A 57,671-nucleotide genomic window follows, 5' to 3' on the forward strand; every position below is an offset into this window, starting at 1 on the left:
AATCGATTCTATTCCTATGGTGTGGTGGCGCGGTTGGCCTTGCTGGCCAGTTCGCTGGAGCTGGAGCAGACCGAGCATCTGGTCTCGCCGGAAGAGGCGCTGGCATGAAGTTCCTGTTCATCATCGATCCCTTGCCGCAGCTGAAGATCTACAAGGATTCGAGTTACGCCATGATGCGCGAAGCCGCTGCGCGTGGGCACGAGGTCTGGACTGCGCAGGTGCAAACCTTGCATGTCAATACGGGCAGGGTGCAGATGCAGGCAGCGCCGCTATCGTTTACCGAAACCCAATATGGTCACGACTGGTACGAAGAGGGGGATTACGCCAATGTGGTGCTGACGGATTTTTCAGCCGTGATCATGCGCAAGGACCCGCCGTTCGATCAGCAGTATCTGTACGCGACGCATCTGCTCAGTCTGGCGCAGATGCACGGGGCGAAAGTGTTCAACTCCGCACAGGCCCTGCGCGATTTCAACGAGAAATTGTCCGTGCTGCGCTTCCCGGAGTTTGCCGCGCCAACGCTGGTTACGCAGCAGGAAGATGATATTCGCGCGTTTCTGGCCGGGCATGGCGACATCATTCTCAAGCCGCTCGATGGCATGGGCGGGATGGGGATCTTCCGTTTGCGCGGCGATGATCCCAACATCGGCTCGATCATCGAAACGCTGTCGGCCAACGGAACGCGCACCATCATGGCGCAGCGTTTCATTCCGGAAATTGTCGAGGGCGACAAACGGGTGCTGATCATCGACGGCAAGCCGGTTGACTGGTGTCTGGCGCGCATCCCGAAAGCGGGCGAAACACGTGGCAATCTGGCTGCTGGCGGTACCGGCGTGGCAAGGCCACTCTCCGTGCGTGATCGGGAAATCGCGGAGGCACTCGGGCCGCAATTGCTGGCACAAGGTTTGCTGTTGGTAGGCCTGGATATCATTGGCGATTACGTGACCGAGGTGAATGTGACCAGCCCGACCTGTTTCCAGGAAATCAGCGCAGCTTCCGGCATCAATGTGGCCGGTCTGTTCATTGATGCCGTCGAGCGCCAGGCCGCCTGATGCGCAAACTGCTGGCGATCCTGCTGTTGGTGTTGTTGTCCGGCTGCTCCAAGCCCAGGCTGTACCAGCAGGAAAGCTATGTCTTTGGTACACGAGTCGTGCTGTCGATCTGGGGCGTGGACGAGCGTCTGGCGCAGCAGGCCAGCAGCGAGGCACTGGCCGAGCTCGATCGCCTGCACGCCAAGCTGCATGCCTGGCGGCCTTCTGCCGTCACCCGTCTCAATGACGCTTTCGCTCAGGGGCAGTCCGCTCCCGTGGACGAAGAGTTGCGCGGCATGCTGCTGATGGCGGCAGATTATGCGCAACGCGCCGACAATCTCTTTAATCCGGCAGTGGGGCAACTGGTGGCGCTGTGGGGTTTCCACCGCGATACCTTCGAGCCGGTGACGCCTGATCCGGCCGCGTTGCAGCAGCTGTTGCAGGCCAGGCCGTCGATGGCCGATCTGCAAATCGGCAAGGATAGTGTATCCAGTCGCAACAAGGCGGTGTCGCTGGATCTGGGCGGGTTCGCCAAGGGTTGGGCGCTTGATCGTGTGGCGGCCATATTGCGCGCACGTGGTATCCACAATGCCTTGATCAATATCGGCGGCAACGTTATGGCGCTGGGCAGCAAGGATGGCGAGGCATGGAAGGTTGGCCTGCAGCACCCGCGCAAGCCGGCGGCGATGGCGACCATTGCATTGCAGGATGGTGAAGCGATCGGTACTTCCGGCGATTACCAGCGGTTTTTTGAAAAAAATGGCAAGCGCTATGCGCACCTGATTGATCCGCGTAATGGCCAGCCGGCTGAAGTCTTGCAGGCGGCAACCGTGATTGCGCCGCCGGGCGAACATGCCGGTACGCTGTCGGACGTGACGACCAAGCCGATTTTCATCGCCGGCGAGGCGAGCACCCCGCATTTTGCCGCGCGTTTCGGGGTGAAGGATGTGTTGCTGGTCGATGCGCAGGGACGGGTGGCAGTGACGGCATCGATGTCCCGGCGTACCAGCTGGCTGGAAAAGCCCGGCAGGATTGATGTGATTCAGTAATCCGGCAGTTTCCCGCCTTGGTTATTGGCCGTTTCGGTATATCATTACTGCCAATTCAGCTTTTGCAGCGAGCGGGATATTCATGGTAGGCATTGTCATCGTTACTCATGTCATGTTGGGCGACGCCTTGTTGGCGTGTGCCCGGCATATCATGCAGCGTGATGTACCCAATCTGGCGCATCTGGCGGTCAGCAAGGCCGATGATCCGGACGAAGTGCTGGAACGTGCGCGCCAGATTTGTGCCGGCCTGGATGATGGTTCCGGCGTATTGCTGTTGACCGACATTTACGGTGGCACGCCCTCCAATGTGGCCGGTCGCCTGATTCAGCCAGGACGTATCGAAGCGGTGGCTGGCGTCAATCTGCCCATGCTGGTGCGCGCGTTGACCTATTGCCATCAGCCGCTGGAAGTCGTGGTGAGCAAAGCCATTACCGGCGGGCTCGAAGGGGTGCTTTACATGACCCCGGCCAATACAGAACAGTAAAAAACAGACAGGAATGTTGCAATGCCAGTGCAGGAAGTGGAAATCGTCAACAAATTGGGACTGCATGCGCGGGCCTCAAGCAAATTCACCCAATTGGCCACCCAGTATGAGTGTGAGGTCTGGGTATCGCGTGGTCAGCGCAGGGTAAATGCCAAATCCATTATGGGCGTGATGATGCTGGCTGCAGGCAAGGGCAGCAAGATCAGCATCGAAACTTTCGATGGTCCGGATGAGGATGATGCTTTGGCTGCACTGGCTGCGCTGGTGGCAGACAAATTTGGCGAAGGCGAGTAAAGCAGAAACTTGACCGGTGAATTTCTCCGTCAGAGGGAAGCCGGTTGGCTCCGGCAAGGAGCGAAATGAGGAGAGGAAATTGAGTATCACGCTGCAAGGGATCGGTATCGGCGGAGGGATCGCCATTGGGCATGCCCGGGTGATCACGCGGACGAATATCGAGATTGCCCACTACCGGATACCTCAGGAAGAGGTCGCTGCGGAAATCGAACGCTTTGAAAAAGCGATCCACCGCACCCGCAAGGAGCTCGAAGCACTGAGTATCGGGCTGCCCGAGAATTCTCCGGCCGAACTGGGGGCATTCCTGAACTTGCATATCATGCTGCTCAATGACCAGGCGCTCTCGCATGATCCGATTGAACTGATTCGCAGCGAGCACAGTAATGCCGAATGGGCGTTGCAACAGAAGCTGGAAGTGCTGCTGGACCAGTTCGACGAGATCGAGGATGAATACCTGCGCGAGCGACGTGCCGATGTGATTCAGGTGGTCGAACGGGTTCAGAAGACCCTGGCAGGGCAGGATGGCAACGTACACCTGCATGCCGAATGCGGCGGCGATTGCATTCTGGTGGCACATGATCTGTCGCCGGCCGATATCGTGCTGTTCAAGGATTCACGCTATCTGGCCTTCATTACCGATGTTGGCGGCCCGACATCACATACCGCGATTCTGGCGCGCAGTCTCGATTTGCCTTCCGTGCTGGCATTGCGCCATGCCCGGGAGTTGATCCAGGAAGGTGAGCTGATCATCGTCGACGGGGTCAACGGGGTCATTGTCGTTGATCCGGATGAACGTGTCCTGGCTGAATATCGTGCCCGTAGCGAGGAGTGGATCGGCAAGCAGAAGGCGCTGCTCGATATCCGCCTGAGCAAGCCGGTGACGCGTGACGGGATCGAGGTCGAGCTGTTCGGCAATATCGAGCTGCCGGATGATACCGAGGATGCACTGGAGTACGGCGCCACCGGCATTGGTCTGTTCCGCTCGGAATTCCTGTTTTTGAGCAAGGAAGAGTTACCCACCGAGGATGAACAGTTCGAGGCGTACCGCAAGGTAGTGCAGATGCTCGATGGCCGTCCGGTGGTGATTCGTACCCTTGATCTGGGCAAGGACAAGGTGGCCAAGTGGCAGCAGGAAAGCCCATCGCAGAACCCGGCCCTGGGGTTGACCGGGATTCGCCTGTGCCTGGCCGAACCGCAGCTTTTCCGCACGCAGTTGCGCGCGATCCTGCGTGCTTCCGCTTATGGCCAGATCAAGCTGCTGCTGCCGATGCTCTCGCAGCTATCAGAGGTGCGCGCCACACAGCGACATATTGCCGAAGTGAAAGCGCAATTGCGCGAGGAAGGCATTCCGTTCGATGATTTCATCGAACTGGGTGGCATGATCGAAACCCCGGCGGCGGCGGTTTCCGTGGCCAAATTTCTGACTCATCTTGATTACATCTCGATCGGCACCAACGATCTGATCCAGTACACCATGGCGATTGACCGCACCGACGATACGGTTTCGCATCTGTATGATCCGCTGCACCCGGCGGTACTGGCGCTGATCGGACATGTGATTGCTACGGCCGATCGCATGGGCAAGCCGGTGGCGATGTGCGGTGAAATGGCGGGCGATCCGCAACTGTCGCGCCTGTTGCTCGGCCTGGGTTTGCGCCGCTACTCGATGCTGCCGATCCAGTTGCTGAAGGTGAAGCAACAATTGCTCTCTGCGGACATGGGCAAGATCCGGCCGCTGGTGGAACGCATGCTGGCCGCCGAGGATAGCGAACAGATGCGAGATCTGCTGGCAGAGCTCAATAGCTGATCAAGTGATTCTATCTCTCAAAAAACGGCACCGGAGAAATCCGCGTGCCGTTTTTGTTTGCCAGTCACATGCTCAATAAAGCGATGGGCTGCCTTCCGGCCTGGTCTTGAAGCGGCGATGCAACCAGTAGTATTGCGATGGCAGCTCGCGTACGCGTTCTTCGATGAACGCATTCATGCGGGCGGTATCGGCGTGGATATCTTCGGAGGGGAAGTCGTCCCAGGCCGGATAGTAGCGCAGCACGAATCCAGTCGAAGTCATCTCGGTCACCATCGGTACGACCTTGGCGCGCGCCATCTGTGCCAGGCGCGAAAGCGCCGGCGTGGTGGCGGTCGGAATGCCAAAGAACGGCGCGAAGATGGATTCGCGTGGGCCGAGGTCCTGATCAGGCAGGTAATAGAAGCAGCGACCTTCCTTGAGCGCCCGCACGCAGGGGCGGATGCCGTCGCTGCGCTTAATCAGCAGCGGATTTTTGAAGCGACCGCGTGCACGCAGCAGTAGTTGATCGAAGGTCCCCACGCGTTGTGCCGAGTACATGCTGGCGCCGCCGTAGTCGATGGTGTGGCGGATGCCGCCGAAATCAATGCTCAGAAAGTGTGGTGCCAGCATGATCACCGGCGCTTGCGTGGCTGCCGCATCGAAATGCTCGACACCTTCGCGCTGCACCAAGCGCTCAATCCGCTTGGCCGATCCATGCAGCAGGATGCCGTAACCCAGGAGACCTGCCGTCATTTCGCGAAAATGCCGGCGCAGCACGCTACGATGCTTGTCAGCATTCCAGTCCGGGAAGCACAGCTGCAGGTTGCGTAAACCGATATTACGGCGGCGCTTCATCAGCAGAAAAAGCAACTCGCCCAGCAGGGCACCCTTGATGCGCAACAAGGGGAAAGGCAGCCAGTGCAGCAACCAGAACAGGGCGGAAAACAATCGGACTTTCACGGGTTTTCTCCTGGTTCGGGCGCGCCGGCGGGTTGCTTGTAACGGTTATAGCTCCACAGGTACTGGCCCGGGTTCTGCCGGATCAACTCTTCCATGTTCTGGTTCAGCAAGGCCGCATCATGCGCTGGATCACCGTTGAATTCCCCGGTCATAGGCCGTACCGAAAAACGATATTTCCCGCTGAATCCCAGGCGCTCGGTATGGCAGCACAGGATAATGGCATCGGTACTGACTGCTACGCGGGAAATCAGGGTCATGGTAAAGGCAAGCCGGCCGAAGAATGGCGCCCAGACGCCATCACCATTGCCCGGAGTCTGGTCGGGCAGGATAAAGGTGACACCACCCTGCTTGAGATTTCGCAACAGGATGCGTACCCCTGCCGAATTGGCCGGTGCAGGCTCGGCACCACTGCGGCTGCGCGAAGCGACCATCAGCGGTTCGAGGTATGCCTGTTTGGGGGGGCGATAGAGGGGGGCCATCTTGCGGTCCACCCAGCCCGCGACACATACGCCACTCATTTCGAGCGCACCCAGATGCGGCGTGATGAAAATGAGTGGCCGCCTGCTCGCGAGTGCGGCTTCCACATGCTCCCAGCCGTGGCGCTCGGTTACCAATGGCAAAAGATCCGGAATCGGGCGCAGCCAGTGGGCAAACATTTCCAATGCACTGACACCCTGATGGGTAATGCAGGTCGAGAGCGGGGCATTCAAACCGCTCTGCGCCAGATTGGCGGCCAGAAGGCGACGATGACGGGACGAGCAAAGCCAGACCAGCCAGCCAAGGATTGCCCCCAATGCCTGCAGTAGCGGAATCGGAAGTCGGGAGAGCAGTTTGCCTAAGCGCAACATGGCAGGGTCGGAAATTCAAACCGGATATTGTAACGCAAGCGGCAGCAAACACTGTTCTCTGTCTGTAACTGCCGGAAAAACACGTTATAATAATCTCTTGCCAAGGGGCGCTGCGACGGGATTCCCCGCCAGGCTTGGCTTCAAACAACGGCGCTCACGTCTCGGCTTCTTTTTAAGCATTATTGTGAAAAGTGGGACGTGATGCGTGTCATGAATTTCCGGACGCATATCCAGTCCAACTTCTGCTTAAGCTGGCAGTGGCACGCTGTGCCAGATCTCGCACATCTTGTGATGGGCGGGAGTTTGAACAAGGAACAAAGGCAATGAAAGATTTTCTGTTTACGTCTGAATCGGTTTCCGAAGGCCATCCGGACAAAGTGGCAGACCAGATTTCCGATGCGATTCTGGATGCCATTCTCAGTCAGGACAAGCATGCGCGCGTGGCCGCAGAAACGCTGGTCAATACCGGTCTGGTTGTACTGGCAGGCGAGATTACCACCACGGCAAATGTTGATTACATCCAGATCGCACGCGATGCGATCAAGCGCATTGGCTACGATAGCTCCGATATCGGTTTTGATTACAAAACCTGCGCCGTGCTGGTGGCCTACGACAAGCAATCCCCCGATATTGCCCAAGGTGTGACCGAAGGCCAGGGGCTGGATCTCGAGCAGGGTGCCGGTGACCAGGGCTTGATGTTTGGCTATGCCTGTGATGAAACGCCACAGCTGATGCCGGCACCGATCTATTACGCCCACCGTCTGGTACAGCGTCAATCTGAGCTGCGCAAGGATGGGCGCCTGCCATGGCTGCGCCCGGACGCCAAATCGCAAGTTACGCTACGGTACGATGCCGAGACCGGCAAGGTGCTGGAAGTCGATACCGTGGTGCTTTCCACTCAGCACCATCCGGACATCAGCCATGCGCAACTGTCCGAGCTGGTGATCGAGGAGATCATCAAGCCGGTCATGCCCAGAGAATGGATGAAGAACCCGAAATACCTGGTCAACCCGACCGGTCGTTTCGTGATCGGCGGCCCGATGGGCGATTGCGGCCTGACCGGGCGCAAGATCATCGTTGATACCTACGGTGGCGCGGCCCCGCATGGCGGTGGAGCCTTCTCCGGCAAGGATCCATCCAAGGTCGACCGCTCGGCTGCCTATGCTGGCCGCTACGTGGCCAAGAACATCGTCGCCGCCGGTATCGCCAAGCAATGCGAGGTGCAGGTGGCCTACGCAATTGGTGTGGCCAAGCCGGTGTCGATCATGGTCGATACCTGGGGCACCAGCAAATTCAGTAACGAAGAGATTGTCGAACTGATCAAGCGCAACTTTGACCTGCGCCCGAAGGGCATCATCCAGGAACTCGACCTGCTGCGCCCGATCTATACGCGCACCGCAGCATATGGCCACTTCGGCCGTGAAGAGCCGGATTTCAGCTGGGAACGTACTGACAAGGTCGAGCAACTGCGGGCAGATGCTGGATTGTAATTGTCTGTTGGCAAGTCAATAAAGGGAGCTGCGTGCTCCCTTTTTGTTTCGGATGATGGTTACTGAAGCATGAAGGTTTCGTATTCCAGCTTTTCCAGTTTTTCGCTGAGCAGGATCAAGCCGGCACAGACCACGATCAGTAGTGACAAGGCAAAACCATAACCGTACCAATTCGGTCCCATCGCAATGGATGCCCAGGTCAGCACGCCGTTGCCGAGTACAAATAGACCTGTCAAAAGCAGAACCAAGGGACGTTTGTCCAGATAGAAAAAGATATTCAGAATGGCCAGGAACAGTACCTGCAGGCTGGCCGCGATCAGATCGATATACAGCAGCTGTTGATACAGCGGAGAAATTCCCAGCCATTGCAGGAGTTGTTTGCCCAGAACGAATACGATAAGGATGGTAATGCCCTGGATCTTCATGATTTCACCCAGACCTTGCCGGATTGCAAAAACCATCTCGTTGCGGTGGCTTTCAATCAGATCGAGCGATCCGCCTTCGCGTACCGCGTTGTAGAAGCGTTCATAGTATTCGACAAAGTCTGTCTCGATTCGTACCAAAAAAACGGCCATGCCAGGGATGATTGAAAGATAAGCAAGAAAAATGGGTAGGTCGTAGATGGGTGATGCGCGTAACGGGCCGATGACCTGCTGGCTGGTTTCTGGTGCATACCAGAACATCAGTTTGTCCAGCCAGATGGCAAGGTTGTAGAAAAGACCGGTCCAGATCAGAGTTGCATACATGCGGCCGCGCTGCAGGAAATCGAAGGCAACCAGGCAACGGATCGGATAATGGCGCAAGATCAGATACCACAGGCCGCATAGCATCAGGAAATGACCCAGTACAAATCCTGACAGCAGGCCGGTCAGGCCCCACGGGCGCCAAAGTAGTGCGGTGCAAACCGTAGTGCCGTAACCCAGCGCAAAGATCCATACAATCGTGGTGTATTGCTTGAGTCCTGAAAGAAAAATGGTTGAGATCCAGATCAGGCAGAGCAGTACGAAGCCAACCAGCATCAACAGCTGATAACCCAAAGTACGATCTGCAAACAGGCTCAGGCAGATCAGGCTTCCCAGCACGCCTGCTATCAGCGTTGTGATCAGCTGTGCTCCCATGAAGTTGGGAACGATGCTGTCATCCCTACCTTCGAAAAGCCGGTCAGCAACATAGCGTGTAAATGAGAGCTGCAATGGCCCGGTCAGGATCAGACTGAATGCCAGCAGATAGGTCACGGAAACTTGGAACTGTTGAACCGCCGCTTGGGGTATGACCACCGCCAGACTGAAAAGCCCGATCAGTTGTACGCCGATAATTGACAGAATCCATGGGCCAGAGCTAATGACGCCTGCATAAACATAGGCCTGCAGCAGACCCAGATAGCTTTCTTTGCGCAGCAATTTGCGCAGCTCGAATCCGATGCCAGCCATCAGTTGGTTTCCTGTTTTTCGGAGGAGTGTTCCATGGCGTGTCGATATAGTTTGCGGTAGGCGTCAAACATGTGGGGGTGGGTGTAATAGCGCTCCACCCTTGCGATTCCGGCAGCCTGGGCCTTTTGCCATGCCTGTTCGCTGCCGAGCAGTTCAATGGTTGCCGCAGCTAGCGCCTGGGGATCGGCAACGCCCACCACACGACCGGCTGCACCGAGTGCCCGGTCTTCATCGTTCAGCCCGAAAATCAATTGATGGCATGAGCCGACATCAGTGCTGACAGCTGGCACCCCGGCAGCAAAGCCCTCCAGCAGCACCAGCGGTAACGCTTCGGAGATCGAACTCAATACAACGAGTCCGATCTGTGGCATCAGCGCGTCGATTTTCTGGAAGCCAAGAAATTTCACATGATCGGACAGACCCAGGCTCACGGCCAGATTGCGGCATTCTTCAGCGTATTCGGGTGCTTCGTCTTCAGGTCCAGCGATCCATGCTTGTGCATCGGGCATCTGGTTGACAACAGTACGCATCGCCCGGATAAAAGTTTTGATATCCTTGATCGGTACCACGCGTCCAATCAGACAGATAACTTTGGGTGGTGTTGACGGACGTTGCTCGCGCAAGGCTGCGAAGCGTGGCAGGTCGATACCATTCGGGATATTGCAGGTTCTTTCTGCTGGCGCTCCATCGCGGATCTGGCGCTGGCGGTTGGCTTCGTATAAGGCCACGATATGATCGGATGCCTGATAACAGGCATGTCCGAGCATTTCAAAAAAACGTATCCATAGCTGCCGAAAATAGCTGATCTGCGTGGATTCCCGCTGGAAAATGTTGCGGTTGTCCTTGATCCATTCGCTCTGGAATAAGTCGATCTTGCGTTCTTTGGTGTAGATGCCATGCTCGGATAGCAGCAGCGGCCTGCCGGTACGTCTTTTGAGCAAGGCGCCTAGCAGGCCCGCATAACCGGTAGAAACGGTGTGATACATGCGTGCAGCAGGCGCATTGGTGGCGATATCGTTCAATAGCCAGATCGGAGCGTGCATGGCTCGGATCGTCCAGAAATAGTCGACGAATGACGGGTCGGTAGAGCGGCTTCGATACTGTCCGCAGATGTGTTTCCAAGCGCTTTCGCTGTGCAGGAATACCTCGCGTGTCAGTTTGCCTCCTACCAGATGATCCAGCATGGGTTGATATCCATTCGGATTGGCTGGATCGGATATATCGCTCTGGAAGAAGCGATGTGCCGATTTGACCGCGTCCATCACTTCCGGATCGGCATCGCATGCGCGTACCTGTGCCGCCTGTTGCGCATCGTGCAAGTAATGTTCTTCGAAATGCACGAGGTTTTCCGGGAGCGCATATTTCATCTCGCCATAATCCTGGCGACGGCTGCCAAGAAAAATTACACCAAATTGCAACTCGGGAAATCCCCGGATGATCTGGTTTACCCAACTGGATACGCCGCCGCTGACATAGGGAAAGGTGCCCTCAAGCAGAAGGAGAATATCGATGGCAGGCGTATCAGTCTTCATGTTTTGTCCAGAAACGGATGACAGGGTGCATCACGTCGCCAACGGCAAGTGAGTCCATGGATTTGAGCAGGTCTTTGACTTCGTCAAAGTGACGTTGTCGGAAAGCATGCTCCGCGAGATAGGGAGTCAGTCGGGTCGCAGGAAAACCCAAACGCTGACCTTGCAGGAGATCTTCGTGTGCCCCATCCCAGTCGGCCTTCGCGCTGCGGATCTTGCCTCGTAGCACCCAGATTCCCGCATCCTGTGGTGCGGTTGCCAGTGTTTCGTCAGCATAGCGCTGGGCTTCCTGCAGGGCGTAAAGGCGTACGTCTCCGGTGACCAGGTTCTGGTAGACCAACTCCCAATACAGGAAGGCCAGCCTGCGAGCAATTTCCGTTTTTTCGTCCGTCGCTGCACGGTATTCATTCAGTGCCAGATTAATCTGTTCGTTGATGTTTTTCTCTTCGTTATCGAGCATGCCATAGGCCAGTAATCGCAGATCTTCTTCTGGGTCGTCGAGCAATGAACGCAGGATCGAACTGGACAAGCGCTGCGGCATGGCCTTGATCGCAAGCAGAGCCTCCAGCCGGCTTTCCGAGGGGGCCTGTCGATCTGCCAAGCGCGCCCTGACTCCGCCGGCGCCGAAACGCACCTGCAGATGATCGCCTTGCAGAGCAAATTCCGGGGGGACAATGGCACGGAACTCGCCTTGCTCGGCCTCGGCAGGCCAACGCTGGATCGTATGCAGAATCAGCCACAATGCCACACTGCCCGCAACCGGCAAAAAAAATGCCATAGCGAATAAAAGCCCCATCACTGCACGGTGAGGTTCGCGGCAGTTATCCGGCAACATTTTGTGCATGAGTACTGTGCAGAAAAGACAAAGCAGTGTGTGCAGCCCCAGGAGAACCGAAAATGTGATCGTTGCAGGGTGCTGCAATCCAAGGAACAGCAAGGCAGATTCAAGGACGAGCAGGCTGGCTGCCAGCAGGATAACTTTAATCACGGTTGCGCCTCAGTACGTCTTGAAGCAGCAATAGCCCAGCAGGTTGCGCAATATCCACTTGGAACAGTTCGATGCCTGCGCGTTCCAGATCGAGTCCAAGATGACTCTGTAGCAGGTTTTCGATCCGCGACAGGTAGCCCTCCACTGCACTCAGCGGACTGAGTGGCATGAGTGTGACCATCACCCGTTTACTGTCCAGTTGAAGATGCCAGACCATATCCTGACTGCGTTGCTGTTTTCGGACCAGCTCATAGGCTTTCTGCTGATGTGTGCCGGAACGGAATACCAGCACGACAATGGCGCTGGTGATGCCGGTTTCTCGCTGTACCCGCTGCAGTTTGAAGGCTTCGTAGGCAAAGTCGGGTGGGCAATCCGGCATGATTTCCAGAATGGGTTCGGCCACTTCCTGGATGACGATACGCTCGACATAATAGATGCCAAGTGCGGCCAGCATCTGCAGTGCATCTTCCGTGAAAGCAAAAAACGGCATTTGACGCACTGCCAGCACGCCGCGAATCTGCCCTGTACTGGTAACTAATGGCAATGCCAGCAAGAGATGGCTGTCCCCACTTTCCGTATCCAAACTCTGTACATGGCACAGCAATTTGCGTTTGATTGCATAGACTATCAAGGGGTCTTCCAGCGGGTAGTTATCGCTGCTTCCAATAATTGCGACTGGTGCCGGTTGCAGACTCCCTCCCACATGTTCAAAGATGGCGGCCTGCTCGAACTGGCAGATTTGTGACAGAAAAGTCAGAAACTGTTGCGCGACAGGAAGTGGCGTATTGTCCTTGCGTTCCTTCAGCAATGCTGTGAGTTGGGCCAGTGCATCGCGCAAGGTCACGGGGCGGCTGATCAAATTTGTTTCCAGCCGTTCATGGGAAAGTCGCAGTAGATGATGACGTCTTGCCAGCTGCTCGATGCGCTCTTCCAGATAGTGATTGAGCTCGTTCACACGCCGGATGCGAGTGCGCCACTGGCTGCCATATTCCCCTGCAATCATGGTCAGGATGAATCCACCAAGAAAGTAGGTATAGGGAAAACTGCCCTCGCTACCCAGCAGTGGCCAGGCAGGCAGTAATACACCAGCAGAGGCCAAGCCGGTGAATGTGCCATAGCGTAGTGCAATCAATAATGGTGCCAGCCATGGCCAATGGAAGCCATGTCCCAGAAAATAAGGGTTTTCTGGCTGGAAAAGCGCTGCCAAAGTCAGTGCCAGTGTCGGTATCAGCATTGCCTCGATCCATTGCCAATATGTGCTGCCGGGATCAACTGGCGTGGCGAATACCCACTGCAATAATTTATCGGCCTTGTTCACTGTCATTTTTCAGCCAGGGGCACGCGGATGGTCAGATCGCGCATCAGTTTCTGGGCTACTGCAGAGACCGCTTCGCGGCTGTAGCCGGCCTTGCCTCCAACGGCACTCCAGATGATCTGGTCACGTGCCAGATCCCATACCAGCAGGCTCATGCCTACAGCTGGCTCTCCATCGACCCCGACCTTGTAGCGCCATTCATCGATACTGCCTGTGATGGCGTAGTTAAATCCCTGCTCGCGTGCCCAGCGTTTGGCCTCTTCCTGAGTGGCCTGTTCGTTGCCGGCCAGCAGGCTGTCACGATTGAGGCTGGCTGGATAAATTGCCAGATTGCCGATCCCGCGCTGATGCAGCAGCGGAACCAGGATCGTTTCCGCACGCAAGCCGGCTTGTGGTGTTTCCGTATGGTTAAGTACCGGGAGCAAGGCCCAGCGTGCCGTCGGTGATAACTTTTCGCTGCTGGATTCGGAAATATCGACAACAGCGCAGGCGCTCAGCGCGGCACATAGTACGAACACACATATACGTTGCAGCAGTTGGGTCATGAGGTAGGACTCCGTATTGTAGGGATTGCAGAATGACTTCAATAAAACCATTGGTAAAAGATGCCGCCAAAGCTGTTGTTGCCCCCGCTTTTCAGTAAGGATCGGCCACCGTAAATCGCAAGATGGTCATTGCCGAACAGACTGCCGGCAATGCCCAGTTGCCATGCGGTTTCCATCTTGCTGATTGTCTGGTGGCCAAGCGTGGCGCTCCAGAAGGGCCGCCAAGCGCGGGTGTAGCCTTCCTGATAGGCAAGTCCGTGACCCACGGTCAGGCCGATCCTGCCATAGCTTTGGGGAAGCAGGTCATTGGCCCGCGGCAGTTGGTCGGCATCCGGGACAAGGTCTGCATAAGCCGGCAATATTTGGTCCAATTTCGGTTGGTAGTTGGCTCGCTGGCCATACAGCGATAGTGAGTAGCCGCCTTTGTCCCGACTGTTCCAGTTAATGCTGAGATCAAGCTGTTTGCGACCACCCAGGGATTCATTGCCTTGACCCAGTATCCAGGCGCGTGACACTCGCAGGCGGGAGTCAAGGTTTTGCCGAATGTTGTAGGTCGTGGCCAGTGATAGCTCGCGCTGCATGCCGGCCAGGGAAAGCACGGTATTGTCGTTGACCGGGGTGTTCCAGCCTGCTAGCCAGCCGAACTGCCAATTGCCGAAATCATCCTCTCCAGAGAGCGCGAGGCTGCGGTAGGCTTCCTTGCCCCAATGTTGTCCTACAGCCAGCTTTAAGCTGTTGCCGGTTTCTTTTTGCGAAGAAAGGCTAAGTACTGCATTGCGTGAATTTTGCGTGTGGCGAAAGTACTGCTGCTGCGGCGCGGCGGCGATCTCGAGATTCAAGCTGTTGGCGCCAGAAAGCACAAGTTGGTTGGAAACGGTGTGGTGCCACCCCGAAAGCTCTCCTGACTGATATTCGCTATGCAATCCGGTCTGATCGCGTGGACTGGCCAGGATCATATCCTGCATCTGGCTGTGCAGGTTGTCATTTGCAGGCGAGCCTTCCATGGCCTGCCAAGCGCGTGACTGGGCCAGCCTGTGTGCCCCCGTTTCCTCTGCAGCAACAACATGGTCGGCAGGCTGAATTGCCACGGCGCCATCCCCAAGCAGCTTTTGCTGCGTGGCGCGATCTTCCCGCAAACTGGCTGCGCGCAATGCCAGATAGGCTGGGTCTGTCAGTTTTTGTGCATAGCGACGCCAGTACCAGAAACGTGCCCTACTATCATCGTCTTGACCCATGTGCCAGGCATAAGCCAGCTCGTTGATGAGGGTGGCATCTTGCTCCGGTGTGGCTGAGCCGGGTAACACCGATGTGCCGGCGAGCACGGCCTGGAACAAGCGCTTTTCACCAGCGTCGACCGGTTCCATCGCGAGGGAAAGTCGCAATTGCCGCTGCAGGGTATCGATATCGACGGGTTTTTCTCCACGCAATTTCAACCATGCATGTCGACGAATCCGCCATGCCATATCGGCTTGGCCAGATTGTTCGACGAGATCGGCATAGTCAACCAGCCAGGCTGGATCGCTTTCATGACCTGCCAGCAGTTGCCGGGACCAGAAGAGGGCTCGCTCGGTATTGCCCAGTGCCTGCCATCCAGCAGCCACAGCTGTCGCCAACCCCACATCCTGGCCAGCGAATGACTCCCACTGCAGCAAAATATCCTGCAGTGCAGCGGCGTCGCGGCCGTCGATCAGCATCCAGATCAGGCTGGCTTTCAGTTCCGGCTGCGGAGATAGTCTGTGTGCGTGGTTGAGGTCGGCAACTGCCAGTCTGCGATTGCCTGCCAGAATGTGATATCTGGCCCGCAATGCCAGAAACCCACTGTTTTGGCTGGCTTCCTGCTGCTGATTGGCGGTCATGGCGGCCAGCAATTCCCTCGTGGCAGCGGTTTGCTGTCGCTCGAGCAGGATGCCCAATGCTACGGTCAGATAATTGACATTGCCGGTTTTTATCCACGCGGCACGGCTGACCGCCAAGCGCTCTTCGGTTTGTTCCGCCTCAAGCAGACTCAGCAGACGATCCATGTCGATACGCTGCCAATCCTCGGCCTGCTGGCGTTGACGGTAAGCCTTCAGTGCCGTATCGCGCTGATCGAGGTTCCAGGCCAGATCCCCGAGGATACGCCAGAAGTCGGCATCCTTTATCGTGGCTGTCGATTCTGCCGCCTTGAGTGCATTCAGTGCCTCTTGTTGTGCATCCCGTGCGTACAGGATCGACGCTTCGATCAGTGCCCAATTCGGACGAGGGCCATAGGTGTGGGCAAGCAGCTTGTAGTTGGCCAATGTCCCTTCGATATCGCCTATGCTCTGACGCAGATAGGCGGCCTGTTCCAGCAATTGTGGCTGAGGTTGGCTTGCGAACTGCTGTTCGAAAAAGGCAGCTCCCTCCAATGGGCGAGCCAGATGCTCGTAAATGCTCTGAATCTCACGCAGTTCTTTTGAATCCAGGGTGCGATGTGCGGCTTGTCGCCGCCAGATCAGTAGCATGTCTTCGTCGGCCAGCAGGCTTGGCGCCAGCCTCGCCATGCCCTCCCAGCCTTTTTCATCGTGGAACCTCGTGGCTAGTTCACGCCATGCTGCGAGGGCTTCCGCAGGTTGTTGGCCCCACTCTGCCGCTTGGGCCAGTCGCCGTATCCAGTCAGGCCGACTCGGCAATTGCTGCAAGGCAACGATGGCTACAGCCATGGCATCATCGAGTTTCTGATTGCTGACAAATACATCGTAGGCCAGTGTGTAGATTTCGTCGTCGAATGGCGCGGTTGGCAGTCTGGTGGCTTCGGATCGGGTCAACTGGCTTCCGGGCTGCCAGTTCGCCTGTTGCAGTCTGGGGCCAACCTGCTCAAGCAGGGTTAGCTGAAGTAAGCGCCTGACATAACGTTCTGCCGCGACATTGTCTCCTGCTGCTCTTGATAATTTGACCAGATAGAGCATGACATCGCGGTCATTTTCCCATTCAGCTTCCTGCTGCTTGGCTATGGTCAAGGCATCTTGCAGCAGTTGGCCACTTTGCAGCGTTTTGAGGCCTTCCAGGAAGTAATGCTTGCGGTGGGCAGGATCCCGGCTTGCTTTCTGGGCCTGGAAATAGGCAGTAGCAGCCTCGCGATAATGACTCGAGGCCAGTGCGTCTTTCGCCGCCCGCTCCAGCCAGTATGGGGCACGTCCGTTCGCGCTGTCTGCCAGCATTTGATACAGCGCAGGCAGATGGTCGGGCAGGTATCGCCCGGTTTTTGCCAGTAACCATTCTGGGTCGATATCGGCCAGTGTTTCCGCCGTGAGCAATGGTATCAGCGCATTGTGCAGCTCTATTTGGGTGCGAAGATAGTCCGGCGTATCGGTCTGGTTTTGATCAAGCCGACTTTCCAGGATGTCTACCAAGTGCTTCATGGCTCGAGCCCGATACCCATTTCCCGTTTGCATGAGCGGGGACAGCAGTGTTTGCGCAAGAACGGTATCGCCAGCACGCAAGGCGCGTTCAACCAGTTCGCTGCGAACCTCGACATCGTCTGGATGCTGCTTGAGCAGCCCGCGTAGGTAGTCGGTGGCGACAGGATCGTTCTTTTGTTCGAGCGCTTGAACGCGAGTGACCTCTTCGCGCGGAAACAGCCAGAGCATGCCCAGTGCAGCGCATAGTACGACAGGAACGAGCATCCAACGTGCGGCTAGCTTGGCGCGGCGACGCAGTTTAGCGCTGGCAGGTGAGTTTGATCTCGGACGCAACATTCTGTTTGAGCTCGAAATGGGTAAGTTCGCCGTCAGTGCGGCCTGAGATGATTTGATTGCCAATGGTCAGTCTGCATCCATTGGCTTGACCCAATGCAAATCGCAAGGGTTGCCAGCCTTGCAGCGAAAATTGCAAACCATCAGTAAGAATTGACCATTTATCCAGTTTGGCATTGGCATAGGCAAGGTATGGTGTTGTCGGTTTACTCTCCCTGAGTGCCAGATCTGCTTCGCCGGCACTTAGATGGATGTAGCGTACACCTTGTGAATCAAGGAATCCCGCCACATTGCGGCTGCGCTTGAGGTCTGGATAACCGGCAGAAAGCGGCAGACGCACGGTTCTCAAGGCGCCAGCATCACGAATCTGGAATTTACCGTCCGTTCCGCGCGCTAGTTGCATGCTGAAAAAGCCCTGTGCGCGCTTGATATATTCAGATGCAAACATGGGGGTGACAGGCTGGGCGAGTGCCCAGTCGTAAACACGTTTAAGTGCTGTGAGCGAAGCCGTTTTGCTGGCACTGTACATGTGGTAGTAGATATTGATCGGTTTGAGCCGACGTGGACTTTCCGTCATCTGAAACGTTTCTATCACGCGCTGATAACCATAGAACGGGCCTGTCCAGTTGTTCGTATAGACGTTTTCGTTCTGGTTTGGTGCAAAGACCTGTAATTCCTCACCTTTGTACATACCTATTGGCGCAACAGCCGTTACCGTCGGTTCACTTTTTGATATGACGGTGCTGCCAGCGTTCATGTTCAATAATCCGAGCCTGCGCGTCAGAGCAATCGCTTCTTCGGGCGGGTCGCAATCACCGGTCCAGAGGAATACTTGGGTTTTCTTGCCAGGAGGAGCTAGTTTGCTGTCAATGTAGTGTGTGCTTTTTTCGATTTCTCGGATCAAGTCAAAGTCATAACTTGTTATTTTTAAATGATAATCTGAACTGTTGTCACTAAGTGTTGCCTGTTTCCATTTGAAGGGGTGTGAAAAGGAGTGGTTGGCAATTTCCACATTGGATAAGGCAAAAATCCGCCGGGCAATTTTTTCGTGCAAGGCTGATTTTTCTGGGTAGAGCCCCTCTGAGCCAATTTCTCCTTCAATTACCGATACGGTGATCGGCATGGTTGGATATTTTTGCAGGATTTCTTTTAGCATGGCTTCTCCGGAGGGTGGACGGCCAGGAATTTCCGCTTCGCTGACAAAGCCGTCACCGTCGATATGGGAGAGCAAAATGCGCCGACCGTTTTCTGTCGTATTATCTGGCACTGGGACAGGAGCCAGTCGCAGTGCCTTGGCTAAAAAATCATAGGGATTGATTACCCAACGATTGCTATTATCTGGCAGGGTCTTGAATACATATGGGTAAAGTGCGTAACCTCCCCATGATGTAATCGCTACGGGCTGGTAGCGAATATTTTGATTGTTTTGCAGATCCAGTAACGCTCCGCTTTCTTTACTGACCAAATCCCCAAATGACTGTTTAAGTGGAGGTAATGCTGCCTCATAAATTAGATTGGCATCTTGTTTTATTACCGTAACAGCTTGTGTTTGTAGGGATTTTCCGCTCGTTTTTAGTTGTAACTTCTCTTGCCATGCTGGCGACAATTCGACACCAAAGCTGCTGAATGCGGCCCAATGTACCCCTTGGTCGATCTGCAGTTTTAGCCAGGATTGCAATCCAGTCGGCAGGTTTACACTTCCCAGTAAACTTACGATTCCAGCGTACTCTTCGTTTTCTTCTTGATGAGATAGACCTTCCGTTATATCGACTAGACGATGACCATAGCCAAGATGGTTCAGAATGGTAGCGATATGTTGCACTGCGCCTTCGATCGGTAGAGGCATGTCTCGACGGTCATACAGGATAAGCACATTGCGGGGTAATACCTCTTGGTGCCCGATACCCATTGTTTGCAGGCGTGGATCGCTCACCCACGGAATGAAACCGGCAGCTTGCAACTTACGTGCTGTGGCACGTGCCAAATCCTTATCTTTTGGCGGGGCATAATCAATTGCAATAAGTGGCAGGCGGTATTGCTCCCGAATCGGGCGCAATTGGTTGTCAAGCCAGTGCCGATCTTCTTCGGATACGGGCTGGTAGCGCTTTTGTTCTGGATTCCAGCCCTGGAAGTAGGATTCAAATGCCACGGCGTCGAGCCAGGCATGAGTCTGCGGCAGAGTTTCGAATCCGCGATTGGCAATCAGGCGCACTTGCGGATACTTTTTCTTGATGGCTGCGATGGTGCGGATCAATCCATCGATCTGGCGCTGGCGAGCCTGCTCATCCTTGGCGATGATTTGCCAGGAATCGAGCGTGTCAAGGAAGAATCCCCTGTAACCATTCTCCCATAATGGCTTTACCATCTGCTCAACCACAAAATCCGGCCAACCTGGCGCAGATTGATCAATGACCACGCTATTCCAGGCGGTGTTACGCCCCTGTTTCCATGCTGTGGGAATGCTTTGAGCATAGGGGCGGTCCGGAGTGACTTCGCCGAGGCTCAGGTAAGCAAACCAGACGGTTTGGGTGTCTTTGGGTGGTTTGGGTAAGTGGCCAGGTTCAACAACAGCCCACTCGAACAGTTTCAATTGCGCTGTCGGCGGGGTTGCTCCGTAATGGAAGGCCACACTAGGTGCCGCGTGAACATTGGCTGCCAACAGTAGCAAACCATAAACGAATAAGATGAGGCTTCGTGGGAGTGCATGCTGCAGTGTAAGCACGTATTTTTTCATTCGCATGCTTTATTCTTTCTATTTTTGAATGTTTTTTGTAATTTTTAAGCGATTTCCACTGGGTTGTATATTAGTAAGTAATTATTTATTAATGGCCAGAAAAATCAAATGGATATGTCAATTAAATGTTAATGAATCCTAACATGTATCCGTAAACTTCGGAATTGTGAAAGAATGCCAGTAGGGTTTTTTGTGTGATTTCCCCGGCTTTATTGGTCAATGGTATTGACTTTTTATTTTTTGGTGGATTATCGGCCTGGTAATCGCTAGAATTTCCGTGATACCGAGGAGCGCTGCAGGGCAGTTTCATGCCTGAGGCTCGGAAGCAACAACGGCGCTCACCTGACTAATAACCCCGTGCCGGGCACGGTGGATCAGGTGAGTTGAACCGATCCCCTCCCGGCCCTTCGTTCAAGGAGAGTTCAATGAACGCTGTGGTCGAATCCAAATTCACCGATTTCCATGTTGCCGATCTTGCTCTGGCCGATTGGGGCCGCAAGGAAATCCGCATTGCCGAAACCGAAATGCCGGGCCTGATGGCCATTCGCGAAGAGTTCGCGAAAAGCCAGCCTCTCAAGGGTGCGCGCATCATGGGCTCGCTGCACATGACGATCCAGACCGCCGTACTGATCGAAACCCTGGTCGCGCTGGGGGCCGACGTGCGCTGGGTGTCGTGCAACATTTTCTCGACACAAGACCATGCAGCAGCTGCAATCGCGGCCGAGCGCATCCCGGTCTTTGCCTACAAGGGCGAATCGCTCGAAGAATATTGGGATTACACGCACCGTGCGTTTGAATGGGCGGGTGAGCATGCCAACATGATTCTGGATGATGGCGGCGACGCAACGCTGCTCTTGCATCTGGGTGCGCGCGCCGAGCAGGACCTGTCTGTGGTCGCCAATCCGACCTGCGAAGAGGAAACCGTGCTGTTCGCTGCGATCAAGGCGCAAATTGCCAAGGATCCGACCTGGTATTCGGTGCGTCTGGCTGCGATCAAGGGCGTGACCGAAGAAACCACCACCGGCGTGCATCGCCTGTATCAGATGTTCGAACAAGGCAAGCTCGCTTTCCCGGCGATCAACGTCAACGACTCGGTGACCAAGTCCAAGTTCGACAACCTCTACGGCTGCCGCGAATCGCTGGTGGATGGCATCAAGCGCGCCACCGACGTGATGATTGCCGGCAAGATCGCTGTGGTGCTGGGTTATGGCGATGTGGGCAAGGGCTGTGCGCAATCACTGCGCGGGCTGGGCGCCACCGTCTGGGTGACCGAAATTGATCCGATCTGCGCGCTGCAGGCTGCCATGGAAGGCTACCGCGTCGTGACCATGAACGATGTCTGCGACAAGGCCGACATCTTCGTCACTACCACTGGCAACGTTGGCGTGATCACACACGATCATCTGGTGAAGATGCGCAACAATGCCATCGTCTGCAATATCGGCCACTTCGACAGCGAAATCGAAATTGCCAGCCTGCGCCAGTACCAGTGGGAAAATATCAAGCCGCAGGTCGATCATGTGATCTTCCCCTCTGGCCGTCGCATCATCATTCTGGCCGAGGGGCGACTCGTGAACCTCGGTTGCGCCACCGGCCACCCGAGCTTTGTGATGTCCAATTCGTTCACGAATCAGGTACTCGCGCAGATCGAACTTTTCACCAAGACCGCTGAATACCCGATCGGCGTATATGTGCTGCCGAAGAAGCTCGACGAAATGGTCGCGCGTTTGCACCTGAAAAAGATCGGTGCTGAACTGACGGAGCTTTCTGATGTGCAAGCCGCTTATATCGGTGTGCCGAAGGAAGGTCCGTACAAGCCGGCGCACTACCGTTATTAAAAGGCGAGTGAACCCGTGAATCAGTGAACGTGTGAACAAGGGTTCGCGCGTTCACATGTTCACACGTTCACATGTTCACTTTTTCCCGAGTTCATGAACATGTCAGATAAAAAACCCATCAGTTTTGAATTTTTCCCGGCCAAGACCGAGGAGGGGGCGGCCAAGTTGCGCGCAACCCGCCAGCAACTGGCGCAGTTCAGACCAGAGTATTTCTCGGTGACTTACGGTGCGGGCGGTACCACGCAGGATGGCACACTGAATACCGTGCTGGAGATTCATCGCGAAGGCATTGCTGCCGTGCCGCACCTGACCTGCGTCTCTTCGTCGCGCCAGAAGATCAAGGATCTGGTCGATCTCTACAAGGCGGAAGGCATTCGCCAGATTGTCGCGCTACGCGGGGATATCCCCTCCGGCGTGGGCGATCTGGGCGAATTTCGTTATGCGAGCGAGTTGGTCGAATTCCTGCGTGCCGAATATGGCGACTGGTTTGCGATCAAGGTCGGTGCCTATCCGGAGTTCCATCCGCAGGCCATGTCTGCCGAGGCCGATCTCAACAATTTTGTTACCAAGGTCAAGGCCGGTGCCGATACTGCGATCACGCAGTATTTCTTCAACGCCGATGCCTATTTCCGTTTTGTGGATGAAGTAACGGCGCGTGGTGTGGCGATCCCGATCTACCCGGGCATCATGCCAATCCAGAATTTCAGCCAGCTCGCACGGTTCTCGGATATGTGCGGCGCCGAGATTCCGCGTTGGCTGCGCTTGCGTCTGCAGGCGTATGGCGACGATACGGCCTCGATCAAGGCATTCGGGCTGGATGTGATGACGGATCTGTCGGATCGCCTGCTGGCGGGTGGCGCGCCCGGTCTGCATTTTTATACGCTCAATGCTGCCGGTGCTGTTTCGACGATCTGTCAGCGGCTTGGTTATTGATTAACCCGGCAAGCCAATTGCAACGGGGCCCGCGCTGCCCCGTTGTGCTTTTGATATCTGATCAGAGGCTGGTTTTGCTGGGCGCCAGCGGTGGCGAAGAAGGCTGGATGGCTGCCGGCACTACGCGCGCAGTCTTGCCGTCATCGATCACATCTACGGCCTGACCTTGGTAGAGCGCGATGTCGGCATCTTCGACAATGACCAGACGCTCACCATTTTGCATGCGTACGGTGATTTCCAGCGCATCCTTGCGCACCACGCCACGCTCGATCTTGTCGCCGAGAATACCGCCGAGCAGAGCGCCGGCGATACCGGCGATCAGGCTGCCACTACCCTTGCCGATACCGCTGCCGGCAGCAATTCCGCCAATCGCTGCGCCGCTGACCGCACCAATGCCCATGGCATCTTCCATCTTGACCGGACGGATCTGTTCGATGACCCCCGCCCGCACCTTGGCCGGGCGGCGCATTTCACTTTTGCTATAGACATTGGCCGAATCCGGCGTGACACAACCAGTGACCAGAACTGTGGTTGCAATGAGGGCAGCTATTGCAGATTTGAATTCAATCATGAGGATTTCTCCCGTTTGTACTGATATTTAGTATAAAAATAGCGGAACAAGGTTCCATGGTCAGTGGGGCATTTCACTGGCTGGTGTTGCGGCGGCATCACGTGCAGGAATCAGGCAATCAAGCGGATTCTGCCAGATGCGCTGCAAAACCTTGCCTGTCAAAGGCCTGAGCTCGCTCAGGCGCCGCTTGCGGGACCGCAATGCTACCCACAATGCCAGGAAAAAGCTGACATATAGATTGACCAGCCCGATGAGGGCTACACCACCGAACGCCGCCAGCAGGTCTTGCCAGGAAAGTGCGAAATCAAGCGCACCCACGGCATAGACCATATTGGCTGCCGAAAAGGTGATATGGCGAATATCGATTGGCAGGCCAAGCAGAAAGCCCAGTGTACCCAAGCTGCCCAGCATGATGCCGAAATAGAAATTGCCAGCCAATGCGCCAAGATTATGCTCGATATAGTCCGCCAGCCGGCGGCATCCTTCCAGGCCGGCCAGTCGTTGCAGCCAGGGCAGTGCCGCCAGACGCTGTGGAATGCGTTGATAGAGTGCCTTGTTGTCGTAGTAGCCGGAAATCAGGCCTGCCAGGAACAGGCAAACGCCGGCAATGGCCGCGTGGAACAGGCCAAAGCCGGACCAGGGGCGCAGTTCATGCAGCAGATGGTGTGCCTTGTCGGTATTGATCACGGGCTCGCCGCCGAGCAGGCTGAACAGCCAGAAAACAAGCAGTGCCACCGGCATGGCCAGCAAGACATTGCCGACGATGGCGATGTACTGCGTGCGGAATACCTTGATGATCAGCTCGGCCAGTTCATCGTAATTGGCATTTCTTTGCCCCGGTGGCGGCAATGCGGCGGCGATGTGTGCTGCGGTCATGGCCGGCTGCTTGGTTGCAATCGTCATGTGCAGCAGGTGAATGAGGATGAAGCCGGCAGCGTAGTTGAGGCTGAAGGCGGCCGCTGTCATCAGTGGCGGCAGGTGCATCTGGGATAACAGCAGTTTGCACAAAGCCATGACCGCCACGATGACGCCGGCTCCTGCGGCGGAGCGGAACATGCCTTTCCATTCACTGCGTGTCTCGGCGATGTAGTGTTCGCCAGTCAGGCTGGCATGCTCGGTGACCTGCATGGCGAGCAGTTCGGTGTTTTCGCGCATGACATCGCGCAGGTTGTATTTGCGGTTTTCGGCGCGCACCAATGTCAGAAACAGGGTCAGACGTGCCTCGTTACGCGCTTCCGAGGCTGCGGGATCAACCAGCAGCAACAATAGGCGCATGCGTTCGATATGCTGCTCGAGTCGCAACAGATGGTAGGTCAGGCTGATTGAAATGCCGTGCCGTCGCGTGTTGCGGCGTACCTTGCCGATGATTTCCTCGCATTGATCAAGCAGTACGCTGATATGCCGGCTGTCTTCGCCGGTTCTTTGTTTTGCGGTCAGCGCGGTGCGGTAATGCTCGATGAATCGGAGTGTTTCTATCTGCTGATGCACGAAGGGCGATTCGAAATCTTCAATGGCCGGGTAGTTCTGCGCCATTTCCGGTTCCAGCCCAATCGCGGCAATGCGGCAAGTCAGGATCTGGATGGCCTCCAGCACCTGTAGCGTTGAGGTTTCCTGAATGGCAAAGCTGTCGGCCTCTTCCATGTGCAGCGCATGCCACAGCGCCTGCCAAGTCTCGCGCGGGATGGCCGCCAACCATACATGGTCGGTTCTGGCATGAAACAGGGTGCCGAAAATGTCTTTCAGGCTGTCTGGCTGGTGCGCAGGCGGCAGGAATCGATAGCCGATCCGCCGTTTGATGGTGGCGAAAAAGCCTTCATTGGCCAGGATGCCGGTATCGGAGTAGAGCCGCACCTGGGTACAGTTGGCCAGCGTTGTATTCAGTAGCGTACGCAAGGCCGCACGGTATTCCGGCTGGGTTTCCAGCAGCCGGCTTAACTGGGTCAGTTTGTCGATCACCGCTGGATGATCGTTTGGTCGTGCAGGGCGAATCTGGTCGATCAGGGCTGTGAGCTGAATCAGGCTGGTGCCAGCCTGACAATGAATCATTGTCTGCAGTATGGATTCCATGTGTTGTCTTGTTTCTGTCTGAGGGGATTCCTGCCAATAATCTGGGTGCTTTATGAAATCTTTCTACATTCCGGGTAGTGGCACTTGATAATTTTTCTATCTGTGGAATAGTGCGTAGTGACATGCAGTGCTGCGAAATGTTGTCTTGAGCGGTAAGGAGTGCTCGCGCTCAGGGCAGAAAAATTATTCCTGCGTATGGTTCCGAGATGCCATGAAATTTCAAACCCGGCAAATTGCCTTGAAGATCGTCTTGACCTACGGCCTGCTTGCTGCAGCGTGGATACTGCTTTCCGACAAGATCGTGCTGTTTTGGTTCGATGATCCGCAGACCATTGCACAGGTCAGTACCCTGAAGGGCTGGTTCTTTGTGGCGGTTACCGCATCGCTGCTGTATTTCCAGTTGCGCAGTTATCTTGGCCAGCTGGAACTGCAACGCAGCCGGCTGCAGGAAAGCGAAGAGCGTTTTCGCAGTATCTTCGAATCCGTCAAGGATGCCATTTTTGTTCAGTGTGCCAAGACGGGCGCCATTCTGGATGTCAATCAGCGTGCCTGCGAATTCTTCGGTTATGACAAGGCCGCCTTGTTCAAACTGGATTTCACCCGGCTCTGCCTGGATTATCCGCCTTATACCCTGGTCGATTTGCAGCAATGGTGGGCCAAGTCCGCCGAAGCGCCGCAGGTGTTTGATTGGCAGACACGTCACCGGGATGGCCATTTGTTGTGGACCAACGTGACGCTTAACCGGGCCAGACTGGGTGAGCGCGAGGTGATTCTTGCGGTAGTGCGGGATATCCAGGAGCGCAAGCGTACCGAGAGCATGCTGGCACGCAAAAACGCCATCTACGCCGTGCTCAGTGGCACCAACAAAGCTATTGTGACTTGCCAATCGCGCCAGGAATTGTTTGATTCCGTCTGCAAAGTAGCACTGGAAATGGCAGGTTTCAGCTGGGCCTGGATCTTCGATGCCGGCCAGGATCTCTCGGCTCGACCGGCCATGATTGCCAATGCAGGCGCGCCCAACACCGATACCGGCTGGTTCCGCGAGCGCTATGACAATCTGCCTGATGGGGCCATAGACGCTTTGCCAAGCGTGCGCGCACTGCGTGAAGAGCGGCCCTTGGTAATCAATGACATGCGCAGCTGGAGCTGGTCTACCCCTGCCGTAGTGCTGGAAGACATGGGTGTTCGCGCCATGATGAGCATGCCGATTGCAGGTGGCGGATTTCGTGGTGCATTCGCCTTGTCGGCAACAGAACAGGATTACTTCGATGAGGAAGTCTGCACCCTGCTGCTGGAGGTGGCCGGCGATATTTCCTTTGCACTGCAAAAGCTGCATGAGTCAGAAGAACGTGCGCGTGCCGAGGCGCAGGTTCAGCTGCATGCACGCGTATTCGAGGAAAGCCGCGATGGCATGATGATCACCGATGCGGACAACCACATCATCATGGTCAACCATGCTTTTTCTGAGCTGACCGGGTACACGCTGGAGGATGTACACGGCAAAAATCCGAAGCTGTTGCAATCCGGCCGGCATGGCCGGGATTTCTACCTGCAGATGTGGGCGGCACTGGAAAGCGCTGGCAGCTGGCAAGGCGAAATCTGGAATCGGCACAAGAATGGTGAATCTTGCCCGGAATGGTTGGCCATCAGCGCGGTGCGCAACGCGGATGGCCAGATTGGTAATTACTTCAGCGTATATGCCGATCTGTCCGAGCGCCGCGCACAGGAAGAGTTGCAGTGGCTTAAGCGTTATGATCCGCTGACCGGCCTGCCCAATCGCCTGTTGCTGGAAGATCGGGTGGGGGAGGCGATCGTGCATGCACGCCAGCATGAACATGCTGTGGCGGTGTTGTGCGCAAATCTTGATCGTTTCCGCTACGTGAACGAATCGCTGGGTCATGCCGTCGGCGACCGGGTGCTGCGCATCATGGCCGAACGCTTCTCGACGGTGCTGGGAGAGGCGGCCACAGTGTCGCGCTTGTCCGGTGATGTGTATGTGATCCTGCTGCCGGAAATCCAGGGTGAAGGCGAGGCCGTGGCCGTGGCGGACCAATTGCTGGCTGCCGCCGCGCAGATCATGGATGTTGATGGCACCGAGATCAGCCTGACCGCGAGCCTGGGCATCGCACTTTATCCGGAGGATGGTGACAGCTTCGAGGCCCTGCTCAAGCATTCCGATTCGGCCCTGATTCATGCCAGGGAAGAGGGCAGCAACAGTTATCGTTTCTATACCAATGATCTGAATTCGCGCGCGCGGCGCCTGCTGGGCCTGTCGAGCGAGTTGCATCAGGCGCTGGAAAACGACTGGTTCGTGCTGCACTACCAGCCGCAAGTCTGTGCGAAGAAAGGCAGCATCGTCGGGGTTGAGGCGCTGGTTCGGCTTAACCACCCGGTGCGAGGCTTGATTCCGCCGGGCGATTTCATCTCGGTTGCGGAGGAAACCGGCCTGATTGTGCCGATTGGCGCCTGGGTGATGCGCGAAGCCTGCCTGCAGCTGCGCAACTGGCAGGAGGCTGGCCATGCCAACCTGATCATGGCAGTCAATCTTTCGCCCAAGCAATTGCGTGATGCCGCGCTGCAATCAACGATTCTCAGCGCGATCAGCCAGGCCGGCCTGGATCCGCGTCTGCTGGAGCTTGAATTTACCGAGAGTGCGATCATGCACAACCTCGATTCGACACTGGCCTTGATGCACGATCTCAACAGGCTGGGGGTGCGCCTGTCGATCGATGATTTCGGTACGGGTTATTCCAGTCTGAATTACCTGAAACAGTTTCCGATTGACCGGATCAAGATCGACCAATCATTCGTGCGCAACATCGTGCGGGATGCCAACGATGCCACGATTGTCCGCGCCATTATCGGCTTGTCGCGCGCGATGGGGCTCTCGACCATTGCAGAGGGCGTGGAAACCTCGGAACAGGCCAATATCCTGCGTGCCTTGCAGTGTGATGAGCTGCAAGGCTACTTCTTTGCCCGTCCGGCACCGGCACCGGAAACCGGGAAGCTGCTGCGGCAAGGGTTTTCTTCCGTATTGCTGTGATCAGGGCGTGGTGGCGATCTCAAGCCGGGTTAGCCAATGCATGGCCTGATCGCGGTCGTGGCCGCACATTTCCAGCGAAGGCTGCAGCCCTGCGCAAACCGCAGGGCGTTCGGGTTGCCCGAACAGCTTGCAGCGCAAGGATTCGTCCAGCTGGATACACGCAACGCCGGCCGGCTTGCCTTGCGGCATCCCCGGAATGGGGCTGCTGATGGAAGGTGCAATGCAGCAGGCAGCACAGCCGGCGCGGCAGGAAAACGAGGGTGGATTCATCCCGGCATTGAAACGGATTGCCGCTTGCCAGGCAAGTCCTCGTATCAACCCGCCCCCACAGGATCACTCAGTTGATGGTCTTGGTCTTGAGTACTTCCATGGCCGTATCCAGCATATTGCTGGCGGCGGGCCATTCTCCTTTCGCAACCAACTCATCGATATAGCGCGGGACATTAGCGGCCAAACGATCAACCGCTTCGGCTGGTGCTATACCCAGTTGGCTGGCATATTCGTCCAGAAATGCCTTGCCGAAAGTGTTTTCGATATCTTCCTGTGATCCGGAGCCTGCGCTGGCTTGCCAAGGCTGGATGTTGGCATCGCGTTCGTGTTTGAGGAAGATGTCGACCAGGCCGGCCAGCCCTTCCTGTTTCTCGATAATGGTGATCAGGGGCGCGATGAATTCGCTGCGCGGATCATCTTTGCCGCGGTTTTCAAGCAAGGTATCGGTCAATCTGTCAAAGAGTCCCATCATGCACCTCCTTTGTGAAATGCTGTTTCAATTTCACTATAGTGGCGCGTTTCCGAATCAACCAGTCCGGCTTGTCCAATCCAACAATTGCCGGGGATGAACGGACTGGATCGCGGCGAAGAGCGGGCAGGAATCCGTTAAAATCCATGATCAAATATTTTGTTCTGTCTGGTCATGATCAAGAAAATCCCGGTTTCCCGGCTCAAGCCCGGCATGTATCTGCATGATCTGAATGTGGACTGGATGAGCCATCCCTTCGTTCGCAGCCAGTTTCTGATCAGCTCCGAGGCCGAGATCGCCAAAATTGTGAGCCTGGGTGTGCATGAGCTGTATATCGACACCGATCTCGGTGCCGATGTCGGCAGCGATGCGCCGACCGAAGCTGAAGTCCAGGCGGAAATCGATTCCGAGATCAATCGGCTGGCACAAGCGTCGACGCCGGAGCGCTTCTCGCTCATGGACGAAATCGGCCGCGCGAAAAAGATTCATCAGCATGCCCATCGCGTGGTGCGCACTGTGATGAACGATGTGCGTCTGGGCAAGGCCGTGCCGATCGACCAGGTGGAAGAGGTGGTCGAGACCATTACCGAATCCATTCTGCGCAACAGCGGTGCGCTGATCGGGCTTTCCGGCATCAAGGACAAGGACGAGTACACGTTTCTGCATTCGGTCAGTGTCTGCGCGCTGATGGTGACCTTTGCGCGCAGCCTGGGGCTGGATGCTGATACCGTGCGCCTGGCCGGGATCGGTGGCTTGCTACACGATACCGGCAAGATCAAGGTGCCCAACGCCATTTTGAACAAACCGGGCCGGCTGACTGACGAAGAATTCGCGATCATGAAATCGCACCCGGAGGAAGGGTGGAAGATAATTCGTGAAATACCGGGTATCCATGACATCCCGCTGGCGATTACCTTGAGCCACCACGAGCGTATGGATGGCAGCGGTTATCCGCACAAGATGCCGGGCGAGAAAATTCCGCAGCTGGTACGCATGGCTGCTATTGTCGATGTCTATGATGCGATTACTTCCGATCGCTGTTACCACAAGGGCATGCCGGCGCCGGAAGGGCTGCGCAAGCTGTGGGAGTGGAGCAAGTTCCACTTCGATCCCAAGCTGGTGCAGTTGTTCATGCGCACCGTGGGCATCTATCCGGTGGGATCGCTGGTGCGGCTGGAATCCGGCCGGCTGGCCATCGTGATCGATCAGAACGAAGGCAATCTGCTGCAGCCCTGCGTGAAGGTCATTTTCAGTACGCGATCCAATACCTATATCACACCGCAGATGGTCGATCTGGCTCGCCCCATGGGCGCGGGCGGTGCCGATCGCATCGTCGGACATGAAGATCCGGCCAAATGGCAGATCGATATTGCGCGCCATCTGGGCATGTAGCGGCAGCGCCAATGCTGTCCATCTGTGCCCATCCAGATTGACATGATGCTGCCTTTCATCGGTTGATCGCGGCTGATGACATCCGTTTTCCCAAAAATGCCGCCTACGGTGAAAGAACAGTGATGCTTAAACCCTGATTATCCATCAGGCGGCTCTTCGAGCCTGCACGAGCGCTAGCGGACGGTTTGCGATCCCTTTTGCCCCTTGTTCGGCGTCCATGGGATAACCATGGACTTCTCTCAAGTGACAAAATTGCTTCACAATCCGTCTCGCCATCATCTCGCGCCCTAACGGATAATCAGGGTTGAACAAAAGTGTGCACTGTCTTCTCCATTTTTCCAGGAGGTCGATATGTCACGCAAAATGCTTGTCAGAATGATCGCTACCACTGTCATTGCAGGGGCGAGTTCGTTTGCAGTTGCCGGTATCGAGGCCTATGTGCAAGGTGCCACTGCCGAGCCGGTTTGGAAAAACAGCTTTGGCGAATGCTGGCGCACGGGTACCTGGACGCCGGAGGCTGCAACAGTTGAAGGGTGCGATGGCTATGTCAAGCCGGTACCGCCCGCACCGGTAGCTGCGCCGCCCGTGCCGGCACCCGAGCCACCCAAGCCCATGCCGCCGGCACCCCCTCCGCCACCCAAGGTCTATACGCTGAAGGCGGATGTGCTGTTCGACTTTGACAGGTACGTGTTGAAGCCGGAAGGCAAGAAGGCGCTCGATGATCTGTACGACGAGGCCAAGGCGATGGATCCGCAGAACGGGTTCGTCAGTGTTACCGGCCACGCCGACCGGATTGGTTCGGAAAAGTACAATCAGCGATTGTCCGAGCAGCGGGCCCAAACCGTGGCTGATTACCTGATGGCCAAGGGCAAGCAGTCCGAGAAGATCAAGGTTGTTGGCATGGGTGAATCACAACCGGTCACGGCTGGCAGTTGTGACAAGGTTCGCCCGTTTGGCAAGCTGGTCGAATGCCTGGCACCGGATCGTCGTGTCGAGATCGAAGTGCAGGGACAGAAGTAAGCGTTATTTACGCCCTATCCCCGCGGGTATGTATTACCGGCGGGGATTTTATTTTGTCCGTATTGCTTGTCCGGTTTGCGCCGGATTTGCCGGTCCGGATGGGGTGCAACGCTGCAATTGGTATTCTGCCAAGGCGGTATAAATGGGTTTGCCAAACAGGCGTGCCACCAACGAGGACAGCATGGAAACGGCCATCAGGCTGATGACCATTTCGTGCCCGTCTATCATCTCCATCACAATGATGAACGATGTCAGAGGGGTCTGGGTGACTGCTGCCAGAAAGCCGGCCATGCACAATGCGTGGATCGCCAGGGGGCTGGCATCTGGCAAGAAATGATGCAAGTCTGCACCGATACCCGCGCCGACGGCCAGGCTTGGCGCAAATATGCCGCCAGGAATGCCGCTCAGGAACGAGAATACCGTGGCAGCAAACTTGACTGGGGCATAGTACCAAGCCATGTCCGAACTCCCTTCCAGTGCACCTTGCGTGATGAAATAGCCAGAACCGTGCGCAGTGCCTTGGCTGGCATATCCAAGCATGGCCACCATCAGTCCGCAAAAACCTGCCCAGAGATACGGGTGTGCCTTGCGCCAGTTACCCATTCTGCCCTGGCCAGGACGTGCACCGCGAACCAGTAGCTGACTGAAAAGCCCACCGGCAATGCCGCAGACAAGCGCTGCGAGCAAGACGGGCCAAATGATGCGGTAGTCGACACTGGAGACGGTCAGTCTCCCGAAGTAGATGTAATTGCCTTGCAGTGAAATCGAAATCAAACCTGCCAGGACAATGGCCGAGATCAGCACGCCGTTGGTTTTTTCTTCGAAACGCTTGCCCAGCTCCTCGATGGCAAACACGATGCCGGCCAAGGGGGTGTTGAATGCGGCAGCGATGCCTGCAGCACCACCGGCCAGCATCAGGTGTTTGGTATTGCGTTGTGAGTGTTTGGGCAGGAAGTGGCGAAAGGCATGCATGGTGCATGCACCTACCTGAACCGATGGGCCTTCCCGCCCCATGGAAAATCCGGCTGCCAGGCCGGCCACCCCCAGAACAACCTTGCCCAGGGCAATTTTCATCGAGATGAAAAAACCGATTTTTTCATTGGGTACCTCATCGCGCAGGGCTGCGATGACCTGGGGGATGCCACTGCCTTCACTGCCGGCAAAATAATTGCGCGTCAGCCAGGCAATCAGCATTCCGGCAACCGGGCAGATCAGCAAGGGGAACCAGTTATGTGCTTGTGAGGTATCGGTAAAGAATGCGATCGCATGCTCGGTCAGGATCGAAAACAGCACCACCAGCAAACCCGCTGCGGCGGCCGCCAGCCAGATGATTGCACGCTCTTTCCATGCGGTGCGGTCAGTCAGCCGGTGACGATAAATGGAACGGTAGAAGTGGCGCATTGCTTTCTCGGGTTTTCGACATCAGATGTCGGCCAAGGGTGTATCGCTGGCATTGGCTTCCAGTGCTTGCATCTGTTCAAGCAGGATCTGCAAATTCTGATTCAGGTCACACAGGGTACGGTAGGGCAATTTGCCCAAAGCATCTGGCAGCAAGCCTCGCACCGGGCCAGGTGCCAACTGCAGCTGGGCATTGCCGTGCTCGGTGATAAAAAGCCCCGTAATGCGGTTGTCGCTGCTTTGGCGGGCCTTGCAGACAAGATTCAGATCGACCAGCTTGGCGATGATATTGCTGGCGGTAGATTGGTGAACTGACATCGCGCGTGCCAGCGCAGTCACGTTGATGCCGGGTTGCTCGGCAATGACGGAAATGGCCCATAACAGGGAGCCGCTGATGCCTAGCTTGTCTTCTATCGCCTGAAAGTGTTTGCGTACCGATTTGAAAATCACGCGGAACTGGCGCAATACCTCCATATCAAGTGGTTTGTCGGCAGCAGACCTGTTTGCAGCAGTTTTCATGATGGGCTCGGTACGCAAGATGGCGGCAGGAAATTGTAATGGTGATGTGAGGCAGTGCCGCGTAACCATGTTTATGCTGGCAGGGTGGCGATGTGCAAGGTCTGCGTGGGGAAGGCGAATTCGATGCCTTCACTGTGCATCCGTTCGATCAATGCAAGATTGATGTTTTGCTGGATATCCATGTAACGGGTCATGTCAGGGTCGAGCACATAGAAAACCACCTCGAAATCCAGACTGCTGGTGCCGATGGTCTTGAAGTGGCAGCGATCGAAGCGAACATCCGGTTGCGATTCAATGACCTCTCGGATGATCTGGTTGGTGCGCCGCAGTTTTTCCGGGGATGTACCAAAAACCACGCCGATCTGGAAGGTCGCGCGGCGTTCGGCCATGCGCTTGAAGTTGCGGATGCGGCTTTTGAGCAGGTCGGCATTGGAAAAGATCAGTTCTTCGCCGGACAGGCTCTGGATTCGCGTGGTTTTCAGCCCGACATGCTTGACCGTGCCCATCAGGTTGTCGATGACAACGAAATCACCAGCAACAAAAGGCTTGTCCAGCGCAATGGAAAGCGAGGCGAACAAGTCGCCCAGGATGTTCTGCACGGCCAGTGCGACGGCAATGCCGCCGATCCCGAGGCTGGCGACCAGCGTGGTGATGTTGAAGCCAAGGTTATCCAGGACCATCAGCACCAGGATGATCCAGAGAATCAGCTCGGCCAGAAAGGTGATGATGCCGTAATTGATCGCGGCGGCACCATTTTCTGTCTCACGCGAGAGCCTGATCTGGATCTGGTGCCAGCCGCGAATTGCGCGGTGTCCCCACATGCCCACCTGTGACAGCAGTACCAGGGTAAAACCGTTGTCGACGATGTTCTCGATGCCGGCGGAGAGTTCAAGGTTATTCAGCCCTACCAGCAGCGCGAGCGCCAGCAGCATCAGGGTGTGGGTGGCGGCCACGATTTCCGCGAGCAGGTCATCCCAGTGCGTCGTGCTGCGTTGCGACCATTGAAACAGCTTGCGGATCAGCAATGCCCGCACGGTATACAGGATGGTGAAGGCCAATATGGCCATGCCGGTAGCGAGCAGAAGCTCTTCGGGTGTGTTCTTGTCGAGGAAGCGCTGGAAAATATTGAAACTCATGCCTGGGTTTCCTTTTTGATCGTGCGGATCAAGCGGTCTATTCGCTGGATAAGTCCCGCCATTTCGCTTTGTGTATTCAGGTAATAACTGGCAGCCGAGTCCTGCTTGCGCCCGACCCGGATCGTCAGCCATTGCGGCAGTGCCTGGCGAAACACGCTCTCATCGGTTTCATCATCGCCGATGAAGAGTGCATGCGGGGCGGCTTCTGTACGTTGCAGTGCCAGCAATGCATCAAATTTGTCTGCTGCATTGCGCGGCAGCAGGTTGATCACACATTTTCCGCCGATGCGCCGCGCAGCAGGTACGAGCTGCTGGATTTTCTGCTCAAGTGATTGCCGGGCCGCTTCGCGATCAGTTGCCATGCGGTAATGCAGGCTCAGCGAGTGTCCCTTGTTTTCCAGATGGATGCCGGCCGGCAAGCCCTGCCAGGTTGCGCGTAATTGACTTTCCCATTCTGCGATTTCCGGCAGGGTGCCCGGAGGGCTGGATGTCCCGGGCAAGCCTTCGGCACCATGGTTGCCGACGATGTACTTGGGCTGAAACCCAAGACGTGCCCGGACATCCTTGATTGAACGTCCGGTGATGATGGCAACCGTGGCGATCTCGCACAGCTTGCTCATGGCCTGGTTGATACTGGTCGGCGCGCTGGCCGTTTCGGGTTGCAGGACGATCGGTGCCAGCGTGCCGTCGAAATCGAAAGCCAACAGCGTGTCGTGAGCGATGAAGCTGCGCAGGGCCAATTCACCGTGTGGGGAAAAAATATAGCGCATCAGTTTTTCTCCGTATGCAATAACAATCTGGCTTCGATGCGCTCGCGCCGGCGGATGCGTGCGGCATCCATCAGCATGATGCCTGCCCAGCGATAGACATTGCGCTCACGCACTGTGGCGCGCAGGCTGCGCATGCGCTCACGCTGTTCAGCCTGGGGCATGGTGATGGCCCGATACAGGGCGTCGGCGGTTTCCTCGACATGATACGGGTTGACGATCAGCGCTTCGGGCAGTTCCCCGGCGGCACCGGCAAACTGGCTCAGGATCAGTACGCCCTGCAGATCGTTGCGGCTGGCGATGAATTCCTTGCTGACCAGATTCATGCCATCGTGCAGGCTGGTGACGACACAGACATCCGCGCCACGATAATAGCGAGTCAGGATCTCGCTACCTTGATGTTCGGCCAGCAGGATGAACGGGGTGTAATCGGCGTTGCCAAAATGCTGGTTGATTTCTTCCACGCGGCGGGTCAAGCGTTCCTGGAAATAGCGATATTCATCGAGCGAGCTCCGCGAAGGGGCTGCCACCTGGACCAGCGTGAACTTGCCGATCATTTCCGGATGTTTCTCCAGCAGGCGCTCCACCGCATTGGCGCGCTCCAGAATACCCTTGGTGTAATCGAAACGGTCCACGCCCACCGCAATCAGCCGATCTTGCGGCAGGCCGAAGCGATCGCGCAATTCCTGGCGGCAATCGGCAATGGTGGGCCAGCTCAGTGTTTCCTGTTCGTCCGGCCAATGGATCGAGATCGGGTAGCTCTTGACCAATGTTTCCTGGCCGTCGAGCGTGATGACAGAATGTTCGTGCTCGATGCGAGTTTCCAGGTAACGGTCAACGGTTTCAATGAAGTTCTTGCAGTGAAAACGGGTATGAAAACCCAGAATGCTGCTGCCGAGCATGCCGCGCAATAATTCGCTGCGCCACGGACAGATACCGAATGATTCAGGATTGGGCCACGGAATATGCCAGAAGGTGATGATGGTGGCGCGCGGCAGGCGCTCGCGGATCATCTGCGGCAACAGGGCAAAGTGGTAATCCTGCACCAGAATCACCGGGTCTTCGGTGCGGGCCGAAGCGATGACCTTATCGGCAAAACGCTGGTTGACCGCCTTGTAGTGTTCCCAGTCCGAGACGCGAAATACCGGTCGAACATGCGCGATGTGACATAGCGGCCATAATCCTTCATTGGCAAAGCCATAGTAGTAGCCTTCCTCTTCTTCCTTGCTCAGCCAGACACGCTTGAGCGAGTAGGATGGGTTGTCCGGCGGCACTGCCACCACATCATTCTGGTCGACGACCAGGCGGTCGGCCGAGCCGCTGCCGTGTGCAATCCAGGTGCCGGAGCAGGCGCGCATCACCGGTTCCACGGCGGTGACCAGACCGCTGGCCGGTCGCTTGACGACGATGCCCTGCGGAGTTTCTTCATGGATGTACGGTTCGCGGTTGGATACCACCAGTACCTCGTCACCGCGCAAATCACCATGCAACAGGTCGCGTAATCGGTCGGGCGCCCAGATATCGGGTGGAATTTCTCTTGCACGGCGTTCGTCCTCCAGTTCGCGCAGCATTGCGCGCAACTCTTGCGCCAGCGGCTGCAGCTCCGGTGCCGGTGCTTCGAACGGTTTGAGCAGGCTTTCTCCGTGCAGCAAGGCACGTACGCCCGTGACCCAGCCACGCAGGCTCAGGTGGGCGGTGACGACGGTAATCAGGGCAATGACGCTGCCCAGAATCACGAAGAACAGAATCAGATAACGGCGGGTGTCTTCGCCGCGCGTTTCGGCATAGCTCAGATCATGCACCAGGATCAACTCGCCCAGACTCAGCGCACCGCGATTGAGCGGCTCGACGGCGATATGGACTGAACCACGCGTCAGTTTCAGTGTGGGCGAGCTTTTGTTGGCCACTTCATCGGCTACGCTGCAAGTGATGCTATCCGGAAATCCGGCGGTTTTTTCCGAAAGCTGATGCTCATGGTCGCAGATGCCGACACCCAGTACACGCTCATCCATGATCAGTCGGCTGAAGATGGCATCCAGCCGCGGCTTGTCCAGACTGGTGACGGCATCAAAGACGTTCTCGCTGATCGTGTTGGTGATCAGTTGCGAGCGGCTGTTGAGATCACGCACGGTCCAGCGCAGCGAGAGCTTGTCGACCAGGGGGACGGTGAGATAGGCCGTCAGCGCAATAACCAGAAACAGCGGGGCTAAAAAACGAAACTGCAGGCGAAAAGTGTTCATGGCGGTGACTCCGTTGCGAACATGGCAGGACGCGGTGGCCCTGAAAAATTGCGGCCCGGAATTCGTGCCGAGGGGTGTACAAAATACTTTTACTTCGCCATATTGTATTTGTACAAATTTAATTTGTCATCGAAACGACACATTGCCGGCAGAGCTTGCGGGTATTTGTAGCGGAATGCGAAAGGAGAGGCGGATGAGTAATCTGAATCTGGGGCTGATCGGCAATGGTGCCATCAGCGCATTGATCGACGAACGCGGCCATATTGTCTGGAGTTGCTTTCCGCGTTTTGATGGCGATCCCGTGTTCTGCCATCTGTTGCAGCCGCAGGCACATGAAACCGGACGAGGCGCATTTGGCATCGAGCTGGTGAATTTCTCGCATGCGGAACAGTGCTACGAGACCAATACCGCCGTACTGGTGACACGTTTGCATGATGCGCAGGGTGGTTGTCTGGAAGTGACTGATTTTGCACCGAGATTCAGGCTTTTTGGCCGGATGTTCCATCCGGTGATGCTGGTGCGCCGGGTGCGGCGTGTATCCGGTACGCCGCGCATGATTGCCAATATCCAGCCACTGTTTCGTTATGGCGAGCATAGTCCGGAAGTGACGTTCGGCAGCCATCATATCCGCTATGTCGGGCCTGATCTGACGCTGCGGTTGACCACCGATGCTTCGATCAGCGCCATACAGGAACGGCGCCCGGTGTTCGTGGACGATACGCTGACCTTTGTCCTCGGCGCGGACGAAACCCTGCATGAGGCGGTCGAGGTGGTGGGGCGTCGCTTTCTGGAAGAAACGAAAATATATTGGCACGAATGGGTACGCAGCCTGTTTGTGCCGGTCGAGTGGCAGGATGAAGTGATTCGTGCCGCGATCACATTGCAGCTTAACGCCAGCGAAGATACCGGTGCGATCGTGGCGGCGATGACGACCTCGATTCCCGAGCATGCCGATTCCGGACGTAACTGGGATTACCGCTATTGCTGGCTGCGCGATGGCTATTTCGTGGTCAACGCGCTCAACCGGCTGGGTGCGACCAGCACCATGGAAAAGTACCTCGGTTACATCCTGAATGTTGCCGCTGGCGAGGAGCACGGCTTGCTGCAGCCGGTATATGGCATCAGTGGCGAGGAGCATCTGCATGAGAATGCTGCGCCGGCACTGGCGGGTTACCGTGGCATGGGGCCGGTGCGCGTGGGCAATCTGGCCTATGAACAGGTGCAACATGATGTGTATGGCTCCGCCATTCTGTCGGCCACGCACATGTTCTTCGATCATCGGCTGTTCCGGCGTGGTGATGCCGATCTGTTCCGCCGACTGGAACCCCTGGGTGTGCAGGCGCTTGCACATTTCGACCAGCCTGATGCCGGAATCTGGGAATTGCGCGGCAAGAAGCGCGTGCATACCTATTCAAGCGTGATCTGCTGGGCGGCTTGTGATCGTCTGGCGCGCATCGCGCAGCAATTGGGGCTGTCCGAACGCGAGAGCTACTGGCGGGAGGCCGCAGACCGGATGCATCGCGTGATCTGCAAGGAGGCGTGGAACGAAAGAAAGCAGGCGTTTGTTGCTGCCTGGGGCGATGATGCGCTCGATGCCAGCATGCTGCTGTTGCACGAGTTCGGTTTCCTGACTGCCTGCGATCCGCGCTTTATTTCGACGGTGGCTGCAATCGAGGCCGAACTCAAGCATGGTGATTTCATCTACCGCTATGTCGAGCAGGATGATTTCGGTACCCCCGACAATGCCTTTCTCGTCTGCACGTTCTGGTATGTGTATGCCCTGCAGGCGCTGGGGCGCCGGGAGGAGGCGCGTCATATCTTCGAGACGCTGCTGCGCTGCTGCAACCCGCAAGGTTTGCTGGCCGAGGATTACTGCAGCAGGACAGGCGAGCTGTGGGGCAATTTCGTGCAGACCTACAGCATGGTGGGGCTGATCAACTGCGCATTGCGTTTATCCAAGCGCTGGGATCAGGCTTACTGAAGATTTCATTGAAAAGCACCTCGAAAAATACAGTGGTTTTTTCGAGGTGCTGTGAAATCAGATGGCGATCTGCTTGATGAAAACCTTGGAGCGGCGCTGGTAGTTGTAAAGCCGCTTGCGCTCGATCGGCAGATCCTCGACCGTGGCCGGGGCGAAGCCGCGTTCGATGAACCAGTGCGCGGTGCGCGTGGTCAGCACGAACAGCTTGCGCACCCCCAGGCTGCGCGCCTGCTGCTCGATATGCTTGAGCAGCTTTTCGCCACGATCTTCCTCGCGGTAGGCCGGGTCGACCACCAGGCAGGCCATCTCGGCCATGCGGTTTTCCAGGAACGGATGCATGGCCACGCAGCCGATGATGCGGCCGTCGTATTCCAGCACCGAATAGCGATGGATTTCCCGCTCGATCAGCTCGCGCCCGCGCTTGACCAGTACCCCCTGGTCTTCCAGTGGCTCGATCAGTGCCAGCATGCCACCGACATCGTCGATGGTGGCTTCGCGCAGCGTTTCCAGCGATTCGTGCGAGACCATGGTGCCGATACCGTCACGCGTGAACAGTTCCATCATCAGCGCGCCATCGGTATGGTGGCTGACCAGGTGCGCCCGCTTGACGCCCTGACGCACGGCGCGAATGGCGCACGGCAGATAGAGCTTGATGTCTTCATGGGCAAAGGTGTTGCTGGCCAGCCATTGCTCGGCTTCCAGTGCGGTCAAGTCGGTCAGCAGCTCTCCGCTTTCCGTTACCACGCCGGGTTGGTCGAGCAGGAACAGCAGCTTGTCGGCTTTCAGTGCGACGGCTGTGCTGGTGGCGATGTCTTCGAGCGGGACATTGAAAACTTCACCGGTGGGCGAGTAACCGATGGTGGAAAGTAGCACCATCTCGCCATCGTCGAGCCGATAACGGATTGCGGTGGTGTCGACCTTGCGCACTTCGCCGGTGTACATCATGTCCACGCCATCGCACACACCCATGGGCTGGGCGGTGATGAAGTTGCCGGCGGAAACGCGGATATCGGCGTTGGCCATCGGCGAGTTGGGCATGCCCATCGACAGCAGGGATTCGATTTCGACCCGCACTGCTCCCACGGCCTGGATCACGCATTCCAGCGCGGCGGCGTCGGTTACGCGCATGCCCTGGTTGTAGCTGGTTTCCAGTCCGCGCTCGGCCAGTCGTGCTTCGATCTGTGGGCGGGCACCATGTACCACCACCAGGCGTACACCCAGGCTGGTCAGCAGGTTGATATCGTAGGTGAGCTGGAAGAACTTGCCATCGCGCACAACATCGCCGCCGAGGGCGATGACAAAGGTGCGGCCCCGAAAGGCATGGATATAGGGGGCTACCTGGCGGAACCAATCGACGAAATCGGTGGTGGGCATGTCGGAATCAGTGTGTCAGGTGGGTAACGAACTGTATTCTAGCGCCGCAGGCTCGATGGTGTGGCCGAAAATGTGCGCGGGAAGCGTCACGGCATGTACAAGTATTGCTTGTGCTGCTGCACAGCCTACAGGTGTTGTAGGAAATTGCGAAATGTCATGTTTCGGCGGGCGATGCAGGTCTGGTCATGCCACTTTGGCTGGTCCTGAGCGGCAATATGTAGTTAAAATACAAGTTTTGTTTCTTCATTTTGTTTTGCCGCGTCAAGTTGGGGGTTTTACTCACCCGGCCTTGCAAGGTATTCACCGGATTATTCAACCATGGACAAAACGATTCGCAAGATTGACTTCAAGAAGGACTGGGTTTCACTCGGTTTGCCTGCACACGTGATTGAAGTGCTCAGTGCTGCCCCGGCTTTGTATGTCGCAGAACACCGCGAGGATCTGTTTAACTGGGCGCTCGGTCGCGAAGCTGGTGCTACTGACTGGAACCACAGCAATCGCGAGGACAAGGGCGAATATGAGTCCGCCTTCGACGTGCCTGGCGTGGGGCGTGTGGTCGAAGCCGTAGTCACCAAGGCGCGCAATGGCCTGGCGGTCAACTTTGTTGATCCGCGCATGCGTCGCCGCGATCCGGATGCCATGGTGATTGGCGATAATCTGCCGACCGACAAGCCGACTTATCAGGAGCGTTTTGGCGAAAAATTCGACAAGATGCGCCAGAAAACGCTCGACTGGCTCAAGACACAGGAGCTGGTGGTGGTGCCGTTCTATGCCGGTCCTGATGAGCTGGGCTATGGTGCTTTGCTGATTTGCCCGAAGAACGCCGCTTTCTTTGCCGGTGCCCTGGCGGATCTGCAGGGCATGATTCCCAACAGCGAAGTGCCGGCCAACTTCAAGTTGTCGGGTGGCGTACTGTTCATCGCCCCGCCGTTCCGTCATACCCATTACGATGGCAAGCAGATCGTGGTGCATTCGCGCTACAGCTCACACCAGGAAATCTATGCCTACAACCTCTATCCGGGCCCGTCGGCCAAGAAGGGGGTTTACTCGATGCTGCTCGACATCGGCGAGCGCGAAGGCTGGACGACCAACCACTGCTCGGCTGTCGGCGTGGTGACCCCGTACGACAACCAGATCGTGATCATGCACGAAGGCGCATCCGGTGGCGGCAAGAGCGAAATGACCGAGCATATCCATCGCATGGAAGATGGCCGACTGCTGCTGGGCAAGAATGTGGTGACTGGCGAGGAGCGCACGCTGTCCCTGCCGGAAGCCTGCCATCTGAATCCGATGGCCGATGACATGGGCTGTGCGCATCCGCGTTACAACGAAGGCCAATCCAAGCTCAATATTGCCGATGCTGAAAATGGCTGGTTCGTGCGTGTTGACCATATCAAGGGTTACGGCACGGATCCGCACCTGGAAAAGCTGTGCATGAATCCGGGCCGTCCGCTGGTTTTCCTCAATCATTACATCGTGCCGGGTGGCCAGGCGCTGCTGTGGGAGCATATTGAAGATGCACCGGGCAAGCCGTGTACCAATCCGCGCGTGATCATTCCGCGTGACATGATCGACGGTATTCAAGAGGGAACCACATCGATTAATGTCCGCAGCTTTGGCGTGCGTTGCCCGCCAACCCACAAGGAAAGCCAGCAGTACGGCATTCTCGGTATGCTGCACATTCTGCCGCCGGCACTCGCCTGGCTGTGGCGTCTGGTCGCTCCGCGTGGTCATGCCAACCCGAGCATCCAGGATTCCAAGGGCATGCATTCGGAAGGGGTAGGCTCTTACTGGGCATTCTGTACCGGCCGCCGTGTGGATCAGGCAAACCTGCTGTTGCAGCAGATCGTTGAGAATACTGATACCCGCCATGTGCTGATTCCGAACCAGTATGTCGGCGCCTGGAAGGTGGGCTTCATGTCGGAATGGATTGCGCGCGAATACCTGGCCCGTCGCGGTAGTGCACGTTTCAGTCGCGATCAGCTGGTTCAGACTGCATGCCCGCTGCTTGGCTATATTCCGAAGCAGGTCAAGATCGAAGGCACCCTGATTCCGCCGGTGCTGCTGCATGTCGACATGCAGCGCGAAGTCGGTCCGGAAGCCTATGCCGAAGCCGGCCGTCAGTGGAAGGAATTCTTCAAGCGTGAACTGGCAGCTTACCTGACGGATGATCTGGATCCGCTGGGTCGCAAGATCATCGAGGCATGCATGAACGATGCCACGCAGGAAGACTACTGGAAGCTGATTCCGCACCAGATGTTCAAGGATTGATCAGTTAGCCAGACAAAAAACGGGGAGGCCAGTGGCCTCCCCGTTTTGTTTGTAATGTTGCCAGTACCCGTTATGCCAGCAGAGATTCCGGCAGCAGGATCTTGTTGTCGGTACTGAACTGGTAATCCTTGAAAATGTGCTCGGCGCTCAGGATCTGGTAGGAGCCGTCAGCCAGCTTGCGAGTGGTGTCTTTCAGGCGGTAGACATAGGCGCCGCAGGTCCAGCAATCGAAATTGCGCATGTGCGTGCACAGGCAAGTTTTTTCCATTACGGAAATCTTCTTGGCATCCGGATGCAGTTCGATCTGCTTGTTGTAGGCATTGATGTAGGAGCAGTTGCCATTGCCGTCGAGCAGATAGCCATAGGCTTCGCAGTTCGGACGAATGCCCGAGCCAATGGCAGGGCTGGATTTCAGCATGCGCATCGGATAGCCGGTCGGCGAAACCGTGTTGACCTCGACGTCGGCTTCGGTGGCTTTGAGATACTCCTGCATCACTTTTTCCGGCAAGCCGCATTCGCGTGCCACGGTAAAACGCGTGGCGACCTGTACTGCAGCGGCACCGGCTTCCAGGAAATTGGTAGCGTCTGAGCCGGTGAAAATACCGCCGGCCGGAATCACCGGAATATCCAGATGTTCATCACGCAGGTATTGCAGTACTTCCAGCACGATGGTGCGCAGGTCGTACTTCGCCCAGTCCTTGATGTCGAAGCCGAGGTGGCCACCCGCGAGCGGGCCTTCTACCACGATGAAATCGGGCAGACGGTTGAGCTTGGCATTCTTGCGCAGGAACAATTGCAGCGCGCGCACTGAAGAGATGATGATGCCGAGCTTGGCATCGCGAAAACGCGGGTGGTCTTCCATCAGCGTAAACGAACCCAGGTGCAGGCCCGCGCTGAGTGTAATACCATCAATGCCGCCATCCAGTGCTGCGTGCAGGCGTGTGCGCAGCGTTTCGCGCGGCGCGTTCATCGTCAGCTTTTCCATGCAGTTGATGAATACCATGCCAGAGCCGCGCTTGGCTTCCATGGTTTTGCTCACATGCATGCGCGTGGCTTCGGCCAGCAGTCCCAGATCAAACTGGACTTCGGATTTGTCGGTATTGGCGACGTTGTACTTATACTTTTGCAGCTTGTCTTTCACATACCGGGTGTTGAAACGCCGGTCGGAGACGGTGGGAGACATGGCGTCCGAAATATGGCCGACACCGCCCAATCTGGCAGCTTCCAGTGCCAGTTCGGCTGTGGAAATATCTACGCCCATGCCGCCGATCATGATCGGTACCAGCTCCTGCTTGCCAAATCGAAGCCGGAAATCATCCACTCGTTTCATTGCATTCCTTCCATAACCATCAAGATTGGCAAGCGCACCGCAGATCCCGTTGCCAGGGATAAGACACGTACTCAACGCGGGTGAGGGCTAGCAGGCCAGTAAACCGTGTAGTTTACCAAATGAAAACCGTTATCAGGCCGCGCCTCAACGCGAAAAGGCCACTCGCATGAGTGGCCCCTTCTTGCCGGGTGGCGCAATTGTATTACAGGATCAGGCGCAATCGGGGATGATGCGCACGTTGATCACGCCATCAACCGCTTTCAGTTTGCCAGCGAGGTCTTCACTGACGTCGCCTGAAACGTCGATGATATTGTAGGCTACATCACCCTTATTCTTGTTGATCATGTCGTCGATGTTCAGGCCTGCAGCGCCGATGGCGGCAGTCAGGTTGCTGATCACGTTCGGCACGTTCTTGTTGCTGATGGTGATGCGTGTCTTGCCGGACGGTGCCATTTCGCAGGCCGGGAAGTTCACCGAGTTCTTGATGTTGCCGCGCTCGAGGAATTCGCGCATCTGGTCGGCAGCCATCACCGCACAGTTGTCTTCCGATTCCGGGGTCGAGGCACCCAGGTGCGGTACGCACAGCACCTTGTCCACGCCAATCAGTTCATCTTCCGGCAGGTCGATCACGTAGCCGGCGACATGGCCGGATGCAATGGCTGCCTTGATGGCAGCGTTGTCGACCAGGCCGTTGCGGCTGAAGTTGATCAGGCGCGCGCCCTTCTTCATGCGGGCAATGCGCTCTTCGTTGAACAGGTTCTTGGTGTCCTTGGTGGCTGGCACATGGATGGTGATGTAGTCGGATTCGGCAATCAGCGCATCCAGGCTGGCAGCCTTCTTCACTTCATGCGACAGCTTCCATGCGGCATCGATGCTGACGAACGGATCGTAGCCGATCACATTCATGCCCAGCGCATTGGCAGCATTGGCCACCATTACGCCGATGGCGCCCAGGCCGATCACGCCCAAAGTCTTGCCCTGGATTTCCGGGCCAACGAACTGTGCCTTGCCCTTTTCGACCAGCGGCGGTACATCGGCGCCCTTGCCCTTGAGGGTGTTGACCCAGTTGACGCCTTCAACGATGTTGCGGCTTGACATCAGCAGCGCCGCGATCACGATTTCCTTCACGCCATTGGCGTTCGCACCCGGGGTGTTGAACACCACGATGCCGTGCTCGGTGCACTTGTCTAGCGGAATGTTGTTTACGCCAGCGCCGGCGCGGGCAATGGCCTTCACGGAAGCCGGGATGTCCATGCTGTGCATGTCGGCCGAACGCAGCAGGATGCCGTCCGGGTTCACGATTTCGGTGGCGGATTCGTAGTTGTCGCGCGGCAGGCGATCAAGGCCGCAGGCAGCGATCTTGTTCAGAGTCTGGATTTTGAACATTGTGTGTCCTTTAAAAACCGAAGGTCGCCCGAAGGCGACCTGAAAATGTATCAATACTGCTTAGGCGTTCTTCGCCTCGAATTCCTTCATGAATTCAACCAATGCCTTGACCCCTTCAACCGGCATCGCGTTGTAGATCGACGCGCGCATGCCACCGACCGAGCGGTGACCGGCCAGGTTTACCAGGCCCTTGGCTTCGGCTTCCTTCACAAACTTCTTGTTGATGGCTTCCGCTGCTTCGGCATCGGCCACGCGGGTGATGAACGGTACGTTCATCAGCGAACGCACGCTCTTTTCCACCGGGCTGTAGAAGTAGCTCGAGCTGTCGAGGAAGTCATACAGCATGGCAGCTTTTTCTGCGTTCTGGGCGAACAGGTTTTCGCGGCCCTTTTCCTTCACCCATTCCAGCACCAGCTTCATGATGTAGATCGCGTAGCACGGCGGGGTGTTGTACATCGACTTGGCTTCGATGTGGGTGCGGAAGTCGAGCATGGTCGGCAGACCGGCCGGGATGCGGTCAACCATGTCCTTGCGGATGATCACGAGCGTCACGCCGGACGGGCCGAGGTTCTTCTGTGCGCCAGCGTACAGTACGGCGAACTTGTTCACATCCATCGGCTCGGACAGGATGCCGGACGAGGCATCGCCGATCAGCGGTACATTGCCGACATCCGGGATCGCGTGGTACTGGGTACCTTCGATGGTGTTGTTGTTGCAGATGTGGAAGTAATCCGCATCCTTGTCCGCACCTGCGATTTCCGGCAGGTAGGACCACTTCTTGTCCTTCGAGGAACCGACGATATTCACGGTGCCGAGCTTGGAAGCTGCTTCAACAGCCTTCTGCGCCCATTGGCCGGTCAGGGTGAAATCGGCCTTTTTGTTGATGGTCATGAAGTTCAGCGGCAGCATGTGGAACTGGAAGCTGGCGCCGCCCTGCAGGAACAGCACATGGTAATCGTCGGAAACACCGAGTACTTCACGCACCAGCGCTTCGCAGCCGTTGATGATGGCTTCGTACGGCTTGGAGCGGTGCGACATTTCCATCACGGACTGGCCAGTGCCCTGGTAGTCGAGCATCTCGGCGGCAGCTTTTTGCAGAACGGCTTCCGGCAACATCGAAGGGCCGGCGGAGAAGTTATAAACACGAGACATTTGGTTGTGGCTCCTTACTTGTAAAATCTGGTTGCGACCAGCAGGGCAGGCTTGCCAGTGCCGGTTGAATATCAGGGTAAACCCGGATATTCGCGCTCAAGGCAGAAAGATACCAGATTGAAAGATTTTTGGCCGCTGACCCATGTCATAAAAATCACAAAACACGAAGTCTTTGCACGAAATCGCGCATGCTTTTGTGCATTGCACCGATTGCGGCTGGATTCGGCCTGTGTTTGCGCTTTTTTCAGTGATCCATGCACTTCATGGGTAGCTGAATGACCTGATCAGCGTGAGCTCACCCGGATTGCGCAGCGGCACCTGCACGACCTGGCGTTTTTCCGATAGCGTGCCTTCCTGCGATACCACGGCCACTTGCGCCAGCGTGATTGCGCCCGGATCGCTTTCATCGCCCCCGTTGCCGTAATAGTTCACATAGACGTGATACACGCCGGGGAGGGGAGCCGGGCTCGCGTAGATTTCCGGGCCGTAGCCGGTGGTGACATCGACATCGAGTGCGCCACCGTTATTGGCCACGCGATGACCATAGAACACGTGCTGGCCATCGGGCGAGATGACATGCAGGTCGAGATCGGTGCCGGGCGTATCCCAGGACAGCAGCACACGTAGCCGTGCCTGCGGTTTGCCTGCATTGGCTTCATAAAACTGCACACGCCGCACTTGCCTGCCGTCGCGTACTTCCACGCTGTTCGAGCCCGAACCAAAGGCATAAGGGCGCGCATAGTGACCGGATTCATCCGCCAGCAGCGGCATCGCTGCCCCGTTGACTACCAGCGTGGCCGGCGTCTTGCGTTTGGCGGCTACGCGTCCCTGGATCAGCGCCAGCGCATTATCCTGCCCTTCTGCCGTGACGGATGCTGCGGGGTAATTCACCGGTTGCACGAAACCGGTCTCGGCCTTGTGGTCATGGCGCCAGCCGCCGTGCGGCGTTTCGGCCCAGGCCATACCGGTTGCCAACAGTAATGCAATGCCTGACTTACCCATGTCAACCCTCGATCAGTCGGCGCGCGAGCCGTTCGATATATTCCTCGTCGGCGCCATTCGGATGAAAACGAAACACCAGATGCAGATATTCGTGCGCGAGCGTGATGCGCTCATCGAGCGTACGCCAGCCACGCGCGTGGATGCGCAAACGACGCTGGTCGGCATAAGGCTGACCAGCACGCAGTGAACAGATTTGTGGCGGTGTTTTTAGCAGCTCAAAGCCAGGTTCGCGTGCAAGTTGCTTCTGCCAGCGAGCGGTCATGGCATTCAACCAGGTTTCCGCAGCCGTCAGCCGGCGACATTCGCGCGAGCCATCAAGCGCGATCAGGCTGGCGCGCGGATAGGCCGCGCGCAAGATGTGCTCGAAGTGCCAGCCCGCTTGTGCCTGCACACGCGCATCCTGCCAGGAAAGACGGTTTTCACCGGCGCTGTCCCGGTGGTATTGCACCGGTACGCCATCGAGCACCAGCGCATCGGTAAACCAGGCTGCTGCCAGTGCCGTGCGATCCGGAGGATTCGGGCTGACGCGCTGGCTGCGGGTCGAATCGTCGATGCGCCAGCAACCGCCGGCGTATGCCGCGTTCTGTGTCAGGTAAGTCCGTGCGGCGATGGCGAGCGCGCTGGCCGCTTGTGGCATGGACGTGTCGCCTTCGCGTGCGATCACGCGGGCAATATATTCGTTCAGGCCAAAGCGGCCGGCGATGGTTGGCGAATCGCCTGTCTGCAAAAACAACTCCCCGCGCGGGTGGATGGTCAGATTGTTGCCATTGGCAAATTCCAGCCGGTAGGTACCCGTCATCCGACCGGCTCGTGCCGCTTCCTTGCCGTGCCAGACCGCACGCAATGGGTAACGCGCAAAGAAATCGACATCGACGCAGGTGGATTCCTGCGGCAACGCATCCGCCCGTGTTTCGGGCAAAGCAGATGCGATCTGGCCAGCCCACTGGCCTAATGCACTGCGGCTGGAGCCGGTTGCACCAAACCAGAACGGTGTGCCATCGACCAGCCAGCCCGCTGCGCCACCCAGCGCGCGCCCCGTTGCATCGTGCCAGGAGTAAGTCTTGTAGCGGATTCCCGTTCCCAGTGCCGGCCAGGCTTCGCGCCCATTGCCTTCCACCGCAGCGTGCAGGAGTGCGGTGCGTGCAGCCTCCCGCATGGCCGGGCTAAAAGCGCGCAGGCTTTGCAACAGCTCCGGCAACGGGATGGTGGTAGCCGGCTGCATCCTGCCAAGATCGCCCAGCCAGTCGGGCATCGCATGCCGCTGCCAGAACGTGCGCCAGTCGGTAGCGGAAACGCCTAGGCGCTGCGGAGAGAAATAGGGCGAACAAGAACGCGCCAGCGCCAGATCGCGCCCGACCGTTTCACCGGGCGCGCAACAATGCAAGTTTTCATCACCGGCCTTCATTGGGCGGGCAGGGCAGGTATATGCGTGCTCGCTGGCCTGTGTTTCCACCAGATAAGCGTAGGCATACAGCTTCCACAGGCTGCCGAGCGGTACGGTTTCCGGTTGGGGGGCGCTGGAGAGTGTGCGGGTCTGTACCTGGCCATCTGTCAGCCAGGCCAGTGTTGCAGCATGGCTGGCCAAGCTGCCCGCGAGCACCAGACTAGCGAACGATAAGCGCAGCACGCGGCTTGCTTTCATAGGCTTTGCGTTCGGGTTGATACATGCGGTAGTAGCGTGCCGGCGGCAAGGTGTAGCGGCCGGGCTGTGCCACGCGCAACAGGTGGCGATGAATCACGGTATCGCCGAGCAGTTCAACCGGTATCGCATAGCCGGTTGGTGTTTCTTCGGCTGTGGCGCGGGCCAGCGCTTCGTATTCACCGCGGCCCTCACGTACCAGCACACCCCAGGTGGTTGGCTCGACTGCCGCACCCGGCGGCAGGGGGATTTCGACGATGCCAAACCGCATCGGTGATTCGCCGGTCCGTTTCAGGGATACCTCGTCCAGATACAGTTCGTCGGTTTTGAGCGGGGTGCCGGGGTCAGCCTTCTGCAGACGGAAACGCATGCTACCCTGCGCGGCGGATGATTCTTCCTCGCCCTTCGGGGCGGTTTCTTTTACCAGCCGATACAGCGTGCGCTGCAAGGCAACCGGCAGTTTGCCTTCTTCGGCTTCCCGGCTTTCGTAGTGCAACACGGCATTCAGGCCCGGCTTGGGCGTACCTGCGAGCTTGAGCGAGCTTGGCAGGCTGCCGGCAGGCCAGCGATATACCGGCTGGCCCGTGCTGCTGAAGCGCGGGAACCACGGTGCGGCCAGTGCAGGCTGTGCGGCCTGACGCTGCAGGGCCGGGCTGCCGCCCAGCGCGCGATGGCTCCAGAGCAAAACCAGCGATCGGTCGATGGTCGGCGCGTCGGCGCGAATTTTTTCCAGGATGGCAGCCGTGTCGGTATTCGGACGGTGACCGGCGAGCATCAGCAATGCATCGGCCAGCGGTGTGCCTGCCTGCGCGACGATCGGCGTTGCGGCCTGTACTGCCTGTGTTACCCGTGGAGCGAGTTTGCCGCCGGACTGTTGCACCACGTAGGCCCCCAGCAGCAGGCCCATCACGGGCTGTAGTCCGGAGTCGTCCGGCGCCATGACCAGGCTGCTGGCATGGCTGGTCCGCGCCGGTTTGCCGCCAGGCTTGAATCCGACAGCCTGTTCGGTCAGTGCTTCAGCCAGCGAGCGTACCGGCAAGCCCATTTCATGCATCCAGTACAACATCAGCGCGCGTTGCCAGACCAGGCGTTTCTGACCGTCCTGACGATAAATCTCCAGCAGACGATCGAAGTGGCCGGCCGGCATTTTCATGCCCAACGCACGGCTGGCATGCCAGTCGGCATAGTAGGCATAAGCCGTCACAAAGGCATCGCCATCTTCTTCCGGTACGGACCACCAACCGAAGGTGGCATTGGGCCCGGCCATTTGCGCCAGCCGGAAGCGGTAGCCATTGAGCTTCTGGCGCAGCGGTGCAGCCAAGCGTTCATCGGCCGGCTGCAAGGCGCTCAGCGCCAGACTGTAGGGAATCAGCCGGCTCGCGGTCTGCTCGGCGCAGCCATAGGGATACTCGATCAGATCGTCGATCAGCCGGCGCAATTGCAGATTGGCGCTATCCGAGAGTTGTACGCGTATCTGGCGGGCATCGGCCGGCAATTTGATCGGCGTCTCGGCAGCGCTCAGCGCGATATTCTGCACAAACAGGCCAAACCAGCCATTGGGAGCCAGCGTCAATGGTACGGCGAGTGCATCAACCTGCTTGCCGCCAACGGCCAGCGCAATTCCCAATCGTGGCTGCTTGGCGCCACCATCGAAAGGTAGTGCGACAAAGTTGGCACCTGGCTTGAGCAGAATATTGTCGATCTTTTTTTCGATGGCGCCGGTCACGGTCAGCTCGGCCTGCGCATCCTTGCCGGTCTGGTTGAAAATCGCCACGCTGGCCACCGGCTGGTCTGCCGAGCGCAACCAGTTCGGGCTGGTCCACTTGGCGTAAAAATCCTTGTCCGAGCGCACATAAGCGAGCGATTGGCCAACTTCCCCGCCTGGCGCGGCCGCACGCACGGTCACACGCCAGCGCGTCAGCGAATCGGGCATGGTGAAGGACACGCTCGCACGTCCCTGTGCGTCGGTGCGTACTTCCGGTTGCCAGAAAGCGGTGTCTTTTTCTTCACGGCGCGGGCGCTCCAGCAGCTTGATCGCGCGTTGCGGCGTTTGTCCGCGTGCCGGTATTGCCGCTTGCAGGGGCGGTGCGGCCAGATCGTAGCCGATGAAATTCAGACTGGCCGACGTGCGCACATTGTTGCGACGCGGGTGGTAGAAGAAATCGAAAATATCCGGCGCAATTTCGGGTTGCAGCACATACACCATCTCGTCGACCACCCCGACTGCCAAGGTCGCACCGGCTGCGGGCTTGCCGCCGAGCATCGCGCTCAGATCAAGCGTGACTTTCTCGCCGGGCGCATACACCGCCTTGTCGGCGCGCACGCCGACCTCCACGCGCGGCAAGGCGACTTTCAGCCCCAGATTCTGGAAGGCATATTCGCCGCCCCGCACGAAGGTGGTCGAGAGCGTCACATTCGGTGCGTAAGTGGTTTCAACCGGCATTTCGATGCGCCATTGCTGCGGCGAAATCCGTTTCGATCTGATCCAGCCGCTGGCGCTACCCAGCAGCGCTGTTTTTTCGACACGATCGCGTTCCAGCGTCAGCAAGGCTTCGTCGACCGGCTGCGGGAAAGTGATCAGCGCGCTCGCGGTTTCCCCGGGGCGGTATTCGGTCTTGTCGAACACCATCAGGATCGAGCCTTCCGGCGCTTTGACGCCCGCGCCGCTGACATGGTGCGAAGCTGCGCCGACCAGATTGCCGGCGGTATCGCGCAGATTGATCGTGTAAGTGCCCGGCTCGGCAAAGCTCAATTCCAAACGGTCGGTAGCAGCCAGCTTGCCGCTGGCGCGCTGGCGGCTTTCGAGTTTCACCCAGTCCCAGCTCGCCGGTGCTTCGCCTGTGCCTTGTGCGCCAATCGCAAAAACCACGCGCTCACCGATTGCCGAGAATGCTTTGGGTGCGCGCAGGCTATAAGTGCTTGCCCCGCGTTCGATCAGTATTTCCCTGGTGGCACGCACGCGGTAGGCCGCGCCGTCGGTGGCGAGCACCGACACCACATAGCGGCTGGGTTCGCTTGCCGCCGGCAGCTTGAATTGCACCAGCCCCTTGGCGTCGGTGGTGAATTCCTCGGTATCGAGCTTGACCGGGAACTGGCCGGCATAAGTCAGATCGCCGCCGACCATGGACAGTTGCTGGGCGCGTACGGTCATTTCCACGCGGGCATTGGCTACCGGCTTGCCGTCCGGATAAGTCAGCTGCAGACGGCCTGTCACTGCTTCGCGCGTCTTGAAATCCTTTTTGGCAGGCTGTATACCGATTTCAAAATGCGGCTTCTGGTACTGTGCGACGCGGAACGCCGCGCCATAGCTTTCGCCCTTGTAGGCAAAGCGCAATTCGTAGCCGCCGGCCACGGCGTTGTCGGGCAGGGTGAAACTGGCGGCGCCGCCCGTTTGCGGCTGGACCGGTACGGTCTGTTTGGCTACCGGGAATCCGCCGGCATCAAAGACTTCCAGTTCGAGCGTGCCGGCTTCGATGGCTTTTGAATCACGCGCATTCAGAAACGTGCGGCCATGGAATTTCACGAAGACGGTGTCGCCCGGGCGATAGAGCGGCCGATCGGTTATGGCGTAGAACTTGGTGTTGTAGATTTCGCTGTCGTAGTAGAAGTTTTCTGCCACAAAAACACCGCCGCGCGCATCTTCCCCGTAGACATAGGATTTTTCCGGTGTACCGCGCTTGAAGGTGGCTATGCCGCTGCCATCGGTGGTGGCGTTGCCGAGCACGCCCACGCCATCGCTCCAGACCACACGCGCATCGGCCACCGGCTTGCCGTTTTCCCGGTGAGCAAGCCATACCAGCATCTGCTCGCCCGATACCTTGGTCACGGCAATCGAATCGGAAACAAAAACCGGGATGACGGCGCGATAGTCACCAGACATGGCCTCGACCAGGTACAGACCCGGTTCGAGTTTGCCGAGCGGAATCTGCACATTGCCTGTACGCGCTTCGATGAAATTGCTGCTGCTGCCGTCCAGTTTCACGCCTTTGGGCGGCTGGATCGGTTTGGCGATCTCAACCGGATACCGGAAGCTGTCGACCAGTGTGTGATTTTTTAGCGGCTGATAGCGCGGATTGAGCGCCACCGGCGGCGCGATGTGTTGCAAAGGATGCGTGCGTACTTCGGCGGATTGTGCAGTGACCGCATTGCGTGCCTCGCTGGAAAAAACCGTGCGCCAGTAGCGTCGTGACATGATCCACCAGTGATCCCATGTGTCCGCCAGCACATTGGCCAGGCCCTCGCCGGTGTAGTTGCCGCGCACCGTGACCCGGTGCAGATTTTTCTGCGCCTTCAGGAATTCGAGTGGCATTCTCACGCGATAGACATAGACATCAACGCCGCCGTATTCGGCAATTGCCCCGAGATTCCCGGCTTCCAGCCGCACCTGCGCCGGTTCTGCGGAGCCATGTGTCGTATCGCTCAGCAAAAAGAAGGCTGATCCCTGGAGGGGTTGATCGGCATGGGCCGGAAGGATCAGGCACAGGCACAACAGAAATATCCGGAAAATTGTTTTCATCGGCATGCTCAGGCAGAAAGAAAGTTCAGGCGATAGATGCCCGCAAAATTGGGATTGGCCATATCCGGCCGCCAGCGCGTATCGCGCCAGCTCATGAGATCGCGCAGCGCCACCGCGCGCAGGCCATGGTCGGTGGGTGTGCTGCTGCCACTGTGGTAGGCGATGTAGCTGCCCATCCAGACCATCAGGTGCTGAGCATCCCCTTGGTCGAAAAAGAGCAGGTCGCCGGGCTGGGCCAGATTGCAGTCCTGACCGCGAAACGCGGTGTTTTCCTGCACCATCTCCAGCGCGCTGACATAGCTGCCGCGTGAGCCGTCGGCGCGCCGCCAGTTATGCCGCAGGCTTTGTTGCGCGGGGGAGAGATCCAGCTCGGGTGGCACCGCTTGCGCCAACAGGCCGTTGGCTTTTTTCCAGGCAGCATCGTGTTCGCGCAGCGCTTCTGCTGCGGCAAAACGCACCAGACCCACGCAATCGCGTTGCGCCCAGCGTGGTGTGGGGCCAGATTGGAATTGGGCGGTGACGATACGGGTAAACCAGGCCCGGAAAATGCGCGATTGCGTTGGCGTCAGCCGCACGGGTTCGCTGGCGGGCAAACCGGGCGCGATGCCGAGCGCCAGCGCCCCCAGTATGAATTCACGCCGCTTCATTGCGCTTGCCATGCCAGAGCCTGCCAGCCCCGTCCTTGCGCTGGGAGCAGCAGTCGCTGTGGCGGATAACTGGCCAGCGAGCGCAGCTTGGGTGGCAAATGCGTTTGCACCACGGCAAGCCGGTCGGCATCGCGCTTGAAAATGTCGGTGATTTCGCGACCGGCCATGGTCGAGATTGCGCGCGGTGTCATCAATGCCAGCAGGGCATCCGAAGCAGGCAACTGATCGGTAACATTCGGATGCGTGCGCGCCATGGTGTCGAGCGTTTTTTTCACCAGTTCGCCATCAGGTGAAAACACCACTGCATCACCGCGCGCTGCCAGCATCGCGTTGTCGTGTTGCCAGATTCTGGCCGGGCCGCGCGTACCGCCCTTTTTCGCCTTGATGGCCCAGGTCGCCAAGACTTGCAGTGCCTCATCCCGGCGCGGGGTGCTTTGGGGCAGGCGCGCAATAAAGAGCGGTGAATACAGGCGTGATTCGGCATACCAGCAGGCCAGCCCGGCGCCTTCGAGCGCAGCCAGAACGCTGGTGTCGGGCAATTTCGGTCCAGACTCGGCCTCGCGAATCACCCGTGCCACACCCGCCCAATCCACGGGTACCGCCATGCAGGCGGCCGGATTGGCCGGTGCGTTTTGCCACAGTGCCAGATTGCCGGCCGGCAGCGTCTTGCCCTCGTCCAGCCACAGCGAAGTCGACCAGGTTTGCGTGTAATCGAAACGCAACCCCTTGAAGCCTTTGACAAAATCACCATAACCCAGTGCCAGCGCACGCTTGCCGATCGCCAGCGTATGCGTGGCCTTGCCATCGAGTGCAAACGTGCTGGAGAGCGCGCCATCCTGTTCCAGCCAGCGCCGTACGGCGGTGACCGCAGTCGGATCGGGCTTGTTCCCGGCATCGAAAAGCAAACCGGGATCGGACAGCAGCACCAGCCTTTCGCCCTGGCCCAGCAAGAGGAAGGTGCGGCGCGGATTGATTTCGAGCGCAAACACCTTGAGCGGCTCCCCGCCCGCATTGATTTCCCCGGCGAGCTTGAGCTGCTTGTCCTTGAGTGCGATCAGCGCGGCCTGTTGCAGGAGCCGGTTGATGAAATTGCGGCGAATCACGACAGCGTAATGGCGCAGGGCGCCGCGACCATCGCGCCAGAATGCCAGTTCGGCCGGCTCATCAAGTACGCTTGCCAGCAGGCGATCGCCCAGTTCCGGATCATGCTCATAGGCCATGCGCTTGAGCGCGCCCTGGATGCCCAGCCGGTCTTCGTGCTGTTCGTAATAGAAGGCGAGGTCTTCGGTCAGTACATCGCGCGCCATGGGCGCCTTGAGCACATCGCGTGGCAGGCGCGCCAGACTGGCCGTGCGGATCACGGCATCGGGCCGGCCTGGATCAACTTTCAGCCGGGTGCCGGCGAAGTGGAATTCCTTCCAGTTGCCGGCACGCTGATAGCCGACTGCGCCAAACGCCATCGAAATGCAGAAAAGACCCAAGACCCACAAAGGAATGCGCCGCATAGGAGCTCGCGAAAAAAATTTCGCAGATGATACGCATTGCTTTTGATGTTTGAAAGAAATTGTTATGAAAACAATTTATCAAACAACAGAGCCTAGCATTTGCGAGATTTTCTGGGTCGTGCACGCATCCTTCGTGTGGTTTATCTGGCGAAGCCGGAAATCCGGCAGATTGCCATCAGGGCATGAACTGGCCACCGTTGATATCGAGAATCTGGCCGGTGATATAGCCGCTGCAGGCATGCGAGGCAAAGAACAGGAAGGCCGGCGCCATTTCCTCGGCCGTACCGAAACGCCCCATCGGAATGCCGCTGCTGATGCGTGCGCGCACGTCATCATTTTTGTCGGCGTGGAAGGCGGTATCGACCGTGCCGGGCGAGACCACGTTGAAGCGGATGCCATCTTGCGTGTGATAGCTGACCCAGTTTTTCTGGATGTTGTGCAGCGCGGCCTTGCCCACGCCGTAAAGCCCGGCACCCGGCCCGCCGCCGGTATGGCCGGCGATCGAGCCGACACTGATCACGGAACTGGTTTGCCCGCTGGCCTGTGCCGATGCCTTCAGATGCGGCAGCGCATACTTGGTCAGCATCACGGCCGAGCGCACGTTGAGATCCATCACTGCGGCGAAGAATTCGTCGTCAATCTCGGCGAGCGGTTTGCGCGCAACCAGGCCCCCGGCATTGTTGATCAGCACGTCGATGCCGCCAAAGCGGGCAACGAAATCATTCACCAGTTTTTCGCATTCCGCCGTGACTGACAGATCGGCGGGGAAAAATTCCGCCTCCGCACCGGATGCGCGCATGTCGGCGAGCAGGGCGTCGAGACTATCCGGCGCCCGACGGCCATTGATACCTACTTTGGCCCCGCAACGGGCAAAAGCCTGCGCCGCAGCCAGGCCGATTCCCATGGTGGAGCCGGTAATCAGTACGCGCTTGCCTTGCAAATCGTTGAACATGTGTGTTTTCCTCATCGGATGGATCGACAGGGCACAAGCATAGCCTGAAATACCGTT

The 57,671-nt window shown here is 57.4% G+C and carries 42 protein-coding genes and 2 riboswitches (1 of these 44 only partly in view); of the genes, 14 read left to right on the top strand and 28 right to left on the bottom strand.

Annotation, left to right across the window (positions count from 1 at the left end; genetic code table 11):
• The 6 genes from gshA to ptsP form a co-directional block, all read left to right on the top strand.
• Nucleotides 1–108, top strand: partial view of a glutamate--cysteine ligase gene (gene gshA, locus AC0KVQ_RS03840; protein ID WP_473419801.1) — the end only. Its footprint begins 1,194 nt before the window's first position; only the last 108 of its 1,302 coding nucleotides appear in the window; the start codon falls outside the window, past its left edge; the stop codon is at nt 106–108.
• Entirely contained in the window at nt 105–1,052 is a 948-nt protein-coding gene (gshB, locus tag AC0KVQ_RS03845; RefSeq protein WP_473419802.1) for a glutathione synthase, read from the top strand. The genes gshA and gshB overlap by 4 nt, the downstream gene beginning before the upstream one ends.
• Nucleotides 1,052–2,080, top strand: coding sequence for an FAD:protein FMN transferase (locus AC0KVQ_RS03850; RefSeq protein ID WP_473419803.1), 1,029 nt, complete (start codon nt 1,052–1,054; stop codon nt 2,078–2,080). The genes gshB and AC0KVQ_RS03850 overlap by 1 nt, the downstream gene beginning before the upstream one ends.
• A gap of 82 nt (nt 2,081–2,162) precedes the next feature.
• Complete coding sequence (locus AC0KVQ_RS03855; RefSeq protein WP_473419804.1) at nt 2,163–2,564, top strand: PTS sugar transporter subunit IIA; 402 nt, start codon at nt 2,163–2,165, stop codon at nt 2,562–2,564.
• 21 nt (nt 2,565–2,585) lie between these two features.
• Nucleotides 2,586–2,858, top strand: a complete 273-nt coding sequence (locus AC0KVQ_RS03860; protein WP_473419805.1) for an HPr family phosphocarrier protein — start codon at nt 2,586–2,588, stop codon at nt 2,856–2,858.
• Nucleotides 2,859–2,937: 79 nt separating this feature from the next.
• Nucleotides 2,938–4,665, top strand: a complete 1,728-nt coding sequence (ptsP, locus tag AC0KVQ_RS03865) for a phosphoenolpyruvate--protein phosphotransferase (RefSeq protein ID WP_473419806.1) — start codon at nt 2,938–2,940, stop codon at nt 4,663–4,665.
• Between the two features lie 72 nt (nt 4,666–4,737).
• On the opposite strand, the gene AC0KVQ_RS03870 is transcribed toward ptsP, so the two are convergent.
• Nucleotides 4,738–5,604 (bottom strand): LpxL/LpxP family acyltransferase, encoded by an 867-nt coding sequence (locus AC0KVQ_RS03870; RefSeq protein WP_473419807.1) that lies wholly within the window; start codon nt 5,602–5,604, stop codon nt 4,738–4,740.
• On the bottom strand, nt 5,601–6,452 hold the full coding sequence (locus AC0KVQ_RS03875) for a lysophospholipid acyltransferase family protein (protein WP_473419808.1): 852 nt from the start codon (nt 6,450–6,452) through the stop codon (nt 5,601–5,603). Before AC0KVQ_RS03875 ends, AC0KVQ_RS03870 begins: the two co-directional genes overlap by 4 nt.
• Before the next feature lie 96 nt (nt 6,453–6,548).
• Nucleotides 6,549–6,615, top strand: a riboswitch (S-adenosyl-L-homocysteine riboswitch).
• Nucleotides 6,616–6,775: 160 nt separating this feature from the next.
• Here AC0KVQ_RS03875 and metK point away from each other — a divergent pair.
• Entirely contained in the window at nt 6,776–7,942 is a 1,167-nt protein-coding gene (gene metK, locus AC0KVQ_RS03880) for a methionine adenosyltransferase (protein WP_473419809.1), read from the top strand.
• A gap of 59 nt (nt 7,943–8,001) precedes the next feature.
• On the opposite strand, the gene pelG is transcribed toward metK, so the two are convergent.
• The 7 genes from pelG to AC0KVQ_RS03915 form a co-directional block, all read right to left on the bottom strand.
• Nucleotides 8,002–9,372 (bottom strand): exopolysaccharide Pel transporter PelG, encoded by a 1,371-nt coding sequence (gene pelG / locus AC0KVQ_RS03885; RefSeq protein ID WP_473419810.1) that lies wholly within the window; start codon nt 9,370–9,372, stop codon nt 8,002–8,004.
• A complete protein-coding gene (gene pelF / locus AC0KVQ_RS03890; protein ID WP_473419811.1) occupies nt 9,372–10,904 on the bottom strand; it encodes a GT4 family glycosyltransferase PelF in 1,533 nt (510 codons plus the stop codon). Before pelF ends, pelG begins: the two co-directional genes overlap by 1 nt.
• The gene (locus AC0KVQ_RS03895; protein ID WP_473419812.1) at nt 10,894–11,745 is read right to left on the bottom strand and encodes a hypothetical protein; all 852 of its coding nucleotides are present in this window, start codon (nt 11,743–11,745) and stop codon (nt 10,894–10,896) included. The genes pelF and AC0KVQ_RS03895 overlap by 11 nt, the downstream gene beginning before the upstream one ends.
• Nucleotides 11,746–11,881: 136 nt before the next feature.
• A complete protein-coding gene (locus AC0KVQ_RS03900) occupies nt 11,882–13,213 on the bottom strand; it encodes a PelD GGDEF domain-containing protein (RefSeq protein WP_473419813.1) in 1,332 nt (443 codons plus the stop codon).
• The gene (locus AC0KVQ_RS03905) at nt 13,210–13,749 is read right to left on the bottom strand and encodes a hypothetical protein (RefSeq protein ID WP_473419814.1); all 540 of its coding nucleotides are present in this window, start codon (nt 13,747–13,749) and stop codon (nt 13,210–13,212) included. Before AC0KVQ_RS03905 ends, AC0KVQ_RS03900 begins: the two co-directional genes overlap by 4 nt.
• A 38-nt stretch (nt 13,750–13,787) precedes the next feature.
• Nucleotides 13,788–17,393 (bottom strand): tetratricopeptide repeat protein, encoded by a 3,606-nt coding sequence (locus AC0KVQ_RS03910; protein ID WP_473419815.1) that lies wholly within the window; start codon nt 17,391–17,393, stop codon nt 13,788–13,790.
• Between the two features lie 34 nt (nt 17,394–17,427).
• The gene (locus AC0KVQ_RS03915; RefSeq protein ID WP_473419817.1) at nt 17,428–20,202 is read right to left on the bottom strand and encodes a bifunctional glycoside hydrolase/polysaccharide deacetylase family protein; all 2,775 of its coding nucleotides are present in this window, start codon (nt 20,200–20,202) and stop codon (nt 17,428–17,430) included.
• A gap of 273 nt (nt 20,203–20,475) precedes the next feature.
• A riboswitch (S-adenosyl-L-homocysteine riboswitch) is annotated at nt 20,476–20,543 on the top strand.
• A 78-nt stretch (nt 20,544–20,621) separates the two neighbouring features.
• Here AC0KVQ_RS03915 and ahcY point away from each other — a divergent pair.
• Together ahcY and metF are read left to right on the top strand one after the other, a co-directional pair.
• On the top strand, nt 20,622–22,034 hold the full coding sequence (ahcY, locus tag AC0KVQ_RS03920) for an adenosylhomocysteinase (protein WP_473419818.1): 1,413 nt from the start codon (nt 20,622–20,624) through the stop codon (nt 22,032–22,034).
• Between the two features lie 99 nt (nt 22,035–22,133).
• Nucleotides 22,134–22,967, top strand: a complete 834-nt coding sequence (gene metF, locus AC0KVQ_RS03925) for a methylenetetrahydrofolate reductase [NAD(P)H] (protein ID WP_473419819.1) — start codon at nt 22,134–22,136, stop codon at nt 22,965–22,967.
• 61 nt (nt 22,968–23,028) lie between these two features.
• Here metF and AC0KVQ_RS03930 read toward each other — a convergent pair whose 3' ends face one another.
• Complete coding sequence (locus AC0KVQ_RS03930; RefSeq protein WP_473419820.1) at nt 23,029–23,538, bottom strand: outer membrane lipoprotein; 510 nt, start codon at nt 23,536–23,538, stop codon at nt 23,029–23,031.
• Between the two features lie 60 nt (nt 23,539–23,598).
• A complete protein-coding gene (locus AC0KVQ_RS03935) occupies nt 23,599–25,605 on the bottom strand; it encodes a site-specific recombinase (protein WP_473419821.1) in 2,007 nt (668 codons plus the stop codon).
• A 211-nt stretch (nt 25,606–25,816) separates the two neighbouring features.
• On the opposite strand from AC0KVQ_RS03935, the gene AC0KVQ_RS03940 reads away from it, so the two are divergent.
• The gene (locus AC0KVQ_RS03940; RefSeq protein ID WP_473419822.1) at nt 25,817–28,648 is read left to right on the top strand and encodes a sensor domain-containing protein; all 2,832 of its coding nucleotides are present in this window, start codon (nt 25,817–25,819) and stop codon (nt 28,646–28,648) included.
• On the opposite strand, the gene AC0KVQ_RS03945 is transcribed toward AC0KVQ_RS03940, so the two are convergent.
• Nucleotides 28,649–28,918 (bottom strand): YkgJ family cysteine cluster protein, encoded by a 270-nt coding sequence (locus AC0KVQ_RS03945; RefSeq protein ID WP_473419823.1) that lies wholly within the window; start codon nt 28,916–28,918, stop codon nt 28,649–28,651.
• Nucleotides 28,919–28,985: 67 nt separating this feature from the next.
• On the bottom strand, nt 28,986–29,390 hold the full coding sequence (locus AC0KVQ_RS03950) for a hypothetical protein (protein ID WP_473419824.1): 405 nt from the start codon (nt 29,388–29,390) through the stop codon (nt 28,986–28,988).
• Between the two features lie 171 nt (nt 29,391–29,561).
• Here AC0KVQ_RS03950 and AC0KVQ_RS03955 point away from each other — a divergent pair, with 171 nt between their 5' ends.
• Nucleotides 29,562–30,779: an HD-GYP domain-containing protein gene (locus tag AC0KVQ_RS03955; RefSeq protein WP_473419825.1), complete on the top strand. Its 1,218-nt coding sequence runs from the start codon at nt 29,562–29,564 to the stop codon at nt 30,777–30,779.
• A 351-nt stretch (nt 30,780–31,130) separates the two neighbouring features.
• Entirely contained in the window at nt 31,131–31,799 is a 669-nt protein-coding gene (locus AC0KVQ_RS03960; protein WP_473419826.1) for an OmpA family protein, read from the top strand.
• Nucleotides 31,800–31,847: 48 nt separating this feature from the next.
• Here AC0KVQ_RS03960 and AC0KVQ_RS03965 read toward each other — a convergent pair whose 3' ends face one another.
• The 5 genes from AC0KVQ_RS03965 to AC0KVQ_RS03985 form a co-directional block, all read right to left on the bottom strand.
• Complete coding sequence (locus AC0KVQ_RS03965) at nt 31,848–33,200, bottom strand: chloride channel protein (protein WP_473419827.1); 1,353 nt, start codon at nt 33,198–33,200, stop codon at nt 31,848–31,850.
• Between the two features lie 21 nt (nt 33,201–33,221).
• Nucleotides 33,222–33,716: a MarR family winged helix-turn-helix transcriptional regulator gene (locus AC0KVQ_RS03970; RefSeq protein WP_473419828.1), complete on the bottom strand. Its 495-nt coding sequence runs from the start codon at nt 33,714–33,716 to the stop codon at nt 33,222–33,224.
• A 71-nt stretch (nt 33,717–33,787) separates the two neighbouring features.
• Nucleotides 33,788–34,852, bottom strand: a complete 1,065-nt coding sequence (locus AC0KVQ_RS03975; RefSeq protein ID WP_473419829.1) for a mechanosensitive ion channel family protein — start codon at nt 34,850–34,852, stop codon at nt 33,788–33,790.
• The gene (otsB, locus tag AC0KVQ_RS03980; protein WP_473419830.1) at nt 34,849–35,622 is read right to left on the bottom strand and encodes a trehalose-phosphatase; all 774 of its coding nucleotides are present in this window, start codon (nt 35,620–35,622) and stop codon (nt 34,849–34,851) included. The genes AC0KVQ_RS03975 and otsB overlap by 4 nt, the downstream gene beginning before the upstream one ends.
• On the bottom strand, nt 35,622–37,859 hold the full coding sequence (locus tag AC0KVQ_RS03985; protein WP_473419831.1) for an alpha,alpha-trehalose-phosphate synthase (UDP-forming): 2,238 nt from the start codon (nt 37,857–37,859) through the stop codon (nt 35,622–35,624). Before AC0KVQ_RS03985 ends, otsB begins: the two co-directional genes overlap by 1 nt.
• Nucleotides 37,860–38,052: 193 nt before the next feature.
• Here AC0KVQ_RS03985 and AC0KVQ_RS03990 point away from each other — a divergent pair, with 193 nt between their 5' ends.
• The gene (locus AC0KVQ_RS03990) at nt 38,053–39,840 is read left to right on the top strand and encodes a glycoside hydrolase family 15 protein (protein ID WP_473419832.1); all 1,788 of its coding nucleotides are present in this window, start codon (nt 38,053–38,055) and stop codon (nt 39,838–39,840) included.
• Nucleotides 39,841–39,897: 57 nt separating this feature from the next.
• On the opposite strand, the gene argA is transcribed toward AC0KVQ_RS03990, so the two are convergent.
• Nucleotides 39,898–41,214: an amino-acid N-acetyltransferase gene (argA, locus tag AC0KVQ_RS03995; protein WP_473419833.1), complete on the bottom strand. Its 1,317-nt coding sequence runs from the start codon at nt 41,212–41,214 to the stop codon at nt 39,898–39,900.
• Nucleotides 41,215–41,532: 318 nt separating this feature from the next.
• On the opposite strand from argA, the gene AC0KVQ_RS04000 reads away from it, so the two are divergent.
• Entirely contained in the window at nt 41,533–43,485 is a 1,953-nt protein-coding gene (locus AC0KVQ_RS04000; RefSeq protein WP_473419834.1) for a DUF4914 family protein, read from the top strand.
• A gap of 70 nt (nt 43,486–43,555) precedes the next feature.
• Here the strand turns inward: AC0KVQ_RS04000 and AC0KVQ_RS04005 are convergent, their stop codons facing one another.
• From AC0KVQ_RS04005 to AC0KVQ_RS04045, 9 genes are all read right to left on the bottom strand, one after another.
• Complete coding sequence (locus tag AC0KVQ_RS04005) at nt 43,556–44,815, bottom strand: nitronate monooxygenase (protein ID WP_473419835.1); 1,260 nt, start codon at nt 44,813–44,815, stop codon at nt 43,556–43,558.
• 210 nt (nt 44,816–45,025) lie between these two features.
• The gene (locus AC0KVQ_RS04010) at nt 45,026–46,201 is read right to left on the bottom strand and encodes a phosphoglycerate dehydrogenase (protein WP_473419836.1); all 1,176 of its coding nucleotides are present in this window, start codon (nt 46,199–46,201) and stop codon (nt 45,026–45,028) included.
• Nucleotides 46,202–46,261: 60 nt separating this feature from the next.
• Nucleotides 46,262–47,353 (bottom strand): 3-phosphoserine/phosphohydroxythreonine transaminase, encoded by a 1,092-nt coding sequence (serC, locus tag AC0KVQ_RS04015; RefSeq protein ID WP_473419837.1) that lies wholly within the window; start codon nt 47,351–47,353, stop codon nt 46,262–46,264.
• Between the two features lie 261 nt (nt 47,354–47,614).
• Nucleotides 47,615–48,355: a YfaP family protein gene (locus tag AC0KVQ_RS04020; RefSeq protein ID WP_473419838.1), complete on the bottom strand. Its 741-nt coding sequence runs from the start codon at nt 48,353–48,355 to the stop codon at nt 47,615–47,617.
• A 1-nt stretch (nt 48,356) separates the two neighbouring features.
• The gene (locus AC0KVQ_RS04025) at nt 48,357–49,997 is read right to left on the bottom strand and encodes a DUF2300 domain-containing protein (protein ID WP_473419839.1); all 1,641 of its coding nucleotides are present in this window, start codon (nt 49,995–49,997) and stop codon (nt 48,357–48,359) included.
• A complete protein-coding gene (locus tag AC0KVQ_RS04030) occupies nt 49,960–54,510 on the bottom strand; it encodes an alpha-2-macroglobulin family protein (protein ID WP_473419840.1) in 4,551 nt (1,516 codons plus the stop codon). Before AC0KVQ_RS04030 ends, AC0KVQ_RS04025 begins: the two co-directional genes overlap by 38 nt.
• 8 nt (nt 54,511–54,518) lie before the next feature.
• A complete protein-coding gene (locus tag AC0KVQ_RS04035) occupies nt 54,519–55,169 on the bottom strand; it encodes a DUF1175 family protein (RefSeq protein WP_473419841.1) in 651 nt (216 codons plus the stop codon).
• Nucleotides 55,154–56,662, bottom strand: a complete 1,509-nt coding sequence (locus tag AC0KVQ_RS04040; RefSeq protein WP_473419842.1) for a DUF2138 family protein — start codon at nt 56,660–56,662, stop codon at nt 55,154–55,156. Before AC0KVQ_RS04040 ends, AC0KVQ_RS04035 begins: the two co-directional genes overlap by 16 nt.
• A 175-nt stretch (nt 56,663–56,837) precedes the next feature.
• Entirely contained in the window at nt 56,838–57,614 is a 777-nt protein-coding gene (locus AC0KVQ_RS04045) for an SDR family NAD(P)-dependent oxidoreductase (RefSeq protein WP_473419843.1), read from the bottom strand.
• Between the last annotated feature and the right edge of the window lie 57 nt (nt 57,615–57,671).

This window comes from Formivibrio sp. oc-25, assembly GCF_055810895.1.

What these genes read in the sequence shown, in the direction of transcription:
- gshB (WP_473419802.1), top strand. Translation starts at nt 105, where the DNA reads ATGAAGTTCCTGTTCATCATCGATCCCTTGCCGCAGCTGAAGATCTAC.
- AC0KVQ_RS03850 (WP_473419803.1), top strand. Translation starts at nt 1,052, where the DNA reads ATGCGCAAACTGCTGGCGATCCTGCTGTTGGTGTTGTTGTCCGGCTGC.
- AC0KVQ_RS03855 (WP_473419804.1), top strand. Translation starts at nt 2,163, where the DNA reads ATGGTAGGCATTGTCATCGTTACTCATGTCATGTTGGGCGACGCCTTG.
- AC0KVQ_RS03860 (WP_473419805.1), top strand. Translation starts at nt 2,586, where the DNA reads ATGCCAGTGCAGGAAGTGGAAATCGTCAACAAATTGGGACTGCATGCG.
- AC0KVQ_RS03875 (WP_473419808.1), bottom strand. Translation starts at nt 6,452, where the DNA reads ATGTTGCGCTTAGGCAAACTGCTCTCCCGACTTCCGATTCCGCTACTG.
- metK (WP_473419809.1), top strand. Translation starts at nt 6,776, where the DNA reads ATGAAAGATTTTCTGTTTACGTCTGAATCGGTTTCCGAAGGCCATCCG.
- pelG (WP_473419810.1), bottom strand. Translation starts at nt 9,372, where the DNA reads ATGGCTGGCATCGGATTCGAGCTGCGCAAATTGCTGCGCAAAGAAAGC.
- pelF (WP_473419811.1), bottom strand. Translation starts at nt 10,904, where the DNA reads ATGAAGACTGATACGCCTGCCATCGATATTCTCCTTCTGCTTGAGGGC.
- AC0KVQ_RS03895 (WP_473419812.1), bottom strand. Translation starts at nt 11,745, where the DNA reads ATGCACAAAATGTTGCCGGATAACTGCCGCGAACCTCACCGTGCAGTG.
- AC0KVQ_RS03900 (WP_473419813.1), bottom strand. Translation starts at nt 13,213, where the DNA reads ATGACAGTGAACAAGGCCGATAAATTATTGCAGTGGGTATTCGCCACG.
- AC0KVQ_RS03905 (WP_473419814.1), bottom strand. Translation starts at nt 13,749, where the DNA reads ATGACCCAACTGCTGCAACGTATATGTGTGTTCGTACTATGTGCCGCG.
- AC0KVQ_RS03910 (WP_473419815.1), bottom strand. Translation starts at nt 17,393, where the DNA reads ATGCTCGTTCCTGTCGTACTATGCGCTGCACTGGGCATGCTCTGGCTG.
- AC0KVQ_RS03915 (WP_473419817.1), bottom strand. Translation starts at nt 20,202, where the DNA reads ATGCGAATGAAAAAATACGTGCTTACACTGCAGCATGCACTCCCACGA.
- ahcY (WP_473419818.1), top strand. Translation starts at nt 20,622, where the DNA reads ATGAACGCTGTGGTCGAATCCAAATTCACCGATTTCCATGTTGCCGAT.
- metF (WP_473419819.1), top strand. Translation starts at nt 22,134, where the DNA reads ATGTCAGATAAAAAACCCATCAGTTTTGAATTTTTCCCGGCCAAGACC.
- AC0KVQ_RS03930 (WP_473419820.1), bottom strand. Translation starts at nt 23,538, where the DNA reads ATGATTGAATTCAAATCTGCAATAGCTGCCCTCATTGCAACCACAGTT.
- AC0KVQ_RS03935 (WP_473419821.1), bottom strand. Translation starts at nt 25,605, where the DNA reads ATGGAATCCATACTGCAGACAATGATTCATTGTCAGGCTGGCACCAGC.
- AC0KVQ_RS03940 (WP_473419822.1), top strand. Translation starts at nt 25,817, where the DNA reads ATGAAATTTCAAACCCGGCAAATTGCCTTGAAGATCGTCTTGACCTAC.
- AC0KVQ_RS03945 (WP_473419823.1), bottom strand. Translation starts at nt 28,918, where the DNA reads ATGAATCCACCCTCGTTTTCCTGCCGCGCCGGCTGTGCTGCCTGCTGC.
- AC0KVQ_RS03950 (WP_473419824.1), bottom strand. Translation starts at nt 29,390, where the DNA reads ATGATGGGACTCTTTGACAGATTGACCGATACCTTGCTTGAAAACCGC.
- AC0KVQ_RS03955 (WP_473419825.1), top strand. Translation starts at nt 29,562, where the DNA reads ATGATCAAGAAAATCCCGGTTTCCCGGCTCAAGCCCGGCATGTATCTG.
- AC0KVQ_RS03960 (WP_473419826.1), top strand. Translation starts at nt 31,131, where the DNA reads ATGTCACGCAAAATGCTTGTCAGAATGATCGCTACCACTGTCATTGCA.
- AC0KVQ_RS03965 (WP_473419827.1), bottom strand. Translation starts at nt 33,200, where the DNA reads ATGCGCCACTTCTACCGTTCCATTTATCGTCACCGGCTGACTGACCGC.
- AC0KVQ_RS03970 (WP_473419828.1), bottom strand. Translation starts at nt 33,716, where the DNA reads ATGAAAACTGCTGCAAACAGGTCTGCTGCCGACAAACCACTTGATATG.
- AC0KVQ_RS03975 (WP_473419829.1), bottom strand. Translation starts at nt 34,852, where the DNA reads ATGAGTTTCAATATTTTCCAGCGCTTCCTCGACAAGAACACACCCGAA.
- otsB (WP_473419830.1), bottom strand. Translation starts at nt 35,622, where the DNA reads ATGCGCTATATTTTTTCCCCACACGGTGAATTGGCCCTGCGCAGCTTC.
- AC0KVQ_RS03985 (WP_473419831.1), bottom strand. Translation starts at nt 37,859, where the DNA reads ATGAACACTTTTCGCCTGCAGTTTCGTTTTTTAGCCCCGCTGTTTCTG.
- AC0KVQ_RS03990 (WP_473419832.1), top strand. Translation starts at nt 38,053, where the DNA reads ATGAGTAATCTGAATCTGGGGCTGATCGGCAATGGTGCCATCAGCGCA.
- argA (WP_473419833.1), bottom strand. Translation starts at nt 41,214, where the DNA reads ATGCCCACCACCGATTTCGTCGATTGGTTCCGCCAGGTAGCCCCCTAT.
- AC0KVQ_RS04000 (WP_473419834.1), top strand. Translation starts at nt 41,533, where the DNA reads ATGGACAAAACGATTCGCAAGATTGACTTCAAGAAGGACTGGGTTTCA.
- AC0KVQ_RS04005 (WP_473419835.1), bottom strand. Translation starts at nt 44,815, where the DNA reads ATGAAACGAGTGGATGATTTCCGGCTTCGATTTGGCAAGCAGGAGCTG.
- AC0KVQ_RS04010 (WP_473419836.1), bottom strand. Translation starts at nt 46,201, where the DNA reads ATGTTCAAAATCCAGACTCTGAACAAGATCGCTGCCTGCGGCCTTGAT.
- serC (WP_473419837.1), bottom strand. Translation starts at nt 47,353, where the DNA reads ATGTCTCGTGTTTATAACTTCTCCGCCGGCCCTTCGATGTTGCCGGAA.
- AC0KVQ_RS04020 (WP_473419838.1), bottom strand. Translation starts at nt 48,355, where the DNA reads ATGGGTAAGTCAGGCATTGCATTACTGTTGGCAACCGGTATGGCCTGG.
- AC0KVQ_RS04025 (WP_473419839.1), bottom strand. Translation starts at nt 49,997, where the DNA reads ATGAAAGCAAGCCGCGTGCTGCGCTTATCGTTCGCTAGTCTGGTGCTC.
- AC0KVQ_RS04030 (WP_473419840.1), bottom strand. Translation starts at nt 54,510, where the DNA reads ATGAAAACAATTTTCCGGATATTTCTGTTGTGCCTGTGCCTGATCCTT.
- AC0KVQ_RS04035 (WP_473419841.1), bottom strand. Translation starts at nt 55,169, where the DNA reads ATGGCAAGCGCAATGAAGCGGCGTGAATTCATACTGGGGGCGCTGGCG.
- AC0KVQ_RS04040 (WP_473419842.1), bottom strand. Translation starts at nt 56,662, where the DNA reads ATGCGGCGCATTCCTTTGTGGGTCTTGGGTCTTTTCTGCATTTCGATG.
- AC0KVQ_RS04045 (WP_473419843.1), bottom strand. Translation starts at nt 57,614, where the DNA reads ATGTTCAACGATTTGCAAGGCAAGCGCGTACTGATTACCGGCTCCACC.